The 57,188-nt window shown below is 71.7% G+C and carries 47 protein-coding genes and 10 pseudogenes (2 of these 57 cut by a window edge); 16 read left to right on the top strand and 41 right to left on the bottom strand.

Annotated elements, in window-relative coordinates:
• A pseudogene (locus BJF83_RS29675) lies at positions 1-628 on the top strand (asparagine synthetase B family protein); its annotated part reaches 209 nt to the left of the window's first position; the annotation flags it as partial.
• Positions 629-737: 109 nt separating this feature from the next.
• Positions 738-1,502, top strand: coding sequence for an asparagine synthase C-terminal domain-containing protein (locus BJF83_RS29670; protein ID WP_262391695.1), 765 nt, complete (start codon positions 738-740; stop codon positions 1,500-1,502).
• A 188-nt stretch (positions 1,503-1,690) separates the two neighbouring features.
• On the opposite strand, the gene BJF83_RS20010 is transcribed toward BJF83_RS29670, so the two are convergent.
• The gene (locus BJF83_RS20010) at positions 1,691-2,638 is read right to left on the bottom strand and encodes a cation diffusion facilitator family transporter (protein ID WP_075927513.1); all 948 of its coding nucleotides are present in this window, start codon (positions 2,636-2,638) and stop codon (positions 1,691-1,693) included.
• Positions 2,639-2,881: 243 nt separating this feature from the next.
• Here BJF83_RS20010 and BJF83_RS20005 point away from each other — a divergent pair, with 243 nt between their 5' ends.
• Complete coding sequence (locus BJF83_RS20005) at positions 2,882-3,268, top strand: calmodulin (protein ID WP_262391694.1); 387 nt, start codon at positions 2,882-2,884, stop codon at positions 3,266-3,268.
• Positions 3,269-3,276: 8 nt separating this feature from the next.
• Here BJF83_RS20005 and BJF83_RS20000 read toward each other — a convergent pair whose 3' ends face one another.
• From BJF83_RS20000 to BJF83_RS27625, 4 genes are all read right to left on the bottom strand, one after another.
• A complete protein-coding gene (locus BJF83_RS20000) occupies positions 3,277-4,173 on the bottom strand; it encodes a phosphorothioated DNA-binding restriction endonuclease (protein ID WP_075927512.1) in 897 nt (298 codons plus the stop codon).
• A 106-nt stretch (positions 4,174-4,279) separates the two neighbouring features.
• Positions 4,280-4,981 carry a CBS domain-containing protein gene (locus BJF83_RS19995; protein WP_075927511.1) on the bottom strand — a complete coding sequence of 234 codons (702 nt, stop codon included), beginning with the start codon at positions 4,979-4,981 and terminating at the stop codon, positions 4,280-4,282.
• Between the two features lie 107 nt (positions 4,982-5,088).
• Positions 5,089-5,589: a class I SAM-dependent methyltransferase gene (locus BJF83_RS19990; RefSeq protein WP_075927510.1), complete on the bottom strand. Its 501-nt coding sequence runs from the start codon at positions 5,587-5,589 to the stop codon at positions 5,089-5,091.
• Between the two features lie 2 nt (positions 5,590-5,591).
• The gene (locus BJF83_RS27625; protein ID WP_158070410.1) at positions 5,592-5,735 is read right to left on the bottom strand and encodes a hypothetical protein; all 144 of its coding nucleotides are present in this window, start codon (positions 5,733-5,735) and stop codon (positions 5,592-5,594) included.
• 250 nt (positions 5,736-5,985) lie between these two features.
• On the opposite strand from BJF83_RS27625, the gene BJF83_RS19985 reads away from it, so the two are divergent.
• The 5 genes from BJF83_RS19985 (at position 5,986) to BJF83_RS28005 (ending at position 9,112) form a co-directional block, all read left to right on the top strand.
• Positions 5,986-6,429 carry an ATP-binding protein gene (locus BJF83_RS19985; protein WP_075927509.1) on the top strand — a complete coding sequence of 148 codons (444 nt, stop codon included), beginning with the start codon at positions 5,986-5,988 and terminating at the stop codon, positions 6,427-6,429.
• The gene (locus BJF83_RS19980) at positions 6,426-6,764 is read left to right on the top strand and encodes an STAS domain-containing protein (RefSeq protein WP_075927508.1); all 339 of its coding nucleotides are present in this window, start codon (positions 6,426-6,428) and stop codon (positions 6,762-6,764) included. Before BJF83_RS19985 ends, BJF83_RS19980 begins: the two co-directional genes overlap by 4 nt.
• 277 nt (positions 6,765-7,041) lie before the next feature.
• Positions 7,042-7,731, top strand: coding sequence for a response regulator transcription factor (locus BJF83_RS19975; RefSeq protein ID WP_075927507.1), 690 nt, complete (start codon positions 7,042-7,044; stop codon positions 7,729-7,731).
• Positions 7,728-8,882, top strand: coding sequence for a HAMP domain-containing protein (locus tag BJF83_RS29665; RefSeq protein ID WP_262391693.1), 1,155 nt, complete (start codon positions 7,728-7,730; stop codon positions 8,880-8,882). Before BJF83_RS19975 ends, BJF83_RS29665 begins: the two co-directional genes overlap by 4 nt.
• Positions 8,831-9,112 (top strand): sensor histidine kinase KdpD, encoded by a 282-nt coding sequence (locus tag BJF83_RS28005; RefSeq protein ID WP_262391692.1) that lies wholly within the window; start codon positions 8,831-8,833, stop codon positions 9,110-9,112. Before BJF83_RS29665 ends, BJF83_RS28005 begins: the two co-directional genes overlap by 52 nt.
• 79 nt (positions 9,113-9,191) lie before the next feature.
• Here the strand turns inward: BJF83_RS28005 and BJF83_RS19965 are convergent, their stop codons facing one another.
• The 5 genes from BJF83_RS19965 to BJF83_RS19945 all read right to left on the bottom strand — a co-directional run bounded on the left by BJF83_RS19965 (position 9,192) and on the right by BJF83_RS19945 (position 12,867).
• Entirely contained in the window at positions 9,192-10,286 is a 1,095-nt protein-coding gene (locus BJF83_RS19965; RefSeq protein WP_262391691.1) for an acyltransferase, read from the bottom strand.
• Positions 10,287-10,553: 267 nt separating this feature from the next.
• On the bottom strand, positions 10,554-10,736 hold the full coding sequence (locus BJF83_RS19960; protein ID WP_262391690.1) for an acyl-CoA dehydrogenase family protein: 183 nt from the start codon (positions 10,734-10,736) through the stop codon (positions 10,554-10,556).
• 63 nt (positions 10,737-10,799) lie between these two features.
• On the bottom strand, positions 10,800-11,162 hold the full coding sequence (locus BJF83_RS27025) for a hypothetical protein (RefSeq protein ID WP_143831999.1): 363 nt from the start codon (positions 11,160-11,162) through the stop codon (positions 10,800-10,802).
• Between the two features lie 201 nt (positions 11,163-11,363).
• Entirely contained in the window at positions 11,364-11,990 is a 627-nt protein-coding gene (locus BJF83_RS19950; protein WP_262391689.1) for a sigma factor-like helix-turn-helix DNA-binding protein, read from the bottom strand.
• A gap of 241 nt (positions 11,991-12,231) precedes the next feature.
• Entirely contained in the window at positions 12,232-12,867 is a 636-nt protein-coding gene (locus BJF83_RS19945) for a hypothetical protein (RefSeq protein ID WP_075927504.1), read from the bottom strand.
• Between the two features lie 526 nt (positions 12,868-13,393).
• Here BJF83_RS19945 and BJF83_RS19940 point away from each other — a divergent pair.
• The gene (locus BJF83_RS19940) at positions 13,394-13,807 is read left to right on the top strand and encodes an arsenate reductase ArsC (RefSeq protein WP_075927503.1); all 414 of its coding nucleotides are present in this window, start codon (positions 13,394-13,396) and stop codon (positions 13,805-13,807) included.
• Positions 13,808-13,817: 10 nt separating this feature from the next.
• Here BJF83_RS19940 and BJF83_RS19935 read toward each other — a convergent pair whose 3' ends face one another.
• Entirely contained in the window at positions 13,818-14,723 is a 906-nt protein-coding gene (locus tag BJF83_RS19935) for a metalloregulator ArsR/SmtB family transcription factor (RefSeq protein WP_075927502.1), read from the bottom strand.
• A gap of 110 nt (positions 14,724-14,833) precedes the next feature.
• Between BJF83_RS19935 and BJF83_RS19930 the strand changes: the two genes are divergently transcribed.
• Positions 14,834-16,165: an FAD-dependent oxidoreductase gene (locus BJF83_RS19930; protein ID WP_075927501.1), complete on the top strand. Its 1,332-nt coding sequence runs from the start codon at positions 14,834-14,836 to the stop codon at positions 16,163-16,165.
• Between the two features lie 449 nt (positions 16,166-16,614).
• On the opposite strand, the pseudogene BJF83_RS19920 reads toward BJF83_RS19930, so the two are convergent.
• From BJF83_RS19920 to msrA, 3 genes and pseudogenes are all read right to left on the bottom strand, one after another.
• Positions 16,615-18,704, bottom strand: a pseudogene (locus BJF83_RS19920) (copper-translocating P-type ATPase).
• Between the two features lie 406 nt (positions 18,705-19,110).
• A complete protein-coding gene (locus BJF83_RS19910) occupies positions 19,111-19,539 on the bottom strand; it encodes a helix-turn-helix domain-containing protein (protein WP_075927500.1) in 429 nt (142 codons plus the stop codon).
• A 550-nt stretch (positions 19,540-20,089) separates the two neighbouring features.
• Entirely contained in the window at positions 20,090-20,779 is a 690-nt protein-coding gene (gene msrA, locus BJF83_RS19905; RefSeq protein ID WP_075927499.1) for a peptide-methionine (S)-S-oxide reductase MsrA, read from the bottom strand.
• A gap of 96 nt (positions 20,780-20,875) precedes the next feature.
• On the opposite strand from msrA, the gene rarD reads away from it, so the two are divergent.
• The 3 genes from rarD to BJF83_RS19890 all read left to right on the top strand — a co-directional run bounded on the left by rarD (position 20,876) and on the right by BJF83_RS19890 (position 24,303).
• Positions 20,876-21,790, top strand: a complete 915-nt coding sequence (gene rarD / locus BJF83_RS19900; protein ID WP_075927543.1) for an EamA family transporter RarD — start codon at positions 20,876-20,878, stop codon at positions 21,788-21,790.
• 117 nt (positions 21,791-21,907) lie between these two features.
• Positions 21,908-22,732: a hypothetical protein gene (locus tag BJF83_RS19895; protein WP_075927498.1), complete on the top strand. Its 825-nt coding sequence runs from the start codon at positions 21,908-21,910 to the stop codon at positions 22,730-22,732.
• 197 nt (positions 22,733-22,929) lie between these two features.
• The gene (locus tag BJF83_RS19890) at positions 22,930-24,303 is read left to right on the top strand and encodes a hypothetical protein (RefSeq protein WP_075927497.1); all 1,374 of its coding nucleotides are present in this window, start codon (positions 22,930-22,932) and stop codon (positions 24,301-24,303) included.
• Positions 24,304-24,518: 215 nt separating this feature from the next.
• Here BJF83_RS19890 and BJF83_RS19885 read toward each other — a convergent pair whose 3' ends face one another.
• From BJF83_RS19885 to BJF83_RS19805, 17 genes and pseudogenes are all read right to left on the bottom strand, one after another.
• On the bottom strand, positions 24,519-25,523 hold the full coding sequence (locus tag BJF83_RS19885) for a polyprenyl synthetase family protein (protein WP_075927496.1): 1,005 nt from the start codon (positions 25,521-25,523) through the stop codon (positions 24,519-24,521).
• 142 nt (positions 25,524-25,665) lie between these two features.
• Positions 25,666-27,328: pseudogene (nuoN, locus tag BJF83_RS19880) on the bottom strand (NADH-quinone oxidoreductase subunit NuoN).
• Positions 27,325-28,860 carry an NADH-quinone oxidoreductase subunit M gene (locus BJF83_RS19875; RefSeq protein WP_075927495.1) on the bottom strand — a complete coding sequence of 512 codons (1,536 nt, stop codon included), beginning with the start codon at positions 28,858-28,860 and terminating at the stop codon, positions 27,325-27,327. The pseudogene nuoN and the gene BJF83_RS19875 overlap by 4 nt, the downstream one beginning before the upstream one ends.
• A 3-nt stretch (positions 28,861-28,863) precedes the next feature.
• Positions 28,864-30,807, bottom strand: a complete 1,944-nt coding sequence (nuoL, locus tag BJF83_RS19870) for an NADH-quinone oxidoreductase subunit L (RefSeq protein WP_075927494.1) — start codon at positions 30,805-30,807, stop codon at positions 28,864-28,866.
• Positions 30,808-30,821: 14 nt separating this feature from the next.
• The gene (gene nuoK / locus BJF83_RS19865; protein WP_017601055.1) at positions 30,822-31,121 is read right to left on the bottom strand and encodes an NADH-quinone oxidoreductase subunit NuoK; all 300 of its coding nucleotides are present in this window, start codon (positions 31,119-31,121) and stop codon (positions 30,822-30,824) included.
• A complete protein-coding gene (locus BJF83_RS19860; protein ID WP_075927493.1) occupies positions 31,109-32,068 on the bottom strand; it encodes an NADH-quinone oxidoreductase subunit J in 960 nt (319 codons plus the stop codon). Before BJF83_RS19860 ends, nuoK begins: the two co-directional genes overlap by 13 nt.
• Complete coding sequence (gene nuoI / locus BJF83_RS19855; protein ID WP_075927492.1) at positions 32,065-32,604, bottom strand: NADH-quinone oxidoreductase subunit NuoI; 540 nt, start codon at positions 32,602-32,604, stop codon at positions 32,065-32,067. Before nuoI ends, BJF83_RS19860 begins: the two co-directional genes overlap by 4 nt.
• Positions 32,597-33,967 carry an NADH-quinone oxidoreductase subunit NuoH gene (nuoH, locus tag BJF83_RS19850; RefSeq protein ID WP_075927491.1) on the bottom strand — a complete coding sequence of 457 codons (1,371 nt, stop codon included), beginning with the start codon at positions 33,965-33,967 and terminating at the stop codon, positions 32,597-32,599. Before nuoH ends, nuoI begins: the two co-directional genes overlap by 8 nt.
• Positions 33,964-36,428, bottom strand: a pseudogene (locus BJF83_RS19845) (NADH-quinone oxidoreductase subunit G). Before BJF83_RS19845 ends, nuoH begins: the two are co-directional and overlap by 4 nt.
• Entirely contained in the window at positions 36,425-37,756 is a 1,332-nt protein-coding gene (nuoF, locus tag BJF83_RS19840; RefSeq protein ID WP_075927490.1) for an NADH-quinone oxidoreductase subunit NuoF, read from the bottom strand. The pseudogene BJF83_RS19845 and the gene nuoF overlap by 4 nt, the downstream one beginning before the upstream one ends.
• A pseudogene (nuoE, locus tag BJF83_RS19835) lies at positions 37,753-38,498 on the bottom strand (NADH-quinone oxidoreductase subunit NuoE). Before nuoE ends, nuoF begins: the two are co-directional and overlap by 4 nt.
• Positions 38,495-39,790 carry an NADH-quinone oxidoreductase subunit D gene (locus BJF83_RS19830; protein WP_075927489.1) on the bottom strand — a complete coding sequence of 432 codons (1,296 nt, stop codon included), beginning with the start codon at positions 39,788-39,790 and terminating at the stop codon, positions 38,495-38,497. The pseudogene nuoE and the gene BJF83_RS19830 overlap by 4 nt, the downstream one beginning before the upstream one ends.
• 46 nt (positions 39,791-39,836) lie before the next feature.
• Positions 39,837-40,591, bottom strand: a pseudogene (locus BJF83_RS19825) (NADH-quinone oxidoreductase subunit C).
• 2 nt (positions 40,592-40,593) lie between these two features.
• Positions 40,594-41,139: an NADH-quinone oxidoreductase subunit B family protein gene (locus BJF83_RS19820; RefSeq protein WP_075927488.1), complete on the bottom strand. Its 546-nt coding sequence runs from the start codon at positions 41,137-41,139 to the stop codon at positions 40,594-40,596.
• Between the two features lie 70 nt (positions 41,140-41,209).
• Complete coding sequence (locus BJF83_RS19815) at positions 41,210-41,569, bottom strand: NADH-quinone oxidoreductase subunit A (protein WP_075927487.1); 360 nt, start codon at positions 41,567-41,569, stop codon at positions 41,210-41,212.
• A 136-nt stretch (positions 41,570-41,705) separates the two neighbouring features.
• The gene (locus tag BJF83_RS19810; protein WP_075927486.1) at positions 41,706-43,010 is read right to left on the bottom strand and encodes a geranylgeranyl reductase family protein; all 1,305 of its coding nucleotides are present in this window, start codon (positions 43,008-43,010) and stop codon (positions 41,706-41,708) included.
• A gap of 422 nt (positions 43,011-43,432) precedes the next feature.
• Positions 43,433-44,143 (bottom strand): demethylmenaquinone methyltransferase, encoded by a 711-nt coding sequence (locus BJF83_RS19805; protein WP_075927485.1) that lies wholly within the window; start codon positions 44,141-44,143, stop codon positions 43,433-43,435.
• A 309-nt stretch (positions 44,144-44,452) separates the two neighbouring features.
• Here BJF83_RS19805 and BJF83_RS19800 point away from each other — a divergent pair.
• A pseudogene (locus BJF83_RS19800) lies at positions 44,453-45,717 on the top strand (hypothetical protein).
• 34 nt (positions 45,718-45,751) lie between these two features.
• Here BJF83_RS19800 and BJF83_RS19795 read toward each other — a convergent pair.
• A complete protein-coding gene (locus tag BJF83_RS19795) occupies positions 45,752-46,039 on the bottom strand; it encodes a DUF4229 domain-containing protein (RefSeq protein WP_075927484.1) in 288 nt (95 codons plus the stop codon).
• A 431-nt stretch (positions 46,040-46,470) separates the two neighbouring features.
• Between BJF83_RS19795 and BJF83_RS19790 the strand changes: the two genes are divergently transcribed.
• Positions 46,471-46,671 (top strand): BldC family transcriptional regulator, encoded by a 201-nt coding sequence (locus BJF83_RS19790; RefSeq protein WP_075927483.1) that lies wholly within the window; start codon positions 46,471-46,473, stop codon positions 46,669-46,671.
• A gap of 127 nt (positions 46,672-46,798) precedes the next feature.
• Positions 46,799-47,155, top strand: a complete 357-nt coding sequence (locus BJF83_RS19785) for a PLD nuclease N-terminal domain-containing protein (RefSeq protein WP_075927482.1) — start codon at positions 46,799-46,801, stop codon at positions 47,153-47,155.
• A gap of 166 nt (positions 47,156-47,321) precedes the next feature.
• Here BJF83_RS19785 and ccsB read toward each other — a convergent pair.
• The 9 genes and pseudogenes from ccsB to proC all read right to left on the bottom strand — a co-directional run.
• A pseudogene (gene ccsB, locus BJF83_RS19780) lies at positions 47,322-48,295 on the bottom strand (c-type cytochrome biogenesis protein CcsB).
• 11 nt (positions 48,296-48,306) lie between these two features.
• A pseudogene (locus tag BJF83_RS19775) lies at positions 48,307-49,808 on the bottom strand (cytochrome c biogenesis protein ResB).
• Between the two features lie 113 nt (positions 49,809-49,921).
• Complete coding sequence (locus BJF83_RS19770; protein ID WP_075927481.1) at positions 49,922-50,722, bottom strand: cytochrome c biogenesis CcdA family protein; 801 nt, start codon at positions 50,720-50,722, stop codon at positions 49,922-49,924.
• The gene (locus tag BJF83_RS19765; protein WP_075927480.1) at positions 50,722-51,450 is read right to left on the bottom strand and encodes a TlpA disulfide reductase family protein; all 729 of its coding nucleotides are present in this window, start codon (positions 51,448-51,450) and stop codon (positions 50,722-50,724) included. The genes BJF83_RS19770 and BJF83_RS19765 overlap by 1 nt, the downstream gene beginning before the upstream one ends.
• A gap of 223 nt (positions 51,451-51,673) precedes the next feature.
• The gene (locus BJF83_RS19760; protein ID WP_017601078.1) at positions 51,674-51,877 is read right to left on the bottom strand and encodes a helix-turn-helix domain-containing protein; all 204 of its coding nucleotides are present in this window, start codon (positions 51,875-51,877) and stop codon (positions 51,674-51,676) included.
• Positions 51,878-52,130: 253 nt separating this feature from the next.
• Entirely contained in the window at positions 52,131-52,928 is a 798-nt protein-coding gene (locus BJF83_RS19755; RefSeq protein WP_075927479.1) for a phosphatase, read from the bottom strand.
• A gap of 188 nt (positions 52,929-53,116) precedes the next feature.
• Positions 53,117-54,277 (bottom strand): acetoin utilization protein AcuC, encoded by a 1,161-nt coding sequence (locus tag BJF83_RS19750; RefSeq protein WP_075927542.1) that lies wholly within the window; start codon positions 54,275-54,277, stop codon positions 53,117-53,119.
• 175 nt (positions 54,278-54,452) lie between these two features.
• Complete coding sequence (locus tag BJF83_RS19745; RefSeq protein WP_316042319.1) at positions 54,453-56,291, bottom strand: DUF1109 domain-containing protein; 1,839 nt, start codon at positions 56,289-56,291, stop codon at positions 54,453-54,455.
• Positions 56,292-56,429: 138 nt separating this feature from the next.
• Positions 56,430-57,188: pseudogene (gene proC / locus BJF83_RS19740) on the bottom strand (pyrroline-5-carboxylate reductase) (it continues 35 nt past the right edge of the window).

Genomic DNA, 57,188 nt, shown 5'->3' with positions numbered 1-57,188 from the left:
GGTGGCGGTGGCCGTGCTCGACGGTGAGGTCTACAACGCGGACGAACTCGCGGGTGAGCTGGCCGGGCGCGGGCACCGGCTGACCGGTCGCGGGCACACGGAGGTCGTGGCCGCGGCGTACCTGGAGTGGGGCGCCGGATGCGCCGAGCGGCTGCGGGGGATCTACGCGTTCGCCGTGTGGGACGTGCTCCGCGGTGAGCTCCTGCTGGTCCGCGACCGTCTGGGCAACAAACCGCTGTTCTACCTGCCCGGCGGCCACGGGATGCTGTTCGCCTCCGAACGCAAGGCGCTGCTCGCCCACCCCGGCACGGAGAGCGCGGTCGACATCGACGGCCTGCGGGAGATCCTGTCGTACGCGGGGACACCGGGCCACGGGGTCTTCCGGGGGATGCGCCAGGTGCGCCCGGGTCACCTGGTGCGTGTGGGGACCGACGGCGTGCGGGAGGAGTGCTACTGGTCGCTGGAGGCCGTTCCGCACACCGACGACCGCGACACCACCGTGGCCACCGTCCGCGCGCTGCTGGACGACGCGGTGGGCGAGCAGACCGGCGGCCCCTCCCCCGTCGGGATGATGCTCTCCGGCGGGCTCGACTCCAGCGGGGTGACCGCGCTGGCCGCGCGACGGCTGGCCGACCGCGGGGCGGGACCGCTGCGCACGTTCTCGGTGGCCTTCGGCGCGGAGGAGGACTTCCGCGCCGACGAGGTGTGGAGCACGCCCGACGCGCTTCGTCCGGGAGATGGTCGCGCGGGTCGGGGCCGAGCACACCGACATCGTGGTCGACACCGCCGACCTGCTCGACCCGCTGGTCCTGCGGAACGCGCTGCGGGCCAAGGACGTGCCGAGCCCGCTGGGGAACATGAACACGTCGCTCTACGTGCTGTGCCGGGCGGTGCGCGGGCACACCGACCTCGCTCTGCTGGGCGACGCGGCCGACGGGGTGTTCGGCGGGGTGATGTGGCTGGAGCACGAGCAGCTGTTGCGCGCGCCCACGTTCCCGTGGATCGCGATGGCCCGGTGGACGGGGGCGAGGCACGGACTGGGCACCGACCTGCTCGCGCCGGACCTGCTGGCGTCGCTGGACATGGACGGGTACTGCGCCGAGCGGTACCGGGAGACGATGGCGCGGGCGCCGCACCAGCCGGACGAGTCCGAGACCGAGCGGCGGATGCGCGACGCCTGGTACGTCAACGTCACGAACTGGCTGGAGACGCTGGTCCCGCACAGCGAGTCGATCGCCCAGTCCGTCGGGCTGTCGCTGCGGCTGCCCTACTGCGACCACCGGCTGGTGGAGTACGTATACAACGCGCCGTGGTCGGTGAAGTCCTTCGACGGGCGGGAGAAGAGCCTGCTGCGGGCGGCGCTGGCGGACGTGCTGCCGGCGTCGGTCCTGGAGCGCCGCAAGTCGCCCTACCCGGTGGTGCAGGACGCGGTCTACGCCGAGGAGCTGTGCGGGCGACTGCGGCGGATCCTCGACGACCCCGGCGCCCCGGTCGCGACCTGATCGACCGGGACGCGACCGCCAAGGCGGCCGCGAGCCCGGAGCGCTGGTCTCCGGGCGCGGCGTGTGGGTGGCCCGCACCCACGCGGAGATGGTGATCCAACTCAACACGTGGCTGGAGGTGTACGGGGTGCGGTTGCGACTCTAAGGGTTCGGGCCAAGGCGAAGCGGACGCTCAGAACGGCACGGCGTCACTCCTGCGCGGCGGTCTCCTCCGCGGCCCGCAGCGTGCGCCTGAGGTCGGGCTCGATGTAGATGAGCGTGGCGATCGGGACCTCCTGGCGGACGCGCGCCTCGGCGGCGTCGATGGCGCGGGCGACGCGGGCCGCGTCGTCCTCGCCGTCGACGGCGACCTTGGCGGCGACCAGCAACTCCTCGGGACCCAGGTGCATCGTGCGCATGTGGATGACGGAGTCGATGTCGTCGGTGGAGGAGATGGCGCGCTCGATCTGGCGGACGTGCTCCTCGGTGGCGGACTCGCCGACCAGGAGGCTCTTCATCTCGACGGCCAGGACGACGGCGATCGCGACGAGCAGGAGTCCGATCGCGGCGGTGCCGAGGCCGTCCCAGACGCCGTTGCCGGTGACGAGGGTCAGGCCGACGCCGATGAGGGCGAACACCAGGCCGAGGAGGGCGCCCGCGTCCTCCAGGAGGATGACGGGCAGTTCGGGCGACTTGGAACGGCGGATGAAGTCGACCCAGCTGGCCTTGCCGCGGACGGCGTTGGACTCCTTGATGGCCGTGCGCATGGCCATCGACTCCAGGATGATCGCGACCACCAGGACCAGGACCGGGACCCAGCGCCAGTTCTCGATCGGGTGCGGGTCGGAGATCTTGTGCCAGGCCTCGTAGAGCGCGAACAGGCCGCCGACGCTGAACAGCACGATCGCGACGAGGAAGGCGTAGATGTAGCGCTCGCGGCCGTAGCCGAAGGGGTGCTCGGCGGTGGCGTCGCGCTTGGCGCGCCTGCCGCCGAGGAGGAGCAGACCCTGGTTGCCGGAGTCGGCTACGGAGTGGATGGACTCCGCCAGCATGGCGGAGGAGCCCGTGAGCGTGAACGCCACGAACTTGGTGACGGCGATCCCGAGGTTCGCCCCCAACGCCACCACGACGGCCTTGGTACTTCCATCAGCAGCCACTGTGCTCTTCTCTCTGGATTCTTCCGGGTCAGTCAGGGTCGCATCCTAGCGATGCCGCGGGTCGCGGGTCGTCTCGGAGGTGAACGGTCTCCGGCCCGTGGCCGGACCCGGCCACCGCGACCGCTCCGCGCGAGGCGGGGCCACCGCGTCCCACGCCGAGGAAGCTTGACCACGGGCGATCGCACAGTCGCTCGGTGTAGTGTCCTGATCAGCGTCCGCCCCGCGTACGCTCAGCGGCTCCCGGTGACGGACCCGACCCGTATCCACGCCTCCGAGGGGCTCACCATGGCCGATGCCGCCTACTTCGCCTTCCAGTACCCCGGACACGGCGAGTTCGTCTTCAAGCTGACCAACGAGAAGCGGATCGCCCACGCCCGCAGGATCGTCGCCGGGGACGAGACGAGGAGGGTCAACGTCAAGGGCACGATCATCCGGAAACAGGCGGACTACAACCCCGACTGGGATTTCCACCTCGATCCCGCCAGCATCTCCTTCTTCCAGCGGGAGATCGAGGTGTGCGACGCCCACCCGGCCTACGTCGGCGAACACCTGGACGTCGTCGGCGCCGGCTTCCTCCCCGGCTCGATCTGGTGCCCGTGGGGGTCCAGGGTCGTCCGCGAGGTTGGTTGACGCCCCGCCTACCCGGCCAGTGCCAGGTGGTCGCCGCGGAAGACCTCCCGACCGTGCCAGTCGGCGTGGTCGGGTTCGACGGCCGGGTCCGCTCCCTCGGGACGGTTCAACGGCCGGCCCTCCAGAGCGGACACGAGCCGCTCCGCGGCCGGGGAACGCCCCTGGAAACGGGTGGAGACCGCGACGGTCTGGTCACGCGAGAGCCCGAGGACGCCCCTGTCGAACAGGCGGTGGTGGATCGAGCACAGGCACAGGCCGTTGCGGAGTTCGTCGGGGCCGCCGAGCGCCCACCAGCGCACGTGCGCGGCCTCCAGCGCCACGGGGCCGCCGTCGATCCACCCGTCGTACCCGCAGAAGGCGCACCGGTGGTCGTAGGCGTCCAGCACCAGGGCGCGGAATCCGGGGTCACGCCGTCCTGCGGTGAAGCGGACGTCGCCGTGCCGGGCGGCTCCGTGCTCCAGGTCGAGCCCGACGAGCGTGCAGATCTCCGCGTGGAGGGAGGGTGCGAAGTTGGCGTCGAGCAGACAGCGCGCGATACGGGGGGCCAGACCCGGGTCCCGCGACAGGTCCATGGACAACTCGGGGCTCAGGCTGCCGCGTGCGCCCTCACGCCGCAGCAGGGTCGCGGTGTCGGCGTCGCACTCCTGCCCGTCGGCGGTGGTGACCCGCCACAGGCCGTCGCTGGTCAGGTGGTGGAACGGGTAGGCGGGCGACGTGCGCCGGGGCGGTCCGAACTCCCGCAGGAGGTCGGCCAGGTGCCGCTCGGCCTCGCCATAGGGAATCGGGCGAGCACCGTGGCGCTGGTGGTGCCCGAGCGCGTAGAGGATCAGGAGGGGTTTGTGGGGGGCGCGGTAACCGTTGCGGGTCCAGCGTCTGATCGCCGCGACCCGGTCGATCCAGTCCATCCCGCGACCCTAGCCTGTCGGGGCTCGGGCCCGGAGGGGGGTCGCGCCTCCAACGGCCGTGCCGGGGCGGGCCCCGGCGGAACCGGGGCCCTCGCCTCTGGTCCAGCTACGGGGTCACGGAACGCCAGCGAACGTGCTCGGGGACGACGTCGTCGACGTGCCAGTCGAGATCGGACTCGACGGAGACCACACCCTCGACCCGACGGGCGCGCCGGACCAGCTCCTGGGCCTCGCTGCGCAGCCGAACGATCCCGGTCAGGTGGACGACGCCGTCGGAGACCGTCGCGGTCGGCTCCTCGTCGCGCACCCGGTTCAGGGCCTCGGTGATCTCGCCGCGCACCTCGTCGGCGATGTCGGCGTCCCCGCGCAGGAACACCCGCAACAGATCGGACCGGCTCACGATCCCGACCAACCGCTTCTCCTCGTCCACCACGGGCAGGTGCTTGATGCCGCGCCGCTCCATCAACCGTGCCGCCTCGACCACGCTGCTGTCGGGCCCGACCGTCACGGCGGGACTCGTCATGAGTTCGGCGGCGCGGCTGGCCTCGGCCTTGTCCCGCGCCGCCCCACCCGTTCCCAGGCGGGCGCGCAGCCGGGCCCGCGGCGGCGGGACGTAGTCACCGCCCTTGAACTCCTCCTTGTGGAGCAGGTCCTCCTCGGAGACCACCCCGGCCACCCGCCCCTCGGCGTCGGTCACGGGCAACGCGCCCACGCGGCGGCCGACCAGGATTTCGACGACCTCACGGTAACCGGCGTCCTGGGAAACGGAGTAGACCTTGGACGTCATGACGCTGCGGACCGTACTCATCACGGACCCCCTTGTCCGTCGGGCCGCCGCCCGCCGCCCGGCGCGAGGCGGGCGCGCGGCCGTCGAGTCCACTTCCAGGCTACTCCCGGTCGGCCGGCGGCGCCGGATCACTCCTTGCGCAGGACCCACTTGTCCCCGTCGACCTCGGGGTCCTGTCCGATCGACGCGCCGAACTCGCGCGCGGCCGCCCGCACGCCCGGGCGGTCGGGCCGGAAGCCGTTCCCGATCAGCGCGCCCCCGTCGCGCACGAGCACCCAGTAGTCCTGGATGTCGGTCAGCACGTCGCGGTACTCGTGCCCGGCGTCGAGGTAGGCGATGTCGCAGCGCACCCCTTCACGGGTGAGGATCCTGGCGGCGTGCGCGCTCGTGCACGGGAACGGCGTGATGATCTCCTCCAGCCCCGCGTGCACGACGTTGGCCAGGAACTGCCGGTAGATCTGCGGGTGTCCGAACTCCAGCCGCAGTTCGGACCGCTGGCGCGCCAGCATCCAGTGCTCGGCGTCGCCCAGGAAGCTGTCGACGCACAGGATCTCCGTCGTCAGCCCCAGGCCGCGCGCCACCCTCGCCATGTGCATGGCCGACGCGCCCGTCCACGTGCCCACCTCCACGATCAGCTCCGGCGACAGCGGGAGATCTCCCGGGCGAACACCGGGTGGTCGGAACCCGGCCCCTGCGGGTGGAATCCGGTCCCCTCGGCGAGGAACCGTTCGTAGGGAGACGTCTCGTGCAGCAGCGACATCACTTTCTGGACCATGGGTGGGCCCCTCCCGTCGTCCGGCGCCGGCGAGGCGCAGGAATAATCACACAAGGTGATGCTTTCAGTACCCATAGTATCCATTGTCCGACCGTCGCACTGGCGGCGAGTGCCGCAAAGGGGCCGTGGCGCACACCAGGACGGCGCACAGCCACGTACAATCCCTCTCAGTGACAACTTGACCACAAAGAGCAATATCACGGTCGGGGCGAGCCGTACCGATGTTCGGCCGCCCGAGGACGGAACGCGAGTGAACCGACTGCGGTTGCCCTCAACGCTGGCGAGCGTGGAGGTCGCGGAGGAATGGGCGTGGCGGATCGCCGACGCCTCCGGACTGGACGACGACGGGCGTTACCGGCTCGGGCTCGCCGTTCGCGAGGCGGCGGCCAACGCCGTCCTGCACGGGAACCGGTCCGACCCGGGAAAGATCGTCGACCTGCGCTGGAGCGAGGCGGGCGACCGTCTGAGGGTCGAGGTCGGGGATGACGGGGAGGGGTTCGCCCCGTCCGCCGCCGTCGAGCAGCCGGGCCACCGGGCGCCGGTCGACCTCTCCCCCTCCGGCCGGGGGGTCGCGATCATCCGCCACCTCGTCGACGAGTTCACCGTCACCCGTCGACGCACCCCGCCCGGGACCGTGGTGGTCCTGGCGATGGCACGCGGCACCGCCGCACCACAGGGAAAGGGACTTCGTTGAAGATCGACAAGCGCGCCGCGGACGGCGTCAGCATCCTCGACCTCGCCGGAAAACTCTACATCGGGGTCGGTGACCTCAAGCTTCGCGAGACGGTCCGGGACCTGTTGGCGACCGGCGAGAACAGGGTGCTGCTCAACATGGCGGCCGTCTCCTCCATCGACAGCTCCGGTGTCGGTGAACTCGTCTCCGCCTACACGACCGTCTCCAACCAGGGCGGGCAGCTCAAGCTCGTCAACCTGCCGCCCAAGCTGCACGAGGTGCTCCTCATCACCCGGCTGGCGGGGATCTTCGAGATCTACGACGACGAAGCGGAGGCCGTCGACAGTTTCAGCTAGGACGTGTGCCGTGGATGCCGCCCGCCGCGCAGCGGGGTATGCGTCCGCGGCACACGCCCTGGCGGTCCACCGGGTGCGGATCACCCGACACGGCTGCACAGACCTGGTCCGCGCCCCGAACAGGCACTCCTTCGCCGCAGCCGACCGGAAGCGCCCGCAGGCCCGCACCGTGATGACGATGTGCTCACGGTCGGAGGTACGGTGGCGCGATGGGGCTTCGCCCGGCCCCGGCCACGTAACTCTCCTCGCAAGGGGACACCCACCAAGGTTCGCGCCCATGCCCACCATTGTGCTCGCGGAGGACGACCCCGCCATCAGCCGCGCGGTCGAACAGTCGCTGCTCCTTGAGGGATACCGGGTCGTCACCGTCGGCGACGGCGTCGAAACCATCGCCGTGGTCAGCGAGGACGCCCCGGACGTGCTCGTCCTGGACCTGATGATGCCCGGTCTGGACGGGCTCTCGGTGTGCCGCGTCCTACGGGCCCAGGGCGACCGGATCCCGATCCTCGTCCTCACCGCCCGGAGCCAGGTCTGCGACCGCGTGGCCGGACTCGACGCCGGCGCGGACGACTACCTCGTCAAGCCCTTCGACCCGGAGGAACTGCTCGCCAGACTGCGTGCCCTGCTGCGCCGGGCGTCGCCGAGTGGCGGGGGCGACGGGGCTGTCCGGGAGCTGAGGGCCTCCGACGTGCGGCTCGACCCCGGATCGCGCCGGGTGTGGCGCGGCCCGGAGGAGATCGCCCTGTCCCGGACGGAGTTCGACCTGCTGGAGCTGCTGATGCGCAACCAGGGGGTCGTCGTGGAGCGCGCCTCGATTCACGAACGCGTCTGGGGCTACGACTTCGGCGCCGGTTCCACCAACCTCAGCGTGTTCATCAGCCATCTGCGACGCAAACTGGCCCGCCCGGACGCACCCGAGGTCATCCGCACGGTCCGGGGCGTCGGCTACACGATCCGCGCGTCGTGACACGCCGTCATCGGTCCCGTCTGAGCCTGCGTCTGACCTTCGCCCTGCTGTTCGCCGCGATCGCGGCGCTGGTCGCCGTCGGCGTGGGCACCCTGAGCTACGGTCTGGCGTCCGCCCTGATCTGGCGGGAGACCGAAAACGACTTCGCCCGCGCCGTGGAGACGGTGGCGGAACGCGCCGTCGACGAGGGCGATGTGACGCCGGAGGATCTGGCCGAACCCGACTCGGACGAGACGGACCTGGGCGACATGCTGGCCGGATCCCGCACGCTGATCGGCCAAATCCTGGGCCCCGCGGGGAGGATCGCCGACGCGGGACGCCCCTGGCCGCTGCCGGTGTCCGAGACCGACCGTTGGGCGGCGAGGGCCGCCGAACCCGGTCTCACCGCGGGCGGTGAGGTGGAGACGAACGGTGAGCGGTTGCGGGTCACCGCGGTCTCCCTCGGCGGCGCGCGCGGAGCCGTGCAGGTGGCACAGCGGCTGAGCGAGGTGGACGGGCTGTTGGCCGACCTCAGGGGCAGCATCACGTGGGTGGGCGCAGCGGTCTCGGCCGCCGCCGGGGTGTGCGGCTGGTTCGTGGCGGGGCGGGTGACCCGTGGGCTCGTCCGGCTGACACGGGTGGCCGAGGAGGTGGCCCACACCGGGCGGCTGGACCTGCCCGTGCCCTCGGGTGGAGGGGACGAGGTCGGTCGACTGGGCGCGGCCTTCGACGCGATGCTGGGTCGACTCGCCCGGTCCAAGGACGCCCAACAGCGGTTGGTGCGGGAGGCCAGTCACGAGCTGCGCACTCCGCTGACGAGCCTGCGCGCCAACATCTTCCTGCTGCACCGTTTCGATGATCTGCCGCTCTCCGCCCGCGGGCCGCTGTTGGCGGATCTGACGGTGGAGTCCAGGGAACTGGTCCACCTCTCGACGAACTGGTGGAACTCGCGACGGATACCCGGGAGCCGGAGGAGGTGGAGCCGGTCGAACTCGCCGAGACCGCGGCAAGGGTGGCCGACCGCTTCCGTGTCCGCGCCGGTCGACGGATCACCGTCGTGGCGGACTCCAGCGCCGTCGACGGTCGGCCGCTGGCCCTGGAACGCTGCCTGTCCAACCTGGTGGAGAACGCGACGAAGTTCGACGCGTCGGCGGAACCGCTGGAGATCGTGATCGTCCGGGGCCGCGTCGAGGTCAGGGACCGCGGCCCCGGCCTCCCGGACCTACCCGAGGGTCGGCTCTTCGACCGCTTCTACCGGGCCCCCGAGGTGAGCGGGACGCGGGGCTCGGGACTGGGCCTGGCGATCGTGCGGGATGTGGTGGTCGCGCACGGCGGAACGGTCTTCGCCCACAACCGCGAGGGCGGCGGCGCGGTGATCGGCTTCGAGCTGCCGGGGCGCTGAGGCGTCCTGGACCCGGCGCCGCGCGGGCCGGAGGACGGACGGGCCCTCGGGCCCTGACGAACCTCGTCGCCGCGCTCCCTCACACGGGCGTCCGGGCCACCGCACGGCCCCCGCCCAACAACGAGGGACGCCTGCGCGCGGCCAGGTCCTCGGCCCACCCGAACACGCACGCCGCCACCAGGAGCAGCAGGGCCTCCACGGTGACCAACGCCAGTGTCTGCGATACGAACCACTCGGCGAACTCGACGTTCTCGGCGAGCCACCAGATCACGAGCAGCAACGGGTAGTGCCAGAGATAGACGGTCACGGCCCGGGCGTTCAACCGGCGGCTCAGACCACGGAGCCAGGCCCCTCGCTGGAGCAGCCCGGCGCCCGGCCTCACCCGCAGCAGCACGATGATGAACGCGACGGACAGCAGGGTGTTCAGTACGGCGCTGTCGTAGAGGGTGAGCGAGGCGAACTCGATCTCCGGCTCGTCCCTGAGCGACCACCACAGACCCACCGCGGCCAGTGCGGTGGACAGGGACACGGCGACCCAGACGCTCATCCGGGACAGCAGTCCGTCGTTGTGGGCGAACCCGACCAGCCAGCAGGCCAGGTAGACGACGAGGCTGCTGAGCAGCCCCTCGGATCCGGACAGCATCGAGGACAGCAGACCCTCGCTCTCGAAGGCGAACAGGTCGAGGGCGAAGACCGCCCCCATGGAGGCTGCGACCACCGACCAGGGGCTCAGCCGGAACAACCGCAGCAGCAGGGGTGAGAGCAGCACGAACCACAGGTACGTGCGCACGTACCACAGCACTCCGCTGAAGGCGCCGCCGATCTCCAACCCGTTGGAGGGAGGATGGCCCAAGGGGAGGAACCAGTAGAGCGTCTCCCACGACAGGGGCAGTGGTTCGCCCGCCGCGAGCGACTCCCACGACATCAGCGGGAGGGCGATCACCGCCATCAACCACATCGGCGGCAGCAGTCGGCGCAGTCTGCCCCGGATGACCCGTGTCGTTCCCCTCCGCCGGTCGAGGGAGGAGGCCATCAGCGATCCGCCGAGCGCGAACATCACGCCCATCGACGGGAAGACCACCGACAGCCACGCCACTTCGACGGTGTGCAGCAGCACGACGCGGACGATGGCGACGCCGCGCAGGAGGTCGAGGTAGCCGTCACGCCCTGCCACCGGCGCGGTCGCCGAAGACGTGGGGGACGGTTCCCCTTCCTCGCCGCCGGCGGGGGGAGTGCTGTTCCCGGTGTGTGACACTGCTGTCTTCCTCATTCGGTGGGGGGACGCGGACGGAGTGCGCCGTGACCGGGGCCGGGGATCTCGGCATGCGCGTCCCACTCTGGGGGACCGGTGTGAAGGGATGTCTGGGAAAGCCCTAAGAATCGGCGAAGATCCGACGCGGCCCTTCGCGGCCGGTGTCCGCAGGGCCCTACTACTGACCCCTCAGTCTCGGAGCGGGCGTCGCGCCACCACCGACACGTGCGGATCGTCGGGCCCGTCCAACAGCCGGGCCTGGCGCGCCACCCGCTGCAACCGCGGCAACGGCGTGTCCGGCCCCAGCCCCTTCGCCCCATGGACCTGCGCGGCGGCGTCGGCCACCGTCGACAGCGCCCGTGCGGGAACCACACGGTCCCGGACGGCGACTGCCTGTGCGGCAGAAAGGTCGAAGCGGACGATCGACGAGTTCCCTCATCCCCCACAACCGCCGTCCTCCGGACAGGATTCGCGAGGCGCAGCCATGACCTCCGCTGTTCCCCTCACCCCACCGCCCCTGGCGGGAACGGACCTGACCTGCGACGAAGGCCGCGATCCGTATCGCCACACCGCACGCCTGCTCCGTGCCTTGGGCGTCGGCCGCCGACCGGCGGCCCTCTCCAGCCGCCGGTCGCGGCCGGCCGCCAGGTCGGGGCCGGGGGTGACGACGCCGGTCGTGACGCCCAGGGCGACCCGGCTGCCCGCCCGGATGTCCAGGTCGACCTCGCGCACGGCCCTGACGGGCCCGTGGTCACAGATCAGCGACTCGATCCGGATACTGGCTCCCAGTGGTGGCACGCGGCACCCGCCTTCCGCTGGACGGTTCCTTCCCGACAGGAGTCGTCAGGACACCGCGCGCGGTTCCCGGATCCCGGTTTCGCGGGATGCGTTCCCGTTCGTCGGCCGTGCCCGGCTCGGCCAGGTCGTCGACCATGACGTGGTACCCGCCCTCCATCGGCTCGGTCGATCCGTCGCCCGGCACGGCCCGGGGCGTCGGGGTCAGGCGGCCTCGTGGAACAGGCGCAGCAGGTCGCGGCGACCGCGCGCCACCCGGGACCGGACCGTGCCGATGGGCACGCCGATCACCCGCGCCGCCTCGGCGTAGGGCATCTCCTCGATCTGCGTGAGGACGAACGCCGTGCGCCGGTCCTCGGGCAGCGCCTTCAGCAGGTCCAGGAGGGCCAGGTACTCGTCGAAGCGTCCGGGGCACGCTCCGGGAGCGACCCGTGACCAGTCGCCCACCGGCTCGTGGCGCGGGGCGCGGCCGTGGGACCGGTAGCGGTCGGCGACGGTGTGCCGGGCGACGGACAGCAGCCAGGAGCGGACCGGGGCCCGGCCCTCGTAGCGCGCCAGGCCGTGCATCGCGCGGGAGAAGGTCTCCTGGGTGAGGTCGTCGACCCAGGAGGGGTCCACGCGGCGCGCGATGAACCGCGCGACGTGGTCCCGGGTCTGGGAGAACAGGGAGTTCATCTCCTCCACGCCGCCCTCCTTGGCCCGCAGAGCCAGGAGGGTCAGTTCCTCCCGGTCCGGGCGCTCGTCCGGGGACGGCTCCGGGCGCGGTGCGGTCCGCGGTGGGACGGGTCTGTTCAGGGGGGCGGGGGGTCGTGTCTCGATGAGCGCGGGCACGTGTGCTCCTTCGGTCACCGCGCGCGGTCGACGGACCGGCGGACGGCGCGGGGCCGTCCGCGGGCTCGACCGCGGGCGCGGGGGATGTCGGGGTGCGTGGCGCCCGGTGGAGGACCACCGGGGTGGCGGTGCACGGCCTGGGCGTCGGGAGCGACCGGGACCCGCGGGTCGCGACGCACGGCGGACGGACGCGGCGCCGGGGCAGCGCGGTCGGGGCCGTGCGCGGTGGGACTCCGGTTGCTCAGGCGGTGCGGGGCGCCAGGGGCGGGCCGCGCAGGATCCGGGTGTGCCGAAGGTAGGGCAGGAGGGGCTGGGAGCGTTCCTCGTCCGCCCAGGGTCCCCGGCCGAGGGCGGGCTCGGGGAGGACCCGCACCCGCCCGAGCACGAGCAGGAGCGGGAGGAGGGTGAGCGCCATGAAGCGCAGGAAGGCGAAGAGGGCGTTCTCGCCGCGGTGCAGCCACCACGCGCTGAGCAGGGCGGCCACGACGTGCATGGCGAGCATCTGCCAGGTCGACAGCGAGGCGTTGGCCGCCGCGTCCGCGACGCTGGCGGAGTAGGCGGCCGTGTCGGTGGCGAGGGCGGTGTTCTGGGCGGCGGCGGTGTGCGCGCCGTGTCCGCCGCCCCGCATCTGGGTGTAGCTGAACGCGAGGTGCAGGGCGAACTGGCCCCAGAGCATCCATCCGGCCAGGACCAGCGGACCGTGGCGGCGTTTGGCGGCGACCCAGGCCGCGGCCATGACCACCGCCGCGCCGAGCAGGAGACCGGCGACGGGGACGTCGTGTCCGGAGGTCAGGGCGTGGCCGTGCGCGGACAGGCTCGCGCACACCAGGGTGAACACCCCGGCGCGCAGCGGACGGCACGGCTGGTTCTCGGACATCTCCGCCCCATCGTCTCACCCCCTCCGGGCGTCCCCGGACCGGGTTGCCCCCCTTCGGCGCGGCCTGGCCACGAAGACGCCAGGGGCCCGGATCCGCCGGGGACCATGCGGTCCGCGCCCGATACCCAAGCCTCCGACCAGTGGTTTGCCCACTTCAAGGCCGAACGTGACTGCGCGCCGGCGGTGCGGACCTCCGCGGCGGTGGGCCCGAACGTGTTCGCGCCGTGCGCGATCGGAGGCGTGGGGTACGCCCGGCGCGTGGCCACCTCCGCCTTACCTGAACGTGACAGTCCTGTCACCGGGAAGCGACCGCCCGCGCCCGGCGGCGGGCGCGCGGACGGACGCGGGGCGCGGGACGTGCGGGTCACGCGCAGGGGCTCTTCCGGTCGGCCGCGCCGGTGGTGCTGGCCGCCGCCGCGAGCTCGCCGAGGACCCCAATAAGATCAGCGACAGCTGATGTCAGCACGCACTGATAACGTCACATCAGTCCCAACTGACACGACACTCCGACCGGTGGGAGATCCCCATGGCCGACGCGCCTTCCGTCCTGTTCGTCTGCGTGCACAACGCGGGCCGCTCCCAGATGGCCGCCGCATGGCTGCGCCACCTCGCGGGCGACCGCGTGCAGGTGCGGTCGGCGGGTTCGGCCCCGGCCGACACCGTCAACCCGGCGGTGGTCGAGGCCATGCGGGAGGTGGGGATCGACATCTCCGACCAGAGGCCCATGGTCCTGACCATCGAGGCCGTGGAGGTCTCCGACGTGTGCGTCACCATGGGCTGCGGCGACGCCTGCCCGTACTTCCCCGGCAAGCGCTACCTGGACTGGTCGCTGCCGGACCCCGCGGGTCAGGGGGTGGCCGCCGTGCGCCCCACCCGTGACGAGATCCGCGGGCTCGTGGAGGGCCTCCTGGCGGATCTGGGCGTCGAACCGGTGCGCTGAGCGGGCGGCTTCAGGCCTGCGCGCCGCCGGAGCCGGGGTCGCACTCCGCCGACCGCGCCGCCTCCGGCTCCTGGTCGGGCCCGCGCCGCTCCAGCATGACGGTGTCACGCCACACCCCGTGGTGCCGGCCGATCCGCTCGCGCACGCCGAGAGTGCGAAAGCCCGCCAGGTGGTGCAGGGACAGGCTCGCCTTGTTCTCCGGAAAGATCGAGGTCTGCAGCGTCCACAGCCCCCCGGCGTCCGCCGCGGTGACCTGGCGGTGGATGAGCGCCCTGCCGACCCCGCGCCCGCGCGCGTCCTCGGCCACGTACACGGAGGTCTCGGCGACCCCCGCGTACACCTCGCGGGCGGAGACCCGGGAGGCCGCCGCCCAGCCGACCACCCGGCCGTCGATCTCGGCGACCCAGCGGTGTCCGGGCAGCCACCGGGCGTCCAGGTCACGCGCGTCGGGCGCCTCGGTCTCGAAGGTGGCGTGACCCGTGGCGATCCCCTCGGCGTAGATCCGCAGCACGTCGTCGAGGTCTCCCTCGCGCATGGCGCGGACGGTCACGTCGTCGGGGAGGTCGGCGGGGCAGCAGGGGCGGGTGGACAGCAGGCCCATGACGGCGTCGGCGGCGTGCGGAAGACCCGTGCAGCAGGCCGGGTTGACCGCCACGTGCGTGGACGTGCCGACCTTGGTCAGGGTCACGAAGCCGACGTCGGCCAGCTTGCGCAGGTGGTGGGAGACGGTGGGCTGGCGGAGGCCGACCGCCTCGGCGAGCGTGCCCACTCCCACCGAGCCCGGCGCGGTGGCGATCGCGTGCAGGAGGCGCACACGCGCGGGCTCCGCCAGGCAGGCGAACCAGGAGGCGTAGGTCTCGGCGTCCTCGGTACGCAGGGGTGCGGCGGTCGGCCGCGCGGGTGTCGTGGCGGTCATGGCATCCATTATCAACGATGATCTATATCGATAGCCATCGATGTTGCTTTCATCGATTTCAGTCTATAGAGTCCTCTCCATAGACGCCAGTCGATGAAAGGACGCGTCTCATGAAGGAACTCCCCGTCGTCGTGATCGGCGCCGGCCCGGTGGGTCTGGCCGCAGCGGCGGAACTGGTCGAACGAGGGCTGCCGGCCGTGGTCCTGGAGCGGGGGGACTCCCCGGGAGCGGCGGTCGCGGAATGGGGCCACGTCCGACTGTTCTCGCCCTGGCGCGACCTCGTCGCCCCCGCCGCCGAGCGGCTGCTCGCCACCACCGGCTGGAGCCGCCCCGATGACGACGCCCACCCGACCGGCCGCGCCTGGGTCGACGCCTACCTGACCCCGCTCGCCGCCGCCCTCGGCGAGCGCGTGCGCCTGAACACCGAGGTCGTCGGCGTCACCCGCCGGGGCCGCGACCGCGTGGTCGACGCCGACCGCGAGGACCAGCCGTTCACGGTGCGCGTGCGCACGGTCAAGGGCGAGGAACGGCTGTCGGCCCGCGCCGTCGTCGACGCCTCCGGAACCTGGGGCACCCCCAACCCGCTGGGCGGTGACGGCCTGCCCGCCCTGGGCGAGGAGGCGCTCGCCGAGCGGATCGCGCACCGCGTCCCCGACCCCGCCGACCCGGCCGCCCGGGCCCGGTACGCCGGCCGCACCACCGCCGTCGTGGGGCGCGGCCACTCGGCGCTGACCGCGCTCCTGGCCCTGGCCGCGCTCGCGGAGGAGGTCCCGGACACCCGGGTCGTGTGGGTGCTGCGGCGCGGAGGGGTCGGCGACGCCTTCGGCGGGGGCGAGGCGGACCAGCTCCCGGCGCGGGGAGCCCTCGGCGTCCAGGCGCGCAAGGCCGTCGACTCCGGACACGTCCGCGTGGTGACCGGCTTCCGCAGCGCCGAGGTCCGCGCACGGGACGGCCGCCTCGTCCTTGTCGCCGACGACGGCCGTGAGCTGGAGCCGGTGGACGAGGTCGTGGCCCTGACCGGATTCCGACCGGACCTGTCCTTCCTCTCCGAGATCCGGCTGTCGCTGGACCCCGTGCTCCAGGCCCCCGTGGAGCTGGCGCCGCTGATCGACCCCAACGTCCACTCCTGCGGAACCGTCTACCCGCACGGGGTGCGCGAGCTGTCCCACCCGGAGACCGGTTTCCACCTCGCGGGGATGAAGTCCTACGGCCGCGCGCCGACGTTCCTCGCCCTGACCGGCTACGAACAGGTCCGGAGCATCGCCGCGCGGATCGCGGGCGACCACGCGGCGGCCGACCGGGTGGAGCTGACGCTGCCCGAGACCGGCGTGTGCGGCGGGTCGGGGCTGTTCGACGCGCCCGAGGCGGCGGACGAGGGCGGCTGCTGCGGCGGCCCCGGGCCGCAGGAGGTGGAGTTCGACGTCACCGGGCCCACGCGCTGACGCCCCCTCCCCCACGAAGGAACAGGCCCGTGGAGCACGTGCCCCTCACGATCGTCGGCTCCGGTCAGGCGGGCCTCGCCGCCGCGGGCGGCACCGGCCTCACCGGTGCCGCCGCCTGCGGATCGACGGCACCAGGAGCAGTCCGACGAGCAGTCCGGCCACGACGCGCCCGTGAGCGTGACCCACAAGGGCGCCACGACCGTGACGAGCAGTACCTGGATCTCCGTCGACTGCCGGTTCTGGACCACGAAGACGACGACGCCGATCAGGATGACGAGTCCCACCCAGACCCGGGCGGGAATCCGCGCGAGCACACTCCGCCGCTCGTTGGGACCTTCACCGGTCATTCCGGCCTCCCCTCCTCCGACGGCGGAGGAGCCCGGCGCCGGGTCCCACCGCCCGCACGGGCCCTTCCCTCGGACCGTGCCCGGCGCGCCGTCTCCTCCAAGTCAGCGGACGGCCAAGTCTTGGCGGTCGAGCACCGCGGCCGTGCTCGCCTCGGGGCGCAGGTCCAGGCGGCGCAGGAGTTGGGCGTTGAGGGCCACGACCACGGTGGACAGCGACATCAGCACCGCGCCCACCGCCATGGGCATCACGAATCCCACGGGCGCCAGCACCCCGGCCGCCAGCGGCACCGAGATGAGGTTGTAGCCCGCCGCCCACCACAGGTTCTGCCGCATCTTCCGGTAGCCGGCCCGGGACAGTTCGATCACCGACAGCACCGACCGTGGATCGTCACTGGCCAGGATCACCCCGGCCGAGGCGATGGCCACGTCGGTGCCCGCGCCGATCGCCAGGCCCACGTCGCGCGGGCCAGCGCCGGGGCGTCGTTGACACCGTCCCCGACCATGACCACGCTGCGGCCCCGCCCCTGGAGGTCGGCGACGCGGGTTCCCTTGTCCTCGGGGCGCACCTGGGCGAAGACCCGGTCGATGGCGAGTTCGTCGGCGACGGACCGGGCCACCGCCTCGGCGTCACCCGTGACCATGACGACCTCCAAACCCAGGACGTGCAGGGCGCGGACGGCCTGGCGCGACTCCTCACGCACCTCGTCGGCCAGCGCGATCGCGCCGATGACCGTGCCGCCGGAGAGCACGTGCAGGACGATCGCGCCCTCGGCCTTCCAGGGCTCGGTGGCGGGCAGTTCGTCGGCGTCGTGGGAGCTCAGCATCCCGGGCCCTCCGACGCTGATCCGCGCGCCCGCGACCGTGGCCGTGACGCCGACCGCGGTGGACGCCCGGAAATCGGCGGCCTCGGGAACGTCGAGGCCGCGGTCCCGTGCCGCGGCCACGACGGCCCGGGCGAGCGGGTGTTCGCTGTCCGCCTCCGCCGAGGCGGCCAGGGCCAGCACCTCGTCCTCGCCCCGTCCGCCGACCGAGGTCACGCGGACCACCACCGGTTCGCCCTTGGTCAGGGTCCCGGTCTTGTCGAACAGGACGGTGTCGGCGGTGCGCATGCTCTCCAGGGCCATGCGGTCCTTGACCAGGACGCCGCCGCGGGCGGCGCGTTCGGTGGCGATCGAGACCACCAGGGGGATCGCCAGCCCCAGGGCGTGGGGGCAGGCGATGACCAGCACGGTGATGGTCCGTTCCAGGGCGTAGCCGGGCACGCCGAGCAGCGACCACACGGTCAGGGTGACCACGCCGGCGGCCAGGGCGAACCAGAACAGCCAGGCGGCGGCGCGGTCGGCCAGGCGCTGGGCGCGTGAGGACGAACTCTGCGCGTCGCTGACCAGCCGCTGGATGCCCGCCAGGGCGGTGTCGTCGCCGACCGCCGTGATCCGCACCCGCAGCGCGCTGTCGGTGGAGACCGTCCCGGCCACCACCCGTTCGCCCGGACCGCGGGTGACGGGTCGCGACTCTCCGGTGATCATCGACTCGTCCATGTCCGCTGTGCCCTCGGCGACCTCGCCGTCCGCGGGAACGCGACCGCCGGGCCGGACGATGACCAGGTCCCCCACGGCCAGGTCGGCGGGGGCGACGGTGGCCACCGTGTCCCCGTCGACGCGCTCCGCCTCGTCGGGCAGCAGCGCGGCCAGCGACTCCAGGGCCGACGACGTCCGGGCCAGGGAGCGCATCTCGATCCAGTGGCCGAGCAGCATGATGACCACCAGCAGGGCGAGCTCCCACCAGAAGTCCAGATGGTGGGCGACCAGTCCCAGTTGGGAGCCCCACGAGGCGAGGAAGGCCACGGTGATGGCCAGGGCGATCAGCAGCATCATGCCGGGACGGCGTTCTTTGAGCTCGTCGACGGCCCCGGAGAGGAACGGCCAGCCGCCCCACAGGTACATCACGGTGCCCAGGAGCGGGGAGACCCACGTCAGACCGGGTACGTCCGGAAGGGTGTAGCCGATCAGGCCCGCGAACATGCCGCTGAACCCGACCGTGGGCACCGCGAGGACCGACATGATCCAGAACAGGCGGCGGAACCGGCCGACGTGGTCGCCGTGGTCGCCGTGGCCGGTACGGTCCGTGTGCTGGCCACTGCCCGTGTGATCGCCGTGGGCGCTCGGGTCGTGATGAGGGGATGTCGGGTTCATACCGCTGAAGCTATACCCCACGGGGGTATTTGACAAGCACCGCTCCTCCGACGCGCGGAAGACGACCCACGAGGCGAACCACCCGGGTGCGCGCACCACCGCTGCGCGCCGGACGAGCAGCCGGATTCCGCCGTCGCCGGGATCGCCGCGTTCACGACGCGGGTACGGGCCGGGAAGGAACGGGCGGGTCGGGCAACCGCGGCGATGCCGTCACAGCCGACCCGGGCCCCGACCGCGCCTGTCGGGCGGGGCAGCCGTCCACGGCACGCGCCCTGGGCCTCGACCCTCTGGACGAGGAAGCACTCGTTGCCGAAGGGGTCGGTGAACCAGGTCGCCCGGTCGCCCCACGGCAGAACGAGACCCCATGGCAGTGGCCTTAGGAGATCATGGGCGAAGCCATCGGATATCAGTGATCGCGGTTGTCCCTGCTGCCGGCGTCCGGAAGACCCCAGGAGGCCCGACGCGCCTGTGAGGCCGCGCGCAGACCAGCGCCGACTTCGTCCGGCGGGTCTTGGTGAGTTCTCGGCTTCTGCACGGACACGGCACGGCGCCGATCGGGGCTCGGTCGTGCCTGTGACGCGTCGCTGTTCGATCGCAGGGTCAGGGTGAGGTCCAGGGCGGCGAACAGCCGAAGGAGGGGCTCCAGTTCGGCGCCGCGGTGGCCTGCTTCGACGCGGGCCAGCCAGGAGCGGGCAACGCCAGCCCGGGCTGCCAGGGCCGCCTGGCTGAGACCCTGGGAGAGCCGGGTGTCGCGGACCAGACCACCGAGCTTCGACCACCCCGTCAGGGTGAACTCTTCCGGCATCGCGTCTTCTCCGTCCTCGTTCGAGGACATTGAAAGCATGTCCTCGAACGAGGACAACTGTGAGTTGTCCTGGAACAGGGACAGCGGAGAGGGGCGGTGGACAACCTTCCGACGGACCGATGAACATGCGGGGGACGGCCGCACGAAGCTCCGACCTGCCCTACCCGCGAGATTCTGTGGGTTTCGTGCGGCGTGGCGAAGGGTGGCCATGGCGTGGTCGACACAGCACCGTCGACCTGGGCTTATTCATGGGACGGCAGGACCACTACGGGTCAGGAGCTCAGTGCTTGGAGCCCTCGATCCGGGCCAGAACCGCTGCCTCGGAAACGTTGCCGTCGACACGGCTGCCGGTGCTGCTCCGATCCCGTGACGAGTCGGCTTGCACACGGGCGGGTGACGAACCCGTGCATGACCAGGGAACGCCGTCCGCTCTGAGCCGCGCGCTGCGAGCGGCGGGCGGAGGGCGCCTACGGCTCGCCCAACGTCGGCGGGTCGCCCCAACCACCACTGAATGACGGCTGGGCCATCACTCAGCCATCATTCCAGCATGCGCGGGCATACACGCACGTGCTCCGCCGTACTACTCAGCCGGGCGACCCGATGCCGTGTCATCCGGGGTCGCGACGCCGATCGGGCAGCTGGCGCCGGTTCCGCCGATCCCGCAGTAGCCGTTCGGGTTCTTGGCGTCGGACAGGTACTGCTGGTGGTAGTCCTCTGCGAAGTAGAACGCCCGCAGCGGCGCGATCTCGGTGGTGATCGGCCCGTGGCCCGCCCGGGTCAGGACCGGCTGGAAGGCGTCCCGCGTGGCCTCGGCCACGGCCCGCTGGGCATCGTCGTGGTAGAGGATCGCCGACCGGTACTGCGTGCCCACGTCGTTGCCCTGGCGCATCCCCTGGGTGGGGTCGTGGCCCTCCCAGAACACCTTGAGGACCTCGGCGTAGGAGATGCGGGCGGGGTCGAAGACCACCCGCACCACCTCGGTGTGGCCGGTCCGGCCCGAGCACACCTCCTCGTAGGTGGGATGGGGCGTGTACCCGCCCGCGTAGCCGACGGCGGTGGTGAGGATCCCGCCCTCCGCGCCCAGTCGCCAGAACGTCCGCTCGGCGCCCCAGAAGCAGCCCATGGCCACGTCGGCGATCTCGTGGCCCTCGGGGTAGGGCGGGCTGAGCGGCGTGTCCAGGACGGTGTGCCGCGCGGGCACCGGCATCGGGGTGTCCCGGCCGGGCAGGGCGCGCGCCGGGTCGACCATGGTCGTCTTCGAACCGAACATGCGTCCAGACTAGCCACGGCGGGGCGGACGCGCACGGGTCCGCAGACGTCCGATACTCCGAAGACACCGAGGTGGATTCGTCCTACCATGATGCTCGTGCCCGATTCCAACCGCGGCGTCGCCATCGGCGCGAGCGCCTTCCTCTTCTGGGGCTTCGCGGCCCTCTACTGGCCCCTCCTCTCCGCCTCCGAACCCAGCGAGGTCCTCGCGCACCGCATGGTGTGGTCCCTCCTCGCGATGTGCGTCTTCCTCCTGGTCGCCCGGCGCGGCTGGGCCTGGCTGCTCCCGGTCCTGCGCAGTCCGCGCCGGTTCCTCCCCGTCGCGGCGGGGGCCGTCCTGATCGGGCTCAACTGGTGGGGGTTCATCTACGCGGTCTCCATCGAGGAGACCCTCCAGGCGTCGCTCGCCTACTTCATCAATCCGATGATGGCGGTCTGCCTCGGCGTGGTCGTCTTCTCCGAACGCCTGCGCCCCACGCAGTGGGTCGCGGTCGGCCTGGGCATCGCGGCCGTCGCGGTCATGACCGTCGCCTACGGTTCCGCCCCGTGGCTCTCCCTGCTCATGGCGGGATCGTTCGCGGCCTACGGCGCGGTCAAGAAGTACGTGGACCTCGACGGCATGCAGAGCCTCACCGTCGAGACCCTCATCATGTTCCCGCCCGCGCTCGGCTACGTCGCCTACCTGGAGCTGACCGGAGACGGCACGATGTTCTCCGTCTCCCCCGGACACACGGCCCTGCTGGTCGGCGGCGGGTTCGTCACCGCACTGCCGCTGCTGCTGTTCGGCGTGGCCGCCAGACGGGTGCCGCTGAACGTCATCGGCATGCTCCAGTACATCGCGCCGTCGATCATCTTCGTCATCGGCTGGCTGGTCCAGGGCGAGGAGATGCCGGCGAGCCGGTGGTTCGGATTCGGGTTCGTATGGCTGGCGGTGCTGGTGTTCGTGTTCGACCAGATCCGCGTCTCCACCTCCCGGGAACGCCGGCTCAGAGCCGCGGCACCGGCCGACTGATCTCGCTTCCCCGGTTCCGGAAAACCGAAACTACCCTCAGTGATTATGTGCTAACGTCGGGTCGCGGGTGGGGGTCGACCCACCCCGACCACAGCACACGTCGCGGAGGGACCACCCATGCCCGCCACCAGCCGAGCCGGACGCGCAGCCCGCGTCGCCTCGGCGGCGTGCGCGCTGGCTCCCTCCCTGCTGGGGCTGCCGCTGCTCGTCGGCGCCTTCCTCACCACGCTGTGGCTGTTCGGCGCCGTCCCGGCGCACGCCGACGGGCTCGGTCTCCACAACGCCCGCCCGCTGACGGACGCCGCGCCGCTCACCGAGGTCGTCCGGGTGACCCACCCGGTCGCCTCCACCCTCGGCACCGTCCACCAGGGGCTGGAGGAGCGTGCCGAACGCGCCTCCGGGCGCGGCGTCGACCTGCCCGAACCGGCCCAGGCCGTCAGCGAGGTCAGCGCCGGAGCGCGCCGTGTCGTGGAGGAGATCCGCCCCGAACGTCACGACGCGCCCTCGGCCGACCTCCTTCCCGCCCTGGCGGACCCGGCCGACGAGGGCGCGGCGCGCGCCCCGCGCGCGGAGTCCGAACCGGTCCCGGCCGAGGAACCCGCCGACCGGCCGGCCCCCGCCCCGGCATCCGACGCCGCGCCCGTCGCCGCCACCGGGTCCGTTCCGCGACTCCACTCCGCCGAGGACGCGGCCCCCGCGGCGCCCCGTCGCGCCGACGAGGAGGCCCCCGCGGCCCAGCGCGACACCGACCGCCTCGGCGGCCACCTGGCCACCGGCTCGACGGCCACCGCCGGGGGCTCCTCCCCCGCGCCCGGCGTCGCCGGATACCTCACCTCCACCGCCGTGGCGGCCCCGGCCTCCGCACCGGTCCGGCCGACCGACACCCGGCTGCACGCCGTGCCGGTCGACCCCGCCGACGACCCCACGGTCTCACCCGACTAGGAGCGGTCCTCCTCGGACCGTTCCCAGCCCGGGCCCCTCGTGCCCGCACGCGTTCTGGGAGCTGACCTGAGTCCCGTGCGCTCACTCACGTGATTCATGTCAGCCGGTGGTCCTCAGCTCCTCCGGCTCCGGCCCCGCGCCCCCGTCGCGCGACGGGCCGCCCCGTATCCACGCAACGCAGCTTTGGAAGGTTAATCATGACGCAGGTCAAGCGGACCTCAGCCCGGACTCTCGTCCTCGCCGCCGGGACGGCCGGGTTCGTCGCCCTGGGCGCGGGCATCTCCGGGGCCGACGTGCTGGAGTCCTCCGCCCGCCAGGTCGCCCCCGTCGTCGAGCGGGCCCTCGTCGAGGGCGTCGCCCCGACCATGCGGGGTCTGGCCCCCGACGGCGCCGTCCCGATCGCCGACGCGGCGCTGTCCGAACTCCAGCGGGCCGCGCACGACCCGGCCAAGCCCGCCCCCGACCTGTCCGCGCCGCTGCCCGAGTCCGGCCGCCTGGTCACCCCCGTGGGGGAGTTCGACAGCCCTCTGCCCGCCGCGCGCCACGCCGTCGCCGGGGTGCAGGACGCCACCGGACTGGACGGAGACCCGCACCACACCGTCGGCCACGCGGCCGGTGACTCCGTGGCCGACACCGCCCAGGACGCCGGGGACTCCCTGGAGGACACCGGGGGCATGGTCGAGGGCACCGCGCGCGACGCGGGCGGCCGGGTCGAGCGGTCGGCGGGCACGCTCCTGCCGCACACCGTCCACGCCGCGCACGAGCTCAAAGACGAACTGGACGTCCCCTCGGCCACCGACCTGACCCGCATGGCCGATCCCTCCCAGCTGCCCCGACCGGCCGACCTGGCCGGCGGCGGGAGCCTGCCGCTGGACGTGGACTCCAGCCTGACCGACGGCTCCGACCTGCCCCGGCTCACCGACCTGACCAACCTGACCGGCGAGAACACGCTCGCCCTCAGCGACGTCGTGGACCTGGGCGAGCAGCTGGGCGGCCCGTCCGGAACCGTGCACCAGCGCTCGGCCGCCCCCGCCCTCCCGAACGTGTGGGACATGGCCTACGTGTTCGGTCTGGAGACCCCCAAGCAGGCCCAGGACCTCGTGGAGTCCAACCCGGTCACCGACGACAACTACGTCGACCTCGGTGAGGGCGAGATCCTCGGGATGGTCGGCCAGCGCAACATGGAGGACCCGCTGGCCGTGACCGTCGCCCAGAGCTCCCCCGGCTCCGACGGGCTCGGCGACGGGGGCGGCCTGCTCCCCCAGATGCCCAAGGTGACCGAGATCGCGCCGTTGCCGCAGATGCCGCAGGTGACCGAGATCGCCGAACTCCCGGACCTGGCCGAGGGCGGGCTGCCCCGTGTGGCCGAGGGCGCCGACACCCAGACCGTCGACGACCTGTTCACCACACTCGGGCAGGGTCCGTCCGCGCTGGGGGAGCTGGACACCAGCGACCTGGTCTCGATCGAGGGCGGCGGCCCCGCGCAGGCCCCCGCGTCCGACGACGGTATGGTCCATCACCCGACCTTCACCGACCTGCCCGGCCACGAGGCCCTGCCCGCCGTGAGCTGACGCACCCCGGACGCGGCGACGGCCCCGCCATGACGGACTCGGAGGGAGCGTCGCGGCGCCGGGACGGCCTGATCGGCCCGTGAACCGCACACGCGAAACGCTCGGCCGGGGGAGTCCCCGGCCGAGCGTTTCGCGTGAACGTCTCCCGAACACGGCGGCGACGCGCCCGACTGGCGCCGCCCCGGGTCGACGGGCGGACACGGCGCCGCCCCGGATCAGCCGGAGCGCCGCACCACGTAGTCGCACAGGGCCTCGAACGCGCCGCGCGCCGGGCCCTGGGGAAGCGTGGCCAGCTCCTTGCGCGCCAGGTCGGCCCAGCCTTGGAGGGTCGCCTCGGCCTCGGCCATCGCCGGGTGCCGACGCAGCAGCGCCAACGCCTCCTCGGCCTCCTCGTCGCCGAGCGGTCGGCCCAGCAGAGACCGCAACCGCTCGTCCTCCGGGGCCGTCGACCGCAGCGCGTAGAACATCGGCAGGGTGAGCACACCCTCCCGCAGGTCCGTGCCGGGCGTCTTGCCGGAGTCCGCCGTGTCGCTGACCACGTCGAGCAGGTCGTCGGAGATCTGGAAGGCCATCCCCAGCGCGTCGCTGGCGCGGGTCAGGGTGCCCACGGTCTCCGGGTCGACCTTGCCGAACATGCCGCCGAACTCGGCGGAGGACGCGATGAGCGACGCGGTCTTGTCGCTGATCACCTGGAGGTAGTGGTCGAGCGGGTCGGTGCCCTCCGGCGGGCCGGAGGTTTCCAGGATCTGGCCCTGGACGAGCCGGCCGAACGTGGCGGCCTGCAACCGGACCGCCTCGGAGCCGAGGTCGGCGAGCAGCTCGGAGGCCTTGGCGAACACGTAGTCGCCGGTGAGGATGGCGATGTTGTTGCCCCAGCGCTGGTTGGCGCTGGGCTCGCCGCGGCGCAGGTCGGCCTCGTCCATGACGTCGTCGTGGTACAGCGTCGCCATGTGGGTCAGCTCCACCACGGCCGCGGCCGGGATGAGGTCGGGCACGGTCGGGTCGCCGAAGTTCGCGGCGAGGAGCACGAGGGTGGCACGGAACCGCTTGCCCCCGGCGGAGATCAGGTGGGAGGCGGCCTCGGTCAGCATGGGGTTGCTGGACTCCACGGTCGACCTGAGCAGGCTCTCGACCTCCTCAAGACCGGCCTGGACCTCTCGGGCGAGTGTCGGGTCGACTCTCGGCAGAGTGAGAAACCCGCTCGGGACAGCACCGCTCACCGTAAAGCTCCACCTGTCGAGAGGGCGCGCGGGCGGTCCTCGGACGAGGAGGACCGCCCGCGCGCTCATCACATGAACATGATCCGACTTGCCACGGTATCCGACCCGGATTGAACAGCCAAAGCCACACCCGGGTACGCGGTCACTCGCCTCCGATATCCGCCGTGACCTGGTATGCCGTCACCGATGAGGGCTGCGAACCCGGCTCCGAGGCGGGCAGGAGGTTCTCCAGCAGCGGCCCCGGGAGGACGCCCAGCAGCAACGTGGCGGCCACACCCAGGACGATGACGCCTCCGGTGAACACGCCCGCGGGGGCGACCGTGGGCCCCTCGCCCTCCGGGTCCCGGAAGAACATCACGACGATGATCCGGACGTAGAAGAACGCGGTGACGGCGCTGCTGAGGACGCCCACGACGACGAGCGGCGCGGCGCCCGCAGCCAGGGCCGCCTCGAACACGGCGAACTTGCCGATGAACCCGCTCGTCAGCGGGATCCCCGCGAAGGCGAGCAGGAACAGGCCCAGCGCTGCGGCCAGCGCCGGGGAGCGTCGGCCCAGTCCGGCCCAGCGGTCGAGGTCGCCGAGCTCCTGGCCGCCGTCGCGGGTGCGCACCAACGTCACCACGGCGAACGCGCCCAGCGTCGTGAACCCGTAGGCCGCCAGGTAGAACATGCGCCCGCCAGACCCTCGACGCTGTTGGCGACGACGGCGGTGAGCACGAACCCGGCGTGCACCACCGACGAGTAGGCCAGCAACCGCTTGATGTCGCGCTGCGTCACCGCGATGACGGCGGCGGCGACCATCGTGAGAATCGCCACCGTCCACAGCATCGGCTCCCACAGCTCGGCCGACTCCCCGAACGGGACGAAGAACACACGCAGCAGCGCGCCGAACGCCGCGACCAGCGTGCACGAGGCCATCAGAGCGGTGATCGGCGTCGGGGCGCCCTGGTAGACGTCCGGCTTCCAGTTGTGGAAGGGCACCGCGCCGACCTTGAACAGCAGGCCGACCGCGACCAGGCCGATCCCCATGAGCAGCAGCGGTCGCCCGTCGCCGCCCTCGAAGATCGGCGCGCCCCCGTTCGCCACGGCGACGCGCACGTCGGCGAAGTTCACCGAGCCCGCGTACCCGTAGACCATCGCGATGCCGAACAGGAAGAACGCCGACGCGAACGCGCCCAGGAGGAAGTACTTGACCGCGGCCTCCTGCGAGAAGAGGCGGCGACGGCGGGCCAGCCCGCACATCAGGTACAGCGGCAGGCTCATCACCTCCAGGGCGATGAACATGGTGAGGAAGTCGTTGGACGCCGGGAACAGGAGCATCCCCAGCACCGCGAACAGCACGAGCGGGTAGACCTCGGTGTGCTGGGAGCCCGCCATGATGTGGGCGCGCTCCTCCTCGCTGCCGGGCACGGTGGCCGCCTGTGCCGCGAAGGCGTCGCGGCCGTGGCGGCGCTCGGCGACGAGCATGAGGCTGACCAGCGCCAGCACCGTGATCGTCCCCTGGAAGAACAGGACCGTGCGGTCCACGGCCAGCACTCCGGCGGCCAGCAGCGCGCCGCCCTCGGGCACGGTGCCCATCTGGACCAGCAGCAGGACGAACGTGGTGAGCAGGGCGACGACGGCCAGGCCGAGCTGGATTCCCCGTCGCCGCTCGTTGGGCACGAACGCCTCGAAGAGCGTGGCGAGCACGCCCGCCGCGAACACGGTGAGCAGCGGCGCGAACAGCCACCAGTCCAGCTCGGGTGCCGCTCGGTGAGTCCGGGGAGCGTGGGCTCCACCGCCTCGGCGGGGATGAGGGGGATCACTCCTCGTCTCCTTCCTGTGCGCCGCCGTCGGCGACCGTGCCCGTCTCGGAGGTCTCCTCGGCCACGGTGCGTTCGACGGCGGGGTTGATCACGTCCAGCAGCGGTTGCGGGTAGACGCCGAACGCGATGATCAGGGCGACCAGCGGGCTGACCGCCCAGGCCTCACGGCCGGACAGGTCGCGCAGCCCCGACAGCCGCTCCGGGACCGGGCCGGTCATGGTCCGCTGGTACATCCACAGGATGTAGAGGGCGGCCAGGACGACGCCGGCCGTGGCCAGGACCGCCGGGACCGCGTTGAACTCGTACACTCCGACGAACACCAGGAACTCGCTGACGAACGGGGCGAGCCCGGGCAGCGCGAGCCCGGCCAGGCCCACGACCAGGAAGGTTCCGGCGAGCTTCGGGGCGATCTTCTGCACGCCGCCGTAGTCGGCGATGAGCGCCGATCCGCGCCGGGCGATGAGGAAGCCCACGATGAGGAAGAGCGCCCCCGTCGCGAACCCGTGGTTGACCATGTAGAGGGTCGCGCCCGCCTGCCCCGCCTGGGTCAGGGCGAAGATGCCCAGGGTGATGAAGCCGAAGTGCGACACGGACGTGTAGGCGACCAGGCGCATCATGTCGGTCTGACCGACGGCGAGGATCGCCCCGTAGACGATGCTCACCAGGCTCAGCCCGACCACCGGCCACACGAACCACGAGATCGCCCCGGGGAACAGCTCCATGCAGTACCGGAGCATCCCGTAGGTGCCGACCTTGTCCAGCACGCCGACCAGCAGGACCGCCGTTCCGGGCCGCGACGCCCCGGCCGCCGACGGCAGCCAGGTGTGCACGGGCCACATCGGCGCCTTGATCGCGAAAGCGATGAAGAAGCCGAGGAACAGCCAGCGCGCGACGTCGGGCGAGACCGCCCGCAGCGGGCCGCCGTCCGCGACCAGGTCGGCCCACAGGAAGGTGCCGCCGTACACGTACACGCCGATCACCGCGACCAGCATGACGAGGCCGCCGGCGAGACTGTACAGCAGGAACTTCACGGCCGCGCGCGAGCGCTCGCCGCCACGCCCGTACCGCCCGATCATGAAGTAGACCGGGATGAGCATCGCCTCGAAGAACACGTAGAAGAGGAAGACGTCGGTGGCGGCGAAGACGCCGACCATCATCGCCTCCAGCACGAGGACGAGCGCGAGGTAACCGCGCCCGCCGTCCTCTCGGTCGTCGTGCTCGTTCCACGCGGCCAGGACGACCAGGGGCACGAGCACGGCCGACATCAGGATGAGCGCCAGCGCGACGCCGTCGACGCCGACCGCGTAGTGGACCCCGAAGTAGGGGATCCAGGGGTGGACCTCCTCGAACTGGAGCCGCCCCGCGGCCGAGACGTCGAAGCGCAGCGCCATCGCCGCGACGACGATCAGCGTGCCCAGGGAGAAGCCCAGGGCGATCCGCTTCGCGGACTCGGCCGAGCCGCGCGGGGTCGCCCAGAGGACGGCCGCGCCGACCGCGGGGAGCGCGATCGCGATGGTGAGCCAGGGGATCATTGTCTACAACCTCACAACCAGCGTCGCGGCGACGATCACGGCGCCGAAGAGCATGGTGAGCGCGTACGTGCGGGCGAACCCGGTCTGGGCCCGGCCCAGCTCCCGGGAGGAGTCGCGCACGCCCATGCCGAGTCCGTCCACGGCCGCGTCGATCACCTTCTCCTCGACCACGACCATGGCCTTGGTGAGGACCTGTCCGGGCTTCATGAACAGCTCCTCGTTGATCTCGTTGCCGTACAGCTCCCTGCTCGCCGCGACGGTGACGAGGTTTCCGGCGGGCGCGGTCCGCGCGACCGGCCTGCGCAGGTACAGCGCCCAGGCCGCCACCACGCCGAGCACGAGCACGCCCAGGGCCGCCAGGCCGTAGGGCGAGGTGAGGGCGTGCGCCACGTCGAAGTGGTGCGGTTCGGCGGCCACGGCCGGAGCCAGGAAGGCCGCGAACCGGTCGCCGAACATCAGGAACGCGCCCAGGGCGGTCGAGCCGAGCGCCAGCACGACCATCGGCGCGGTCATCACGCCCGGGGACTCGTGCGGGTGCGCGCCGCCGTCCCACCGCTTCTCGCCGAGGAAGGTCATGAAGACCATCCGCGACATGTAGAAGGCGGTCAGTCCGGCGCCGACGATCACCGCGACGCCGAGCACCGTGCCCTGTGTTCCGCCGATGTCGAAGGCCGCGGAGATGATGCTCTCCTTCGTCCACCAACCGGACAGGAACGGGACACCGATGATGGCGAGGTAGCCGAGGCCGAAGGTGGCGAAGGTGATCGGCATGACCCTCCGCAGCCCTCCGTACCGGCGCATGTCCACCTCGTCGTTCATGGCGTGCATGACCGACCCGGCGCCCAGGAACAGCCCGGCCTTGAAGAAGCCGTGCGTGACCAGGTGGGCGATGGCGGCGACGTAGCCGACCGGGCCGAGCCCGGCGGCCAGGACCATCATCCCGATCTGGCTCATCGTCGACCCGGCCAGGGACTTCTTGATGTCGTCCTTGGCCGAGGCGATGACGCCGCCCGCGAGCATCGTCGCCGCGCCGACCACGGCGACGGCGGTCTGTGCGGCCGGCGCGCCCTCGTAGATCGGACCGGCGCGCACCACGAGGTACACACCTGCGGTGACCATGGTCGCCGCGTGGATGAGGGCCGACACCGGGGTGGGGCCCTCCATCGCGTCGAGCAACCACGCCTGGAGCGGGAGCTGCGCGGACTTGCCGCACGCGCCCAACAGCAGCAGGAGGCCGATCGCGAGCAGCAGTCCGTCGCTGAGCCCCGGCACCTGGGCGAACACGTCGCTGAAGCCGACCGCGCCCAGCGTCGTGTACATGATCATGATCGCCACGAGCAGGCCGATGTCGCCGACCCGGTTGATCAGGAACGCCTTCTTGGCGGCGGTGGCCGCGCTCGGCTTGAACTGCCAGAACCCGATGAGCAGGTAGGACGCCAGGCCCACACCCTCCCAGCCGAGGAAGAGCAGCACGAAGTTGTCCGCGAGCACCAGCACGAGCATGGCCGCCAGGAACAGGTTGAGGTAGGCGAAGAAGCGCCGCCGGTCGGGGTCCTCGGCCATGTAGCCGACCGAGTAGACGTGGATGAGCGAGCCGACGAACGTGATGAGCAGGGCGAAGGTGATCGACAGGGGGTCGATCAGCAGGTTGACCTGCGCTGACACTCCGCCCGTGGCGAACCACTCGTACACCGGCACCGAGACGGCCCGCGCGCTCGCGGACCGCCCCAGCAGGTCGAACAGGATGAGGACCGCCCAGGCGCAGGACGCCACCGGCAGGGCCACGGCCAGCCAGTGCCCCCAGGCGTTGGTGCGCCGCCCGCCCAGCAGCAGGATCGCCGCGCCCGCCAGGGGGAGGGCGATCAGCAGCCAGGCGTAGGACAGCACGGTGCCGTCGGCCGCGACGGCCGCCGCGGGTTCGGCGGCGAGGTATGCGTGAGATGTCACTGCCACGTCGCCTTCTAGTGCTTGAGCAGGTTCGCGTCATCGAGCGACGCCGACCTGCGGGTTCGGAAGATCTGCATGATGATCGCCAATCCCACGACCACCTCGGCGGCGGCGACGACCATCACGAAGAAGGCGATGACCTGCCCCTCGATGTCGCCGTGCATCCGAGCGAACGCGACGAACGCCAGGTTGCAGGCGTTGAGCATGAGCTCCACGCACATGAAGACGATGATGGCGTTGCGCCTGACCAGCACTCCGACGGCGCCGATGGTGAAGATCAGCGCCGCCAGGACGATGTAGTTCATCGGGTCCACGAGGACTCGACCTCCTGCCCGTTGCCGTTGGGACCGCCGTCCGCGTCACCGGACGCACCGGCGCCGTGTCCCTGCGCCGGACCGTCGACGCGGCTCTCGTCGAGGGTCGGCGTGCCCTCCTTGGACTTCGCCGAGTCCGACGCCCCGCCCGGGAGCGGGGGCCGGCCCGCCCGGACGTCGCCCGGCACGCCCGACTGGAGCTCGGGGTCGCGCGCGGCGAGCACGGGGTTGAGCGAGAGCTGGGCGACCGTGCCGTCCGGCAGCAGCGCGGGCATGTCGATCGCGTTGTGCCGGGCGTAGGTGCCGGGGCCGGGCAGCGGGGTCGGGTGGTCGCCGCGGATCCGGTCCTCGGAGATCTCCCGCTGGGTGCGCCGCTTCCTGGTGCGGGCCGTGTGGGCCAGGACCAGCGCGCCCAGGACCGCTGTGATGAGCAGCGCGCCGGTGGCCTCGAACGCGACCACGTAGCGCAGCAGCAGTTCGTTGGCGATCCACGGGATGCTGCCCCCGGCGACGGCCGCGCCCCCGGCGAGGCCGACCGGGTCGCCCACCACGATGCGGGTGATCCCGGTGGTCAGGGCCCCGACGAAGCACAGCGCGACGACGGCGGTGAGGATCCGCTGCCCGCCGAGCGTCTCGGTGAGCGAGTCCGCCGAGCTGACGCCGATGAGCATCAGCACGAACAGGAACAGCATCAGGACCGCGCCGGTGTAGACGACGATCTGGACGACCATGAGGAAGGGCGCCTCGTTGATGCCGTAGAACACGGCGAGGCCGACCATGGCCAGGGCCATGGACATCGCCGAGTGGACGGCCTTGCGGGAGAAGACCACGCCCAGGGCGCCGAGGACGACGAGCGCCCCCAGGACCCAGAAGGCGCCGGCCTCCAGTTGGCCGATGGGGGCCGCGAGCACGGGGGCCGACGCGGCGGCGGCGGTGGCGGGGGTCAACGTGCCGCCTCCGTCGTCTCCTGCGACCCGTGATGGCCGCGCCCGGTGGCGTAGTAGTCCTCCTCGGTGTCGCCGAGCCGCATCGGGTGCGGCGGCTCCTCCATGCCCTCCTTCAGCGGGGCGAGCAGCTGCTCCTTCGTCCAGATCAGGCTCTGCCTGCTGTCGTCGGCCAGCTCGTACTCGTTGGTCATGGTCAGGGCGCGGGTCGGGCAGGCCTCGACGCACAGCCCGCACAGGATGCACCGCAGGTAGTTGATCTGGTAGACGCGCCCGTACCGCTCGCCGGGCGAGTACCGTTCGTCCTCGCTGTTGTCGCCGGCCTCCACGTAGATGGCGTCGGCCGGGCAGGCCCAGGCGCACAGTTCGCACCCGATGCACTTCTCCAGCCCGTCGGCCCACCTGTTCAGCTGGTGACGGCCGTGGAAGCGGGGCGCCGTGGGGCGCTTGACCTCCGGGTACTCGACCGTCGGCACCTTGGTGAACATGGTGTGGAAGGTGACGCCGAACCCCTTGACCGGGTTGAGCCACTCAAGCATCGCTGACCTCCTCACGCTTGTCGTTGCGTCCGGCGGCGGCCGTGGCCGTCCGCGGCGGTTCGGCGAGCACGCTGCTGCCGTAGTGCGGGGCCGTGCTCGGGGGCACGGGGAACCCGCCGAACGACGCGTCCTCGTGCGCGCGGCGCGCGTTCTCGGCGCGCTCCCGGGCCGCCTCGGCCCGTTCAAGGCGCGCGTGGCGCACCCAGGCCCAGAACGCGGCGAGCGTGGCCGCGGTGAAGGCCGCCACGACCGCGCCAACGACCACCGGGGAGGCGTCGTCGAGGACGAGCATCCGCACGACGGCGACCGCGGTGATCCACACGAGCTGGACGGGGATGAGCACCTTCCAGCCGAACCTCATCAGCTGGTCGTAGCGGACGCGGGGCAGGCTGCCGCGTGCCCAGATGAACAGGAACATGACGGCGACGAACTTGAGCAGCCACCACAGGGCGGGCCACCAGCCCTCGTTCGCGCCGGGCAGGACCGCCTCGACTCCGGGCGGGGCGAGCCAGCCGCCGAGGAAGAGCGTCACGGACACCGCCGCGACCGTGCACATGTTCACGTACTCGGCGAGGAAGAACATCGTGAACTTCATCGATCCGTACTCGGTCATGAAGCCGCCGACGATCTCCCCCTCGCCCTCGGCGAGGTCGAACGGGAGCCGGTTGGTCTCGCCGACCATCGTCACCAGGTACACCAGGAACGACGGCAGGAGCAGCACCGCGAACCACAGTCCGCGCTGGGACTCGACGATCCCGGACGTGGTGAGCGTTCCGGACATGATGAAGACCGCCACGAACGACATGCCCATGGCGATCTCGTAGCTGATCACCTGCGCCGAGGCCCGCAGTCCGCCGAGCAGCGCGTACGGCGACTGCGAGGCCCAGCCGCCGAGCACGAACCCGTACACGCCCAGGGCCGCGGTGGCCAGGACCACCAGGGCGGCGATCGGCAGGTCGGTGAGCTGGAGCGGCGTGACCACGCCGAACAGGTTCACCTCAGGGCCGACCGGAATGACCGAGAAGGCGATGAAGGCGGGCACGGCCGCGATCATCGGCGCGGCGATGTAGACGAACCGGTCCACCCCGCGCGGGATCAGGTCCTCCTTGAGGGAGAGTTTGATGCCGTCGAACAGGGACTGGAGGAGGCCGAAGGGGCCCATCCGGTTGGGGCCGTGCCGCTGCTGCATCCGGCCCATGACCTTGCGGTCGGCCATGATCATCATCAGCACGCAGACCATGAGGAAGACGAAGATCGCCACGGCCTTGATCGTGGTGATCCACCACGGATCCTGGCCGAAGGCGTCCAGCGTGGCCTCCGAGGCCGACTGGACCGCGTGCGGATCGAGGACGGCGGGGGTCACTGCTGCCTCCCGGAGTCGGTGGCGGTGGCGGTGGCCAGGATGACCGTCTCGCCCGCGCCGCCGCCGAGGTCGCGCGGGACGTCGCAGCCGTGGGCGTTGGCGGGCAGCCAGACGACCCGGTCAGCGATGTCGGTGACGACGACGGGGACGGTCACGGAGCCGCGGGTCCCCGTGACGCGGAGCGCTCCGCCGTCGGGGACGCCGACCTCGTCGGCCGTGGCCTTGGACAGGTAGGCGCGCGGCGCGCGGGCGGTCCCGGCGAGGAACGGCTCGCCGTCCTCCATCCGTCCGGTGCCGAGCAGCTGGCGCCAGGTCGACAGGACCGCATGCCCCGGCCCGGCGTCGGGGACCGGTTCGGGGCGGACCGAGGGGCCGTCGGGGCGCTCGCCGGTCCACAGCCCGAGTTCGAGCAGTTCGCGGTAGGCGGTCGCGGAGTCGGGCAGACCGAGGTGGACGTCCATGGCGTCGGCGACCGCGCCCAGGACCCGCAGGTCGGAAAGGGCTCCGGGCACCTTGAGCGCGTCGCCGAAGGGCCGGTGGCGGCCCTCCCAGTTGACGAAGGTCCCGGACTTCTCGGCGACCGCGGCCACCGGCAGCACCACGTCGGCGCGGTCGGTGACGTCGCTGGCCCGCAGTTCGAGGCTGACGATGAACGGCACCCGGGCCAGCGCGGCACGGGCGGTTTCGGGGTCGGGCAGGTCGTCGAGCTCCACCCCGGCGATGAGCAGGGCGTCCAGTTCCCCGGCTGCGGCCGCGGCGATGATCCGGGCGGTGTCGCGGCCCGGGGCCTGCGGCAGGGAACCCACGTTCCAGACGCGGGCCACCTCGGCGCGGGCGGCCGGGTCGGTGACCGGGCGGCCGCCGGGCAGCAGGCCCGGCAGCGCCCCGGCGTCGACCGCGCCGCGCTCGCCAGCGCGGCGTGGCACCCACACCAGGCGCGCGCCCGTCCGGTCAGCCAGGTCGGCGGCGGCTGTCAGGGCGCCGGGGACGGCGGCGAGCCGCTCTCCGGCGACGATCACCGCGCCCTCCTGCCGCAGCGCCTCGGCGGCCTCGGGCTCCTCGGACTCCAGGGCGTTGAGCACGCGTCCCTCGTCGCCGGGGACCGCGCGCACGAGCCGCCCGCTGGTCTTGGTCAGGCCGAGACTGGCGTGCGGGGCGACCGAGTAGACCCGGACCCCGTTCCCCCGCGCGCCCTTGCGCAGCCGGAGGAACATGCTCGGGGACTCGTCCTCGGGCTCGATCCCGGCCAGGAGCACGGCGGGCGCCTTCTCCAGTGCGGTGAAGTCGACCCCGATCGGGGCGCCCGCGACGTGGGCGGCCAGGAACGCGGCCTCCTCGTCGGAGTGGGCGCGGGCACGGGCGTCGACGTCATTGGTGCCCAGGGCGACCCGGGCGAACTTGGCGTAGGCGTAGGCGTCCTCGTAGGTGAGTCGACCGCCGACCAGGACCCCGACCCGGCCGCGCGCGGCGGCCAGTCCCCGGGCGGCGACGTCGACCGCCTCGGGCCAGGAGGCGAACTCCAGGGCACGGGACTCCCCGTCGCGGACGAGCGGCCGGGTCAGCCGGTCGGGACGGGTGGCGTAGGTGAACGCCCACCGGCCCTTGTCGCAGTTCCACTCCTCGTTGACCTGGGGGTCGTCCCCGGCCAGGCGGCGGGTCACCTTGCCGCGCCGGTGGTCGGTGCGCTGGGCGCAGCCGCCCGCGCAGTGCTCGCACACGCTGGGCGTGGACACCAGGTCGAAGGGGCGGGACCGGAACCGGTAGGCGGCGCCGGTGAGCGCGCCGACCGGGCAGATCTGCACGGTGTTGCCGGAGAAGTAGGAGTCGAACGACTCTCCCTCGGCGATGCGACCTGTTCCTGGGCGCCGCGCTCCATGAGCTCGATGAGCGGGTCGCCGGCGATCTGCGCGGCGAAGCGGGTGCAGCGGGCGCACTGGATGCAGCGTTCCCGGTCGAGCAGCACCTGGCTGGACAGCGCGATCGGTTTGGGGAAGGTGCGCTTGACGTCGACGAAGCGCGTCTCCCCCTGCCCGTTGGACATCGCCTGGTTCTGGAGCGGGCACTCGCCGCCCTTGTCGCAGACCGGGCAGTCCAGCGGGTGGTTGATCAGCAGGAACTCCATGATCCCGCGCTGGGCCTTCTCCGCCGCCTCGGAGGTCAGTTGGGTGTTGACCACCATGCCGTCCATCACGGTGATGGTGCAGGAGGCCTGCGGCTTGGGCATGCCCCGGCCGTTGCCCATGTCGGGGATCTCCACCAGGCACTGACGGCAGGCGCCGACCGGGTCCAGCAGCGGGTGGTCGCAGAACCGGGGGATCTGGATCCCGAGCAGCTCGGCGGCCCGGATGACCAGCGTGCCCTTGGGCACCTGGATCTGGAACCCGTCGATGGTGACGGTGATCAGGTCCTCCGGCGGCGGTGCGGGCGCCGCCCCGCCGGAGGAGTTGGACGTGACGGTCACTGGTTCCCTCCCCGTTCCGTGGTGGTCGAGGTCGGCCGGTCCCCCCAGAGGGTGGCCCGGGAGTGGTCGAAGGGGCAGCCGCCCTTCTCCACGTGGTCGATGTACTCCTGCCGGAAGTACTTGATGGAGGAGGTGACCGGGCTGGTCGCGCCGTCGCCGAGGGCGCAGAAGGAGCGGCCGAGCAGGTTGTCGCAGATGTCGAGGAGCTTGTCGAGGTCCTCCTCCGTGCCCTGGCCGTTCTCCAGCCGGTCCAGCACCTGGACCATCCAGAAGTTGCCCTCGCGGCAGGGCGTGCACTTGCCGCAGGACTCGTGGGCGTAGAAGGCGATCCACCGGCCGACCGCGCGGACGACGCACGTGGTCTCGTCGAAGATCTGGAGGGCGCGGGTGCCGAGCATGGACCCGGCTGCGCCCACCGACTCGAAGTCGAGCGGTGTGTCGAGGTGCTCGTCGGTGAAGATCGGCGTCGAGGAGCCGCCGGGCGTCCAGAACTTGAGCTGGTGCCCGGAGCGGACGCCGCCCGCCATGTCGAGGAGTTCGCGCAGGGTGATCCCGAGCGGGGCCTCGTACTGGCCGGGTTCGGTGACGTGGCCGGACAGGGAGAAGAAGCCGAACCCGGCGGACTTCTCGGTGCCCATCGAGGTGAACCACTCGGCGCCGTTGGCGACGATGCTCGGGACGCTGGCGATGGACTCGACGTTGTTCACCACGGTCGGCGAGGCGTAGAGCCCGGCGACGGCGGGGAAGGGCGGCTTGAGCCGGGGCTGGCCCCGGTAACCCTCCAGGGAGTCGAGCAGCGCCGTCTCCTCGCCGCAGATGTAGGCGCCCGCTCCCGCGTGGACGACCACGTCGAGGTCGAAGCCGCTGCCGAGGACGTCCTTGCCGAGCAGGCCGGCGTCGTAGGCCTCCGCGACGGCCCGGCGCAGACGGCGGATCACGTGGACGACCTCGCCGCGCACGTAGACGAACGCCTGGTTCGACCTGATCGCGTACGAGGCGATCGCGATGCCCTCGACCAGCACGTGCGGGTTGGCGAGCAGCAGCGGGATGTCCTTGCAGGTGCCCGGCTCGGACTCGTCGGCGTTGACCACGAGGTAGCGCGGGTTGGGGTTGTCCGGGGGCAGGAAGCCCCACTTCATACCGGTCGGGAATCCGGCGCCGCCGCGTCCGCGCAGCCCGGACTGCTTGACCGCGTCGACGATGGCGTCGGGCTCCATGGCCAGCGCCGTGCGCAGCGCCTGATAGCCGCCGGTGGCCCGGTAGCCGTCGAGCGTGTAGGAGTCCGGCCGGTCCCAGTGGGCGGACAGGATCGGGGTCAGGGTGGTCACTTGTCTCCCTCCTCGCCGTGGGCGGCGCCGGGGGCGGGCAGGTGCGCCGGGTCGGGCGCCGACCACCCGCGCCGCTGGGCGAGCCTGAGTCCGGCCAGGGAGGGGGCCGCCGCCTGGACGCCCTCGTCCGCGCGGCCGTCGTCGAACCCTGCCAGCACGCGCGAGGCCTGCTTCCAGGTGCACAGGCTCGACGGGCCGCGCGTGGGCGCCACGTCCTTGCCCAGCCGCAGGTCGTCGACCAGGTGCTTCGCGCTCTCGGGCGTCTGGTTGTCGAAGAACTCCCAGTTGACCATCACGACCGGCGCGAAGTCGCACGCCGCGTTGCACTCGACGTGCTCCAGCGTGACCGTGCCGTCCTCGGTGGTCTCCCCGTTGCCGACGCCAGGTGCTCCTTGAGGGCCGCGAAGATCTCGTCGCCGCCCATCACCGCGCAGAGGGTGTTGGTGCACACACCCACCTGGTAGTCGCCGCCGGGTCGGCGACGGTACATGGTGTAGAAGGTGACCACCGCGTTGACCTCGGCGAGCGTGATGCCGAGCTGGTCGGCGCAGAAGCGCATCCCGGCCCGGCTGACGTGGCCCTCCTGCGCCTGCACCAGGTGCAGCAGCGGCAGGAGCGCGGACCGCTGCCTCGGGTAGCGGCTGATCAGCTCCTTGGCGTCCTGTTCCAGCCGCGCGGTCACCTCGTCGGGGAAGCGGTCGGGCGTGGTGCCCGCGCCGTCGGGTGTACTGTGCTCGGTCACCGGTCCACGCCTCCCATCACCGGGTCGATACTGGCCACGGCCGCGATGACGTCCGCCACCGTGCCGCCCTCGCACATGGCGGCGACGGCCTGGAGGTGGGTGAACGAGGGGTCGCGGAAGTGCACGCGGTAGGGGCGGGTGCCCCCGTCGCTCACCGCGTGGCACCCGAGTTCGCCCTTGGCGCTCTCGACGGCCGCGTACGCCTGGCCCGCGGGCACCCGGAAGCCCTCGGTGACCAGTTTGAAGTGGTGGATGAGGGCCTCCATGGAACCGCTCATGATGTGCGCGATGTGGTCGGGCGAGTTGCCCATGCCGTCCGGGCCGAGCGCCAGCTTGGCGGGCCAGCCGATCTTGGCGTCCTCGATCATCACCGGGCCGGGCTGGAGCTTGTCCAGGCACTGCTCGACGATCCCGAGGCTCTCGGTCATCTCGGCCATGCGGACGCGGTAGCGCGCGTAGACGTCGCCGCCGTCGGAGACGGGGACGTCGAACTCGTAGTCCTCGTAGCCGCAGTAGGGCTTGGCCTTGCGCAGGTCCCAGGCCAGGCCGGAGGCGCGCAGCATCGGACCGGTGACGCCCAGCGCCATGCAGCCGGGCAGGTTGAGGTAGGCCACGTCCCTGGTGCGGGCGAGGTAGACGGGGTTCTCGTCCAGGAGCTTGCGCATGGTCCTGATCCGCTTCGGCATCTCCTTGAGGAGTTCGCGGATCTTGCCGATCGCGCCGGGCGGCAGGTCCTGGGCCACGCCTCCGGGGCGCACGTAGGCGTGGTTCATCCGCAGACCCGTGATGAGTTCCAGGATGTCCAGGATCATCTCGCGCTCGCGGAAGCCGTTGGTCATGACCGTGGTCGCGCCGAGCTCCATGCCGAACGTGGCCAGTGCGACGAAGTGTGAGGCCATCCGGTTGAGTTCCATGACCAGGACGCGGATGACGTTGGCCCGCTCGGGGATCCGGTCGGTGACGTCGAGCAGCCGTTCGACGGCCAGGCAGTACGCCGTCTCGTTGAACAGCGGCGTCAGGTAGTCCATGCGGGTCACGAACGTGGTCCCCTGGGTCCACGTCCGGTACTCCATGTTCTTCTCGATACCGGTGTGCAGGTAGCCGATACCGACGCGTGCCTCGGTGCAGGTCTCACCGTCGAGGGTGAGGATCAGGCGGAGGACGCCGTGTGTGGAGGGGTGCTGGGGACCCATGTTGACGACGAGGCGTTCGGCGCTCGTGGCCTGGGCCCGTTCGATGACCTCGTCCCAGTCCCCGCCCGAGGCGTCGATGTAGTCCTCGGTGACGGTCATGCCGGGCCTCCCTTCAGGCCGAACCGTGGTGTGGTGGTCCGCGGGCTCACTGGTAGGACCTCCGTTCGTCCGGCGGGGGCACGGTCGCGCCCCGGTACTCGACCGGGACCCGCCCAGCGGGTAGTCCTTGCGCTGGGGGTGGCCGTGCCAGTCGTCCGGCATCTGGATCCGGGTGAGCGCGGGGTGCCCGTCGAAGACGATCCCGAAGAAGTCCCAGGCCTCGCGCTCGTGCCAGTCGTTGGTCGGGTAGACCGACACGATCGAGGGGACGTGGGGGTCGGCGTCGGGGCAGGCGGTCTCGACACGGATCTGGCTGTTGTGGGTGATCGACCGGAGGTGGTAGACGGCGTGCAGCTCCCGGTCCGTGTCGCCGGGGTAGTGCACGCCGGACACCCCGGTGCAGAGCTCGTAGCGCAGGGCGGGGTCGTCGCGCAGCGCCCGGACGACGTCGACCAGCGCCTCGCGGACCACGTGGAAGGTGATCTCACCGCGGTCGACGACGATCCGCTCCACCGCCGTCCGCGCACGCTCTCCCAGTGCGGTCTCCAGGTCGTCGGCGACTCGGTCGAAGTCGGCGGTGCGCGGGTCGTCCGGGTCGGTGAACGGGCGGGAGCCGGCCGCGGGAGCGCTCCCCCTCACACGCAGACCGCCGTAGCCGGAGGTGTCTCCGGTCGTGGTGGCGCCGAACATGCCGGTGCGGACGACGGGCGCGGCCAGGCGCTCGCCGCCCCTGCGCGCCGGAAGGTTCTCGGCGGACGCGCCGCCGTCGCCGTTCTGGTTGGCCTCGTTCTCGGTGCTCATGCTCAGTCCTCGCTCACCAGCGGGAGCGAACGGCGCAGCATCCGCTCCTCGGTCTCGGCGATCTCTCGCTCCCGGTGGGCGCCGAGCTTGGTGTTCTGCACCTTGTCGTGCAGCTTGAGCACGGCGTCCAGGAGCATCTCCGGCCGGGGCGGGCAGCCCGGCAGGTAGATGTCGACCGGGACGATGTGGTCCACGCCCTGGACGATCGCGTAGTTGTTGAACATGCCGCCGCTGGAGGCGCACACGCCCATCGCGATGACCCACTTGGGCTCGGGCATCTGGTCGTAGATCTGCCGCAGGACGGGCGCCATCTTCTGGCTGACCCGGCCGGCGACGATCATCAGATCGGCCTGGCGGGGCGTGGCGCCGAACTTCTCCATGCCGAAACGGGCGAGGTCGTAGTGCGGGCCGCCGACGGCCATCATCTCGATCGCGCAGCACGCGAGCCCGAAGGTCGCGGGCCACATCGAGCTCTTGCGGGCGAGCCCGACGATCTGTTCGACGGTGGTGAGCGCGATGCCGCTCGGCAGTTTCTCCTCGAGTCCCATCAGTGACGGACCTCCTCGGGGCCGGGGTGCGGGGTGGGCCGGGTGCGGGGCGGGCGCCCCGTCGTCGGGATCAGTCCCATTCGAGGCCTCCGCGGCGCCACTCGTAGGCGTAGGCGATGGAGACGTTCACCAGGAAGAGGACGATCGCGACCAGTCCGAACCAACCCAGGGCCTCGAAGTGCACGGCCCAGGGGATGAGGAAGATGATCTCGATGTCGAAGACGATGAACATCATGGCCGTCATGTAGTACTTGACGGTGAAGCGTCCGCCGCCCGCGGGCTGCGGGGTGGGTTCGATGCCGCACTCGTACGCCTGCATCTTGGCTCGGTTGTAGCGCTTGGGGCCCATCACCGCCCCCGCCACCATCGACACCACGACGAACGCGGCGCCGATCCCGCCGAGCACGAAGATCGGTGTGTAGAGCTCCATCGGTCACCCTCCTTCTGGCTGTTCGGGGAGGTCGTGGAACATGCTTGTGATCACTTTCACTAGCGGCGGCTCATCCTTGTGGGCTCCTCCCCGCGCGGGGGAGACGGGCATGTGCGTGGCGACCGTCCGACCGGTCCTAGGCGGCGGGCGCGATGCGCGACAGACCGTTGATCACCCGGTCCATGGCGTCCCCCTGGGTCGGTTCGGTGAGGTTGGCGAGCATCTTCAGCGCGAACTTCATGAGAGTGCGCTGGCGCAGGCCGTAGCGGGTCGCGTACTTCATGAACTCGGGCTGGCCGAGCATCCTCACGAAGTACCGCCCGAGCGTGTAGTAGCCGCCGTAGGTGTCGGCGAGCACCTGGGGGTAGCGCAGCAGGGCCCGCTCCCGCGTCTGCTGGGTGGGGCGCCCGTGCGCCTGCGCGACCACGTCGGCGGCGATGTTCCCGGCCTCCATGGCGTAGGCGATGCCCTCGCCGTTGAAGGGGTTGACCATGCCGCCGGCGTCGCCGACCAGCATGAGACCGCGGGAGTAGTGGGGGACGCGGTTGAAGCCCATCGGGAGCGCGGCCCCCCGGATGGCGCCCCGCTGGCGGTCCTCGGTGAACCCCCAGCCCTCGGGCATGCTCTCGGTCCACCGGCGCAGCAGTCGGCGGTAGTCGACCTCCTGGAAGGAGGACGTGGAGTTGAGGATGCCGAGGCCCACGTTGCAGGTGCCGTCGCCGACGCCGAAGACCCAGCCGTAGCCGGGCAGGAGCACGTCGCGGTCGCCGGTGCGGTCCCACAGTTCGAGCCAGGACTCCAGGTAGTCGTCGTCGTGGCGGGGACTCTCGAAGTAGGTGCGCACGGCCACACCCATGGGGCGGTCGTCGCGCTTGCGGATGCCCATGGCCACCGACAGGCGGGAGGAGTTGCCGTCGGCGGCGACGACGAGCGGGGCGCGGAAGGTCACGGGTTCGCGGTCGGCGTCCTTGGCGCGCACGCCGACGATGCGGTTGGTGCGCTCGTCCATGACCGGACCGGTGACGGTGGTGCGCTGCAGGAGCTTGGTCCCGGCGGCGACCGCGCGGTCGACCAGGATCTGGTCGAAGTCGAAGCGGGTGCGGACGAGTCCGAAGCCGGGGTAGGCGGCCAGGTCGGGCCACGGCAGGTCCAGACGGACCCCGGCGCCGATGATGCGCAGGCCGTGGTTGCGGACCCATCCCTCGCCCTCGAAGGTGATCCCCATCGCGGTGAGCTGCTTGACCGCGCGGGGCGTGAGCCCGTCCCCGCAGACCTTCTCACGCGGGAAGGAGGTCTTCTCCAGCAGGAGGACGTCCAACCCCGACTGGGCCAGGTAGTACGCGGTGGTGGAACCCGCGGGTCCGGCGCCGACGACGATCACGTCGGCGTCGTACTCGATCCGCTCCCGGCGTCTGGGGGAGGAGGTGGCTGTCTCGCTCACGGTGGGTCCTCGACTACTCGCGCGATGCACCGTGGCGGGCCTGTGCGGGGTCCGACCCGCTCACGGGGTCTGTTGTGCGGCGACCCCAGCCTTCCGGGATGTCCGGTTTGTGGCTTGTGGGATACACCTCGCGCCCTTGTGAAGCGCTTCACAAGGCCACTTTTCCGCAGTCTAGACCCTTCGGGGGTCGATAGGCGAGCCCCGAGGGGGTATTCGGAACACTTCGGCAACAAACGGGACATACGACAGCAGACAGTGTCATCCACCCCACAAAGCCGTCACCGTCCGCCATACACGCAGGTCATCGGCGGTTTCCGACACCACAGGCACAGAAAAGACCCTGACAGAAACGAAGTTCATCAGGGTCTGAGTGCTTTGGGTTGTAAGTGAACTATGTGGTCAAGAGTTCCCCATGTCGGATTTTACTTTTCCCGGAACGCCCGGTGCAGGGCGACCGTCCCCAACGTCAGGTTGCGCCAGGCCACCCGCGACCAGCCCGCGTCCTGGAGCTCGCGCGCGAGTTCGGGCTGGGTCGGCCACGCCATGATCGACTCCGACAGGTAGTCGTAGGCCTCGCCGCGACCGGACACCGCGCCCGCGATCCTCGGCAGGGCCGCCATGAGGTAGGTCGAGTAGATCCGGTCCACGGCCTCCACCGGGATGTGGCTGAACTCGCAGATCACCAACCGTCCGCCGACCTTCGTCACCCGAAGCATCTCGCGCAGGGCCTGGTTCGCGTCGTTGACGTTGCGCAGGCCGAAGGAGATGGTCACCGCGTCGAAGGTCTCGTCGGCGAACGGCAGCCGCAGCGCGTCGCCGGCCACGAACGTGACCCCGCCCGTGGACGCGCCGCCGCGTCGCCCGACCCCCGCGCGCAGCATCCCCAGGGAGAAGTCGCAGGCGATGACCCGCGCGCCCTTGCGCACGAAGGACTCCGAGGAGGTGCCCGTCCCCGCGGCCAGGTCCAGGACCAGTTCACCGCTGTGGGCGTCAACCGCGTTCACCACGCCGCGCCGCCAGACGCGGTCCTGGCCGAGGGAGATGACGTCGTTGACGAGGTCGTACCTGGAGGCGATGCCGTCGAACATCGCGGCGACGTCCTGGGGCTTCTTGTCGAGCTTGGCGCGGGTCATGAAACCAGCCTAAGGGGGCCGTCCCGGTCGCCGGTCCCTCCCCCTCGACCGCCCGCCGGCGCGGCGCGGAGCGCGGACGGTGCGCGCTCCGACCGCGTCCGACGCCCGGACCGTGGGGACTGGTCCCGCTCGAACCCAGGAGGGACCGGCGTTTCCGTGCCCCTCCGTGTCCGCGGAGAGACCGGACACCCAAGACACAAGACTCATAACAGTGTGTGATTAAGGTGCGACTCTTTGCCACAATGTGGTGGCGCCCCATTCCGTGGCACACCGGCCCCGGCCGACATCCACGACCGAGGAGAGTCCTCCGTGAAACCCACCCGACTGACCGCGCTCACGATGAGCGCGATGCTCCTTCTCCCCGTCGGGGTCGCCGTCGCGGCCCCGACCGTCGCGGCGACCGGCGCGGGCGTCGTCAGAGAGAAACCCGTCCCCTGGACCCCGCACGTCCTCGACGGCCGCGTCAAGGACATCCTGCGCGTCGGTGACGTCGTCGTGGTCGCCGGTGACTTCAACCGCGTGTCCGACAGCGTCCGACGCCGGACGCACGACCGACGCAACCTGTTCGCGTTCGAGCACGGCACGGGCCGCCTCATCGAGGAGTTCGACCCCGACGTCAGCGGCACCGTCAACTCCGTGGTCCCCGGCCCAGAAGGCTCCGTGGTCATCGGCGGCGCCTTCCGCGTCGTCAACGGCGAGCAGAGCAGGGGCCTGGCCCGCCTCTCCCTGGCGGACGGCGCGACCGTGCGCGGGTTCGGCGCCCGTCTCGACAACGGCGCGACGACGCGCCTGGCCACGGACGGCAGGCACGTCTACGTCGGGGGCTCGTTCCGCGGGATCAACCGCCAGGCGCGGGTGGGCATCGCCCGTCTGGACGCCCGCACCGGCGCCGTGGACCGCGGCTTCGCCCCCCGGATCTCCGCTCCCCGCCGCGGCGCACCCGCCTCCAGGAGCTCGCGCTGAGCCCGGACGGCGACCGTCTGGTCATCAACGGCACCTTCACCAGGGTCGACGGCGAGAGCCGGTACCAGATCGCCATGATCGACACGGCGACCGGCGCGCTGACCCCGTGGTCGACCCGGGCCTTCGTCCCCGACTGCGACTACTCCCGCATGTACACCTACATGCGGCAGATGGACTTCTCCCCCGACGGCTCCTTCTTCGCCGTCGCGACCGCGGGCGGCCCCCACATCAAGCCGGGACTGTGCAAGGCGGTCGTGCGCTTCGACGTCACCGACACACCGGACGCCAGCCCGATCTGGTCCAACAAGACCGGCGGCGACGCCGTGTACTCGGTGGAGGTCACGCCCGGCGCGGTGTACGTCGGCGGACACCAGCGCTGGATGGACAACGAGTTCGGCGCGCACAACGCCGGTCCAGGCGCGGTCCCGCGCGAGGGGATCGCCGCGGTCGACCCGCGGACCGGCCGCGCGCTCCCCTGGAATCCGGGACGCCCCCGCGGCCACGGGGCCGAGGCCCTGCACGCCACCCCGGACGGCCTGTACGTCGGCAGCGACACCGAGCGGCTGGGGGGCGAGTACCGCCCCCGGCTCGGCATGTTCCCGGCCGCCTGAGGACGCGGCGCGAAAACCCCCGGCCGGGGAGGCCTCAGGCGTCCCCGGCCGACGGGCGCGCCTGGTCCCCGTCGTCCTCGCGCGAGGCCCCCGCCGAGAGGCGGTCACCCATGCCCGGAGCTCGGCGCTTGTTGATGCGCTCGATCGTGGCGGCGGACATCTGGTCGCGCAGCCTGGACAGCAGGACGTAGGAGACCAGGCCGCTGACGAGCCAGGCGAGGACCAGTGCGACCCACGATCTGGCGCCGAACAGATAGACGACTCCGAAGGCCGCCGCGAACAACCCGAGGCGGGCTGCGGTATAGGTCAACCAGCTACGCATGGAAAAGCCTCACAACAGACGATTACCTGGACTAGATTGGTCGCAACACCCATCAGCGCGCGTTTGCGTCCGGCCCCCGACGGGCCGGGAGCGTTCCGGGCGGCCGTGCCGCCCGTGCGCGTGCTGGCCGGGTGACGCCCCAGAAGCCCTGACCTCAAGGTTAAGGGCGTGCACCGGGAGGCCCGCACCAGGGCGGCGTGTGTCGCCTCTCAGGGGTGGCCGGGACGGCTCAGCCACGGGTCCGGATGGTCATGGGATGTTTCAATCCCGACAGCAAGGTCCGAACATCACGTTCCGGTCACATATCCCGTACTCCTCCCCCCAACAACGCAATTTCTCCGAAAACTAGGGAGGAAACGGACCAACTCGTGCACACTAGGGGATCAAACGCCCGCCGCCCCCGCAGCCGAGGCGGGCACGATTGGGGGAATGTGAAGGTGGAACGAGCTAGCGAACGCCTGTTGACCCCCGGGGAAGTGGCCTCACTCTTCCGGGTTGATCCCAAGACCGTCACTCGCTGGGCCGCCTCCGGGCGGATCAGCAGCATCCGTACCCCGGGCGGTCACCGCCGCTTCCGGGAGTCCGAGGTACGCGCGCTCCTGTCCGGGGAACCGGCCGAGAGCTCGCGCTGAGGGAGCCCTTCCACACGGGGCCGCGCCGCTCGCCTTCACGGTCCGCAGCACGCCCGTACGGCCTCCCCCGAAATCCGTGTCCGGTGTCCCAGCTGTGAGGAGTCGACAGCAAGAGTAGGCTGGAAGCATGGTATGGCTCGGTGGCCTGATCACTCTCACGACGATCGTCCTGTGGGTGTACGCGTTCTGCGACGCGCTCACCACATCGGCCCAGGATGTACGCAGCCTGCCGAAATTCCTGTGGTTGGTCGTCATCGCGGTGTTCATGCCCGTCGGCGCGATCCTCTGGCTCTTCCTGGGGCGGCCTCGCCAGCCGACCCCGGCGTCCGGCGGTACGCCCTCCCCGGCCCAGGCCGGGTCGGCCGCCGACGATCTCGACCCGTCCGACTTCACCAAGCCCGCCAGCGGCCCGCACCCGCTCGGGCCCGACGACGACCCCGAGTTCCTGCGACGGCTCGACCGCCGGATAGACCCGGACGAGTGACGGGACCCCCCGCCTTCGGGCGGGGGTTTTTCTGTGTCCGGCCACCTTACCCGGCCTTCGCCCAGCACCGGTCAACGGCCGGGAACGTGACCGGTCGGCCAGGTTCCACGCGAAGCGCGCGCCGCACCGGAGCGCGTCGAGTCCGACGTCCACGGGCGCGGCCCGGTCACGCGTAGGAGTGCAGTCCGCTGAACAGGTAGTTCACCGCGAAGAAGTTGAACATGATGGCTGCGAAGCCCACCAGGTTGATCCAGGTCGCCTTCCGGCCGCGCCAGCCCCCGGTGGCCCGAGCGTGCAGGTAGCGGCGTAGATCACCCAGGAGATGAACGACCACACCTCCTTGGGGTCCCACCCCCAGAACCGTCCCCACGCCTCGTCCGCCCAGATCGCGCCCGCGATGATGCCGAACGTCCACAGCGGGAACGCGAACAGCACGAAGCGGTGCGACAGCCGGTCGAGCATCTCCGAACTGGGCAGGCGTCCGGCGATGCCGGCGACCTCCTCGCCCCGGGCCCGCCTGTCCTCGGCCCGGTGCGACACCAGGTACACGATCGCCGCCACACCGGAGACCATGAACGCGCCGCCGGAGATGATCAGCGCGGTGATGTGGATCGGCACCCAGTACGAGTCGAGCGCCGGGATGAGCGGCCCCGGGTCCACGTACAGCCAGCGCACACCGATCCCCAGCAGGACCAGCACCGGCACCAGGACGAACGCGCCGAGGTACCGTGCCTGGTAGCGCAGGGACGCGAACAGCAGGCCCGCGACGGCGACCAGGCACAGGGCGACGATGAACTCGAACATGTTGCCCCACGGCCACCGGTCCGCGGCCAGGCCGCGCGTGACCACCTGGCCGACGCCGAGCAGGAAGCCGAGCGACGTCACCCCGAGGGCGATCCGGCCGAGCACGCTCTGGGAGGCCCGTGCCTCGCCCTCACTCGTGCGGACCCGGACCTCGATGCCGTCGTCGGCGCCGCCGGCCGTGGCCCCGGCGCCCACCGGCATGAGCCGACCGGCCTTCAGCTTGGTGCGGCGCCCGTAGGCGGCCTCGATCGCGAAGAGGAACAGCGCCGCCGCGTACGCGAGGATCATTCCGATGATCAGCGTGTCGCTGGCGGACGCCATCGCCTCGTTCGACATTGCGGCAATCGTCACCGCTCACTCCGTTCGTCGACTGGGTCTGATGGTCGGTCGTGTCGGTCCGCTGAGTCGGATCCCCCGCGGAGCCGGTCGGCGAGCCTGGTGGTGAGTTCGTGGAACTCGGCGTTGTTCCCCGCCACCTCGGTCTTGCCGAGCCCGGCCAGTTCGACCGTGGTCCGGCCGTCCTCCCCCTTCGTCGCGCGCACCCACACGCGGCGTGGACGGACGAACAGGGTGACGAGCAGGCCCCCGACCGCCGCGACGGCGGACCCGAGGGCGTAGGGCCGGGCCCCGTCGCGGTTGATCTGGAGACTGACGTACTCCCGGACGCCGGTGAAGGTGACGGACCCGTCGCCGTCCGGCAGCTCCCAGGTGTCGCCGACCTCCATCACGGGTGAGGAGCCGAGTCCCTCCATGCCCTCCGTCCGCAGCTGGTACACGGACTGCGGGTCGATCAGCCCCAGGTCGCCCCGGTATCCCTCCAGGGTGACGCGCGGGTTCTGCGCGCCGGGGAAGGTCGAGACCATCTCCCCGTCGCGGTCTCCGCCGCCGTGGGCAGGAAGACGCCGACGAAGCCCAGCTGGGCCCCGCCGGTGTCGGGCACCTTGAGGACGCCGTCGGAGGTGAAGGTGGCGGTCTCGCGGAACAGGAACGGCACCGCCTGGTCGAAGACCGTCTCGCCGTCGGCGTTGCGGACGACGAATTCCGGCGCGTACCCGTGCCCGAGCAGATAGACCTGCACGCCGTCGACGGTCAGAGGGTGGTTGACCTCCAGGCGGTGCCGCCCGTCCTCGGCGTCGGGCGACTCTCGGTAGGTCATGTCGGCGACGTAGGACGAGGCCTGCCCGCGCAGGTCCCCCTCCTCGATGAAGGTCGCCTCGAAGTCGTCGAGGTGGAGCGTGAACGGTTCGAGGTCGTCGGTGTCGGTCCAGTGCCCGGGGTAGACGGCGTCGTAGGAGGGCAGAGTGTTGGCGAAGCCGTCCCCCTCGACGATGAGCATGTTGCCCCGGTAGCCGAAGAAGGCGCCCGCGGCCAGGGCCGCCAGGAGCCCGAGCAGCGCCAGGTGGAACAGCACGTTCCCGGCCTCGCGCAGGTGACCGGTCTCACTGGAGAGCGAGTCGCCGTACCGCTCGACCCGGTACCCCCGTAGGACCCCTCGGGCCTGCTGGAGTGCGGTCTCCGGGCTCGCGTCCGTCGTGAAGCGCGCCGCGTAGGGCAGCCGGTCGAGGTTGCGCGGGGTGCGCACCGGACGGGCGCGCAGCGCACGGGCGTGCGCCACCGCGCGCGGGAGGACGCAACCCGCCAGGGAGACGAACAGCAGCAGGTAGATCGCCGCGTACCAGGGCGAGGAGAAGACGTCGAAGAGCGAGAACCGGTCCAGCCACGGGGCCAGGTCGGGGTGCTCCCTGAAGTAGGCGCCGACCTCGTCGACGCTGACCACGTTCTGCGGCAGGACCGACCCGGGGATGGCGCCGACCGCCAGCAGGAACAGCAGGATCAGCGCGGTGCGCATCGAGGTCAGGGTCCGCCAGGTCCAGCGCAGCCATCCGAGGGCGCCGATCCCCTTCGGCCGCGGCGCCGCGGTCTCGCCGTCTGCGGCGGGGGCGCCGGTCTGCGTCGTCGTCATCAGATCACCGTCTGGAATCCGGCGGCCCAGCCCTGCATGACGGTGGTCAGCTCCGTCCACAGGCCGGTCACCATGGACAGGCCGACCAGGACGAGCATGACACCTCCGATCACGGTGACCGCCCGGGTGTGGCGTTTGAGCCAGGCGAACGCGCCCAGCGCCTTGCGGTACAGGAGTGCGGCCAGGATGAACGGCAGGCCCAGCCCGAGGCAGTACAGGAGGGACAGGACCATGCCGCGTCCGGCGCCCCCCTCGACGAAGGCCAAGGACTGCACCGCGGCCAGGGTCGGCCCGATGCACGGGGTCCACCCGAGCCCGAACAGCACGCCGAGCAGCGGCGCACCGGCCAGGCCCGCGCGCGGCAGCCGGTGGAACCGGAACTCGCGGCCGAACCCGGGCAGGACGCCCATGAAGGCCAGGCCGAGCACGACGGTGAGCGCGCCGAGCGCCCGGGTGATGGTGTCGGTGTGGTCGAGGAGGACGTCGCCGAGCCAGCCGACGAACCCGCCGACCGCCACGAACACCAGGGTGAACCCGGCGATGAACAGTGCGCTGCCCGCGACCATCGTCCAGCGGCGCGAGGCCAGCTCGGTGTCGAGGTCGGTGGCCGTGGCCGTTCCGCCGCCGGCCGCCCCGCGCTCGCGCACGGCGGGGCCGCTCATGCCGGTGACGTAGGAGAGGTAGCCCGGGACCAGGGGGAGGACGCACGGGGAGAGGAAGGACACGAGTCCGGCGGCCATCGCCAGTGGCGCGGCCAGGAGCAGGGATCCGCTGAGGACGGTGGCGCCGATCGACTCCATCAGCCGGTGCCCTCGTCGGCCGCGCCGTCCGCGTCCCCGGCGGGCTCGGTCTCCCCGGGGGACGCCTCGCCGGACTCCCTCGCCTCCTCCTGCTCGGCGACGCGCGGCCGCTGCTCGGGGTCGCCGAGACCGAACTCGACCACGATCGGGTCGAGCAGGTCGGTGAGCTGTCCGTAGGTGGTGGGGCCGATCACGCGAGCCGCGATGCGGCCGTCCGGATCGATGACGACGGTGGAGGGGATCGCCCGGGGCGGGACGGTGTCGCGGAAGGCCTGCGGGATCTCGCCGGGCTGGTCGTAGACACTGGGGTAGGGGATCTCCTGGGCGGCGACGTAGGCGCTCGCGGCGGTGTCGTCGTCCTTCATGTTGACGCCGAGGAAGTCCACGCCCAGGTCGGCGTACTCGGTGTGCACCTCGTCGAGGACGGGCTGCTCCGCCCGGCAGGGACCGCACCAGCTGGCCCAGACGTTGAGGACGAGCACGCCGCCCTCGTAGTCGCTGAGCGCCACCTCGTCGCCGTCCAGCGTGGTGCCGGTGACGTCGGGCGCCGCCAACCGCTCCGCCGTGTCGAACGCGGTCGCGCTGCCGTCACCGGAGACGAACCGCTGGTCCTCGTTGCTCTGGATCTCGGTCCCGCCGGCGCAGCCGGACAGGACGAGCGCGGTGGCGACGGCGGACGCCGCGAAGCGCGGCGCACGGGGCCGCGCGCCGACTCTGGCACTGGGCATCGAGGATCCTCGCGAATGGGGCTGAGCAGGGCGGACTACGACAACGACAAAGTGTAGTAGCTGCTCGGCACCCCACCTCGCGGCCCGGTGGAACCGGCGTTCGCCCAGCGCAGGGGGAAGGGGGATCCCGAAGGGGCGGTGGTGCGGGACACACCCGCCTCCGGGATGGTCGGCAGACCGGGGGCCGGGCACACGGCCCCGCCCCGGTCGGCCGCTCCGCTCGTCAGCCTGCCTCGACGAAGGCCTCGCGGAGATAGTCGTGCACGGCACGCTCGGGGACCCGGTAGGAACGCCCCACGCGAATCGCGGGGAGAACCCCCGAGTGCACCATTCGGTAAACGGTCATCTTGGACACGCGCATGATCGTGGCGACCTCCGCCACGGTCAAAAACCTGACCTCGTCGAGAGGCGGCTTGCTCCCGTTCATCTTCCGACGCCCTCATTCCCGGACGTGAGCTTTGGCTACCGTTCAGCCCGGCGTGGAAGCCCACGGAGGGGCGACCCCGGTAAGCGCCCGTCCCACCGCCACGCCGGTGTGTCATACCGTCACTACTGACACGTCCGTTTTCAGAGTAGGACGGAGTTCGCCTGAGCGAAAGGGCGTTTGTCACCTCTTCTCCGCGCTCCCTCTCCGACCCGCCCAAAGAGGTTTAGCGGTGGGTATAAATGGTCGACCCTGATCACACGAGTCCCGCTCGGGCGAGGACGTAATCACGCAGGGGCGCGTAGTCCTCGGGCGGATATCCGTCGTCCAAAGGCACGGTGACCAGTAGTTTTCCCTCGTGTTCGGCGAGGAACAGTGCGGGATCATTACTGTCGGCGAAGCCCATCGCGGGCACCCCGGCCTCACCCGCCGCACCCGCGAAGCCGTGATCGGCGATGACCAACTGCGGCCACTCCTCACCGCGGTTCGAGAGGTCGCCGAGGATGGCGCGCATGGCGAAGGGGTGGTGACTGTGACGGGGGTGGTGGCCGTCCGTCACGATGGCGACGTCGTCTCTCCAGACAACGGTTCGGCGGCTCGGGGGCCGTTCCGTGGGCACCTCATAGCTGTAGCCTTCGGCCGCGGTCACGACACGGCACCCCCGAGCGACGAGGGCGCCCTTCCACGCGGCGTACATCGCCCGGAGCTTGAGGGGGTGCCCGGTGGCGAACATCACGGACTCGCGCCGCTCGGCGGCCAGGGCGAGGCGGTCGGCGACCCCCTCCAGGGCGTCGACCGTCAGGTCGGGGTCGATGGTGTCGATCCCCCAGGTGTGCTCCTCGTCGGCGACCACGCCGCACCGCTTGCTCATGAGCGCGAGCACCTCGGGAAACGTCCAGTCGTGCGAGAAGGTCAGACCGAACTGGTGGTAGGCGTCGCCGTCCACGAGCCGCTGATAGTGCCGAAGATTGTTCTGGCGAGGGGTGTCGACGTGTCCCGCGATCCCCTTGCGGACCAGATACGTGATGAGTCCAGCGCGTGTCGGCGGCGTCACCAGCGATCCCCTTCCTCGAATGCGCAGCGAGCGTGCGTCACGCTGTGCGGCCACCACGACGCCTGCTCCTGTTCGCCCGGTATTCAACCTCTTCCTACCCACTGGACGCACGCCACGCCCAATTCTGCCGATTTCGGCCATATGCGCACACATGTACGGACTCGCGCGGAAACTCCCGAAGGGCGCCGTCAGAGGCTGGGGTCGATTCCATGGCTGGGGAAAACCGCGGTACGGGTCGCGTGGATCGCACGGTCCACCGGATCTCCGGGGTCGTACCCCTCCTCGAACCTGGCGAAATGCACCTCGCGCCCGTCCGTCATGTACAGCGGGGCCTGTTCGCCCGTGCGCCGCCGCACGAAGTCGCGCCACGCCTGCGGGGTCTCGGTGGCGGGGTCGACCGGCGCACCGGCGGCCTCAGCCAGCAGATGGGTCCAGGCCCGCGGTACGACGTGCACCAGCCCGTATCCGCCACCGCCGAACAGCAGCCACCGGCCGCCCGCCGTCTTCTGCGCGAGCTTGTGCAGCTCGGTGTAGGTGCGACGCTGCCCGTCGAGGCTCAGGGTGAGGTTGGCGAGCGGATCCAGGGCGTGGGTGTCGCACCCTTGCTGGGTGACGAGGATCTCGGGCTGGAACTCGTGCAGCAGCGGCGGCACGACCGCGTCGAAGGCCCGGTGCCACCCGGAGTCCCCGGTCCCGGCCGGGAGGGCGACGTTGACCGCGTACCCCTCGGCGCCGGGGCCGCCTGTCTCGAAGGCCTGCCCCGTGCCGGGGAAGAGTGTGGTCGGCGACTCGTGGAGGCTGATCGTGAGCACGCGGGGATCATCGTAGAACGCGCGCTGCACCCCGTCGCCGTGGTGGACGTCGACGTCGACGTAGGCGATCCGCTTGGCGCCCTGCTCCAGCATCCACGCGATGGCCAGCGCCGGGTCGTTGTAGACGCAAAAGCCCCAGGCGTGGCCGCGCATGGCGTGGTGCAGGCCGCCCGCGATGTTGGCGGCGTGCGCGGTCTCACCGTTCCACACGGCCCTGGCGGCGGCGACCGACGCCCCGCAGATGAGCGCGGCCGCGTCGTGCATGTGGGGGAAGACCGGGTTGTCGGCGGTGCCGAGCATGTGGGCGTCGTCTGGCTCCAACGTCTCCCCGGCCCGCTTCACCGCCTGGATGTAGGCGGGGTCGTGCACCAGGGACAGCAGCTCGTCGGAGGCGGGTTCCACGTCCAGGAGGCTGACTCCGGGGGCGTCCAGGACCCCCAGCTCACGGCTGAGCGCCATGGTCAGCTCGACGCGGACCGGAGCCATCGGGTGTTGCGGTCCGAAGTCGTAGGCGGTGAGTCCGTCGTCCCACGCCAGCCGAAGCGAACAGGACGTGCGCCCTCCCATGCCGTGACCCCCAGTTCCAGGTGCGCGTGCTCCACTGCACACAGTACGCACCGGGGACGGCGGTCCGAACCACGGGGTGGATCGGGTCCCGTCCGGGCACGGGACGGTCCGGGCGGACGCCGGGGCCGCCCGGACCGCCGGCACGTCACTCCTCGCGCGTCAGGTAGAGGCAGGTCTCGTACCGGTCGCCGCCGCTGAGGTCCAGCGTGCCGTGCAGGGGAATCGAGCGTCCGGTGTCGGAGACGAGCAGCATCCGGTACTCCCCCGGCTCGAACTCGACGCGCATGACCTCGCCGCCGCGTTCGAAGCAGGAGTTGCCCGACGGCGGCGAGGTGTACTCGCCGCATTCCTCGCACCCGGGCGTGACGACCTCGTCGTGGACGCCGTCCGGCCCCACGTAGAGGAACCGCATGTCGTGCGGGCTGTCGTTGGTTACCTCCATGACGACCTGGTCACCGTCCGTGCTGCCGGTGGGCCGCGCGTCGAAGTCGGTCTCCCCGTAGACGGTCAGGATGTCCATCTCCTCCCCGATGCGGGCCGCTCCCACGAAGCGGACCAGGTCCTCGACGTCGTCGGCCTCGTGGCCCGGGTACCGCGCGGCGAGGAAGTCGGTCATCTCCTCCGCGGTGGACGCCGAGCCTCCGTCGACCTCGGCCCAGCCGCACTGGCGGGCCGCCTCGGGCGCCTCGGCCTCGATACGCTCCGCGACCGCCGGAGCAGCCGACCAGTCGAGGTCGACGAAGACCTCGATCTGGCGGAACGCCGCGCACCAGCGCTCCGCCGCGTAGTCGGACGTGCCGAGGCTGTACAGGTCCGCCAGGGCGTCGGGCACCCGGCCCGCGGCCTCGGTGCCCTCGTGGTCGCCGGGGATGACGCTGTAGATCTGCTGCGCCCGTTGGAACCCGTCGCGGATCTCGTCGGTGACCTCTCCGGCGTAGGTCTCAGCGGTCTCGTTCGCGATGTTCCCCGCGTGGGAGAGGTAGGTGTCGGCCACCTCGCCGTCGGTGTCCTCCCAGCGGGAGGCCGGGTGGGCGAAGTAGCCGCTGTAGGTGTCCAGCGCCTCGTCGTACTCCTCCTGAGACACCTGGTCCTGGGCCTCGGCGAGCAGACGGCAGGCGTCGACGCCATCACGCGCGCGGTCCATCAGGGACGGCGACATCGACAGCTGAAAACCTCCCTCGACCTGCTCGTAGACGTCGATGGCCGTGTCGCAGTCGCCGCGCGCGTGCGTGGCGTCGGCGACCCGCAGTCGCCACTCGCCCGCCTGCCACACACCGGCCAGCCCCGCCAGGACGGCGACCGCCAGGGCTGCGGCCGTGAGCACGGGTGCGAGCCTCTTCGGGGGCTGTCCCCCGGCGGCCGTGGTGCGCTCGTCGCGGGCACGGCCCGCGAACAGTCCGTGGGCGGCGGTGGCGAGGAACCACGCCAGAAGGACGGGCGCCCAGATCAGCGGGTTGTCCGCGGCGCCGTGCCACGCGGCGCCGACCAGGAGGCCCGCGGTGACCGCCAGCGCGATCCCGAGGAACAGCCACTGACGCAGGAAGGCGTATCCCGCGCCCAGGCCGGACAGGTTGAGCAGCGCGGCCCGGACGCGGAGGGCGAGGAGAGGAGCCCGAGCCGCGGCGGTCGGGGCGGCGGGGGCCCGAACTGCCCGGGAGGCATCCCGCCGGGAGGCGGCATCCCACCGGGAGGAACGGCGCCGGGAGGCATCCCACCGGGCGGTGTGCCCATGGCGGCCCCGAAGGCGCCGGGCGGCGGCGAGCTGAACTGGGGTCCGGAGGGCGGACCGCCGGGAGGAGGCGGGGGCGCACCGTCGGGCGGTTGCCGCGGGCCGGACGGGGGCTGCGGAGGTCGCTGCGGTCCCGAGGGAGGCTGCTGCGGGGGCTGGCCGGGCTGGGGCTGGCCCGAGGGCTGGTGAGACGGGTCGAACGGGGGTGGAGAACTCATGGGGGCCCTGGGGTCGGGGGGATGGGAAGTCCCGCACGCACGGGACCGGGTTGGGGAGCGCGGTCCCCTTCCTCGAAGAACACTATCCATGTCCGAGGACGTCCTGCCCTGTGGTCAACGGCCGGTCCCGGCCAATCCCGTCCCCGCCCCGGCCCCAGCGCGGCCCGGCCGCAGATCAGCTCCCGGACAGTGCCCGGCTACGGTCGCGGGCGGCCTCGATCGCGTCGGTGAAGGCGGTGCGCACGCCGTGGCGCTCCAGCTCGCGCAGTGCGGCCGCGGTCGTCCCGCCCGGCGATGTCACGGCCTCCCGCAACACCACGGGGTGCTCGCCGGAGTCCGTGAGCATGGCGGCGGCGCCGGTCATGGTCTGCTCGACGAGTTTTTGCGCCGTGCGCGCGGCATGCCCATCGCCACCCCCGCCTCGACCATCGTCTCGGCGATGAAGTAGAAGTAGGCCGGACCGCTCCCGGAGATCGCGGTCACCGTGTCCATGTGCTGCTCACCCACCCGGATCACCTCCCCGACCGCGCCCAGCAGCTCCTCGGCGCGGTCCAGGTGCTCGGGCCCGGTGTTGGCCCCGCCCGAGATGGCGGTCATGCCGCGCCCCATGAGCGCCGGTGTGTTCGGCATCGCCCGCACGACGGGCACCCCGACCGGCAGGTGGCTCTCCATCACGGAGGTGGTGAGCCCGGCGGCCACCGAGATGACGAGACGGTCCGCGGCCAGGTGGGCGGACAGGTCCTCCAGCAGCGCCACCATGTCCTGCGGCTTGAGCGCCAGCAACAGCGTGTCGGCCCGCTTGGCGGCCTCCTCGGCCGGCGCCACCTCGACCCCGTACCGCTGGCGGAGCTCATCCGCGTGCTCCACCCGCGGCTCCGTGACCAGGACGTTCTCCGGCGCGTGGCCCTTGGCCAGCATCCCGGCGAGGAGTGCC

It is taken from the genome of Nocardiopsis sp. CNR-923, assembly GCF_001942255.1.
GTDB lineage: Bacteria > Actinomycetota > Actinomycetes > Streptosporangiales > Streptosporangiaceae > Nocardiopsis.
Note: the sequence above shows the minus strand (reverse complement) of the source record. Positions and strands in the feature narration are given on the sequence as shown.

What these genes read in the sequence shown, in the direction of transcription:
- nuoI (WP_075927492.1), bottom strand. Translation starts at nt 32,604, where the DNA reads ATGCTTGAGTGGCTCAACCCGGTCAAGGGGTTCGGCGTCACCTTCCAC.
- BJF83_RS19910 (WP_075927500.1), bottom strand. Translation starts at nt 19,539, where the DNA reads ATGTCCTCGAACGAGGACGGAGAAGACGCGATGCCGGAAGAGTTCACC.
- BJF83_RS20000 (WP_075927512.1), bottom strand. Translation starts at nt 4,173, where the DNA reads ATGGACTGGATCGACCGGGTCGCGGCGATCAGACGCTGGACCCGCAAC.
- BJF83_RS19875 (WP_075927495.1), bottom strand. Translation starts at nt 28,860, where the DNA reads ATGATCCCCTGGCTCACCATCGCGATCGCGCTCCCCGCGGTCGGCGCG.
- BJF83_RS19945 (WP_075927504.1), bottom strand. Translation starts at nt 12,867, where the DNA reads ATGTCCGAGAACCAGCCGTGCCGTCCGCTGCGCGCCGGGGTGTTCACC.
- msrA (WP_075927499.1), bottom strand. Translation starts at nt 20,779, where the DNA reads ATGTTCGGTTCGAAGACGACCATGGTCGACCCGGCGCGCGCCCTGCCC.
- BJF83_RS19765 (WP_075927480.1), bottom strand. Translation starts at nt 51,450, where the DNA reads ATGCCCAGTGCCAGAGTCGGCGCGCGGCCCCGTGCGCCGCGCTTCGCG.
- BJF83_RS19785 (WP_075927482.1), top strand. Translation starts at nt 46,799, where the DNA reads ATGGTATGGCTCGGTGGCCTGATCACTCTCACGACGATCGTCCTGTGG.
- BJF83_RS29670 (WP_262391695.1), top strand. Translation starts at nt 738, where the DNA reads ATGGTCGCGCGGGTCGGGGCCGAGCACACCGACATCGTGGTCGACACC.
- BJF83_RS19815 (WP_075927487.1), bottom strand. Translation starts at nt 41,569, where the DNA reads ATGGAGCTCTACACACCGATCTTCGTGCTCGGCGGGATCGGCGCCGCG.
- BJF83_RS19995 (WP_075927511.1), bottom strand. Translation starts at nt 4,981, where the DNA reads ATGAGTACGGTCCGCAGCGTCATGACGTCCAAGGTCTACTCCGTTTCC.
- BJF83_RS19830 (WP_075927489.1), bottom strand. Translation starts at nt 39,790, where the DNA reads ATGACCGTCACCGAGGACTACATCGACGCCTCGGGCGGGGACTGGGAC.
- BJF83_RS19975 (WP_075927507.1), top strand. Translation starts at nt 7,042, where the DNA reads ATGCCCACCATTGTGCTCGCGGAGGACGACCCCGCCATCAGCCGCGCG.
- BJF83_RS19940 (WP_075927503.1), top strand. Translation starts at nt 13,394, where the DNA reads ATGGCCGACGCGCCTTCCGTCCTGTTCGTCTGCGTGCACAACGCGGGC.
- BJF83_RS19895 (WP_075927498.1), top strand. Translation starts at nt 21,908, where the DNA reads ATGCCCGCCACCAGCCGAGCCGGACGCGCAGCCCGCGTCGCCTCGGCG.
- BJF83_RS19760 (WP_017601078.1), bottom strand. Translation starts at nt 51,877, where the DNA reads ATGAACGGGAGCAAGCCGCCTCTCGACGAGGTCAGGTTTTTGACCGTG.
- BJF83_RS19805 (WP_075927485.1), bottom strand. Translation starts at nt 44,143, where the DNA reads ATGACCCGCGCCAAGCTCGACAAGAAGCCCCAGGACGTCGCCGCGATG.
- BJF83_RS19770 (WP_075927481.1), bottom strand. Translation starts at nt 50,722, where the DNA reads ATGGAGTCGATCGGCGCCACCGTCCTCAGCGGATCCCTGCTCCTGGCC.
- BJF83_RS19890 (WP_075927497.1), top strand. Translation starts at nt 22,930, where the DNA reads ATGACGCAGGTCAAGCGGACCTCAGCCCGGACTCTCGTCCTCGCCGCC.
- BJF83_RS19820 (WP_075927488.1), bottom strand. Translation starts at nt 41,139, where the DNA reads ATGGGACTCGAGGAGAAACTGCCGAGCGGCATCGCGCTCACCACCGTC.
- BJF83_RS19930 (WP_075927501.1), top strand. Translation starts at nt 14,834, where the DNA reads ATGAAGGAACTCCCCGTCGTCGTGATCGGCGCCGGCCCGGTGGGTCTG.
- BJF83_RS19795 (WP_075927484.1), bottom strand. Translation starts at nt 46,039, where the DNA reads ATGCGTAGCTGGTTGACCTATACCGCAGCCCGCCTCGGGTTGTTCGCG.
- BJF83_RS27625 (WP_158070410.1), bottom strand. Translation starts at nt 5,735, where the DNA reads ATGGTCCAGAAAGTGATGTCGCTGCTGCACGAGACGTCTCCCTACGAA.
- BJF83_RS19935 (WP_075927502.1), bottom strand. Translation starts at nt 14,723, where the DNA reads ATGACCGCCACGACACCCGCGCGGCCGACCGCCGCACCCCTGCGTACC.